This window comes from Rhizobium sp. R711 (genome assembly GCF_002211365.1).
Taxonomy (GTDB): domain Bacteria; phylum Pseudomonadota; class Alphaproteobacteria; order Rhizobiales; family Rhizobiaceae; genus Rhizobium.
Genome location: NZ_LOKZ01000003.1, coordinates 165,783 through 214,117 on the forward strand (window position 1 = coordinate 165,783; position 48,335 = coordinate 214,117).

The 48,335-nt window shown below is 59.7% G+C and carries 44 protein-coding genes and 2 pseudogenes (1 of these 46 only partly in view); 30 read left to right on the forward strand and 16 right to left on the reverse strand.

The window, feature by feature from the left end:
- From ATY80_RS07570 to ATY80_RS07660, 19 genes are all read left to right on the forward strand, one after another.
- A protein-coding gene (locus tag ATY80_RS07570; protein ID WP_088691827.1) for a hypothetical protein crosses the window boundary here: on the forward strand, positions 1 to 148 show its 3' portion. The gene continues 125 nt to the left of window position 1, outside the view; only the last 148 of its 273 coding nucleotides appear in the window; its start codon lies off the left edge, out of view; the stop codon is at positions 146 to 148.
- A gap of 16 nt (positions 149 to 164) precedes the next feature.
- Complete coding sequence (locus tag ATY80_RS07575) at positions 165 to 1,298, forward strand: NADH-quinone oxidoreductase subunit E (protein WP_088691828.1); 1,134 nt, start codon at positions 165 to 167, stop codon at positions 1,296 to 1,298.
- A gap of 10 nt (positions 1,299 to 1,308) precedes the next feature.
- Positions 1,309 to 2,613 carry an NADH-quinone oxidoreductase subunit NuoF gene (gene nuoF / locus ATY80_RS07580; RefSeq protein ID WP_088691829.1) on the forward strand — a complete coding sequence of 435 codons (1,305 nt, stop codon included), beginning with the start codon at positions 1,309 to 1,311 and terminating at the stop codon, positions 2,611 to 2,613.
- A gap of 5 nt (positions 2,614 to 2,618) precedes the next feature.
- Complete coding sequence (locus ATY80_RS07585) at positions 2,619 to 3,248, forward strand: 5' DNA nuclease (RefSeq protein WP_088691830.1); 630 nt, start codon at positions 2,619 to 2,621, stop codon at positions 3,246 to 3,248.
- A gap of 217 nt (positions 3,249 to 3,465) precedes the next feature.
- On the forward strand, positions 3,466 to 5,547 hold the full coding sequence (gene nuoG, locus ATY80_RS07590; RefSeq protein ID WP_088691831.1) for an NADH-quinone oxidoreductase subunit NuoG: 2,082 nt from the start codon (positions 3,466 to 3,468) through the stop codon (positions 5,545 to 5,547).
- Between the two features lie 12 nt (positions 5,548 to 5,559).
- Complete coding sequence (nuoH, locus tag ATY80_RS07595; RefSeq protein WP_088691832.1) at positions 5,560 to 6,603, forward strand: NADH-quinone oxidoreductase subunit NuoH; 1,044 nt, start codon at positions 5,560 to 5,562, stop codon at positions 6,601 to 6,603.
- A gap of 40 nt (positions 6,604 to 6,643) precedes the next feature.
- Positions 6,644 to 7,135: an NADH-quinone oxidoreductase subunit NuoI gene (nuoI, locus tag ATY80_RS07600; RefSeq protein ID WP_007531797.1), complete on the forward strand. Its 492-nt coding sequence runs from the start codon at positions 6,644 to 6,646 to the stop codon at positions 7,133 to 7,135.
- Between the two features lie 141 nt (positions 7,136 to 7,276).
- On the forward strand, positions 7,277 to 7,891 hold the full coding sequence (locus ATY80_RS07605; RefSeq protein ID WP_088691833.1) for an NADH-quinone oxidoreductase subunit J: 615 nt from the start codon (positions 7,277 to 7,279) through the stop codon (positions 7,889 to 7,891).
- A 29-nt stretch (positions 7,892 to 7,920) separates the two neighbouring features.
- On the forward strand, positions 7,921 to 8,229 hold the full coding sequence (nuoK, locus tag ATY80_RS07610; RefSeq protein WP_007531803.1) for an NADH-quinone oxidoreductase subunit NuoK: 309 nt from the start codon (positions 7,921 to 7,923) through the stop codon (positions 8,227 to 8,229).
- A gap of 7 nt (positions 8,230 to 8,236) precedes the next feature.
- On the forward strand, positions 8,237 to 10,237 hold the full coding sequence (gene nuoL / locus ATY80_RS07615) for an NADH-quinone oxidoreductase subunit L (protein WP_088691834.1): 2,001 nt from the start codon (positions 8,237 to 8,239) through the stop codon (positions 10,235 to 10,237).
- Positions 10,237 to 11,748 carry an NADH-quinone oxidoreductase subunit M gene (locus ATY80_RS07620; RefSeq protein WP_088691835.1) on the forward strand — a complete coding sequence of 504 codons (1,512 nt, stop codon included), beginning with the start codon at positions 10,237 to 10,239 and terminating at the stop codon, positions 11,746 to 11,748. Before nuoL ends, ATY80_RS07620 begins: the two co-directional genes overlap by 1 nt.
- Positions 11,749 to 11,766: 18 nt before the next feature.
- Complete coding sequence (gene nuoN, locus ATY80_RS07625) at positions 11,767 to 13,212, forward strand: NADH-quinone oxidoreductase subunit NuoN (RefSeq protein WP_088691836.1); 1,446 nt, start codon at positions 11,767 to 11,769, stop codon at positions 13,210 to 13,212.
- Positions 13,212 to 13,976 (forward strand): biotin--[acetyl-CoA-carboxylase] ligase, encoded by a 765-nt coding sequence (locus ATY80_RS07630; RefSeq protein WP_088691837.1) that lies wholly within the window; start codon positions 13,212 to 13,214, stop codon positions 13,974 to 13,976. Before nuoN ends, ATY80_RS07630 begins: the two co-directional genes overlap by 1 nt.
- A 17-nt stretch (positions 13,977 to 13,993) precedes the next feature.
- Positions 13,994 to 15,664 (forward strand): ribonuclease J, encoded by a 1,671-nt coding sequence (locus ATY80_RS07635; RefSeq protein ID WP_088691838.1) that lies wholly within the window; start codon positions 13,994 to 13,996, stop codon positions 15,662 to 15,664.
- A gap of 3 nt (positions 15,665 to 15,667) precedes the next feature.
- The gene (gene mce, locus ATY80_RS07640) at positions 15,668 to 16,072 is read left to right on the forward strand and encodes a methylmalonyl-CoA epimerase (protein WP_088691839.1); all 405 of its coding nucleotides are present in this window, start codon (positions 15,668 to 15,670) and stop codon (positions 16,070 to 16,072) included.
- Between the two features lie 134 nt (positions 16,073 to 16,206).
- A complete protein-coding gene (locus ATY80_RS07645; protein ID WP_088691876.1) occupies positions 16,207 to 16,488 on the forward strand; it encodes a DUF1467 family protein in 282 nt (93 codons plus the stop codon).
- Positions 16,489 to 17,060: 572 nt separating this feature from the next.
- The gene (proS, locus tag ATY80_RS07650) at positions 17,061 to 18,383 is read left to right on the forward strand and encodes a proline--tRNA ligase (RefSeq protein WP_088691877.1); all 1,323 of its coding nucleotides are present in this window, start codon (positions 17,061 to 17,063) and stop codon (positions 18,381 to 18,383) included.
- Positions 18,384 to 18,400: 17 nt separating this feature from the next.
- The gene (locus tag ATY80_RS07655; protein ID WP_088691840.1) at positions 18,401 to 19,711 is read left to right on the forward strand and encodes a lipoprotein-releasing ABC transporter permease subunit; all 1,311 of its coding nucleotides are present in this window, start codon (positions 18,401 to 18,403) and stop codon (positions 19,709 to 19,711) included.
- Positions 19,712 to 19,725: 14 nt separating this feature from the next.
- Positions 19,726 to 20,409 (forward strand): ABC transporter ATP-binding protein, encoded by a 684-nt coding sequence (locus ATY80_RS07660; RefSeq protein WP_088691841.1) that lies wholly within the window; start codon positions 19,726 to 19,728, stop codon positions 20,407 to 20,409.
- On the opposite strand, the gene ATY80_RS07665 is transcribed toward ATY80_RS07660, so the two are convergent.
- Both ATY80_RS07665 and ATY80_RS07670 read right to left on the reverse strand, forming a co-directional pair.
- Positions 20,410 to 20,874 carry a DUF5680 domain-containing protein gene (locus ATY80_RS07665; protein ID WP_088691842.1) on the reverse strand — a complete coding sequence of 155 codons (465 nt, stop codon included), beginning with the start codon at positions 20,872 to 20,874 and terminating at the stop codon, positions 20,410 to 20,412.
- A 70-nt stretch (positions 20,875 to 20,944) separates the two neighbouring features.
- Entirely contained in the window at positions 20,945 to 21,529 is a 585-nt protein-coding gene (locus tag ATY80_RS07670; RefSeq protein WP_088691843.1) for a hypothetical protein, read from the reverse strand.
- Positions 21,530 to 21,833: 304 nt separating this feature from the next.
- Here ATY80_RS07670 and dnaE point away from each other — a divergent pair, with 304 nt between their 5' ends.
- Positions 21,834 to 25,334: a DNA polymerase III subunit alpha gene (dnaE, locus tag ATY80_RS07675; RefSeq protein WP_088691844.1), complete on the forward strand. Its 3,501-nt coding sequence runs from the start codon at positions 21,834 to 21,836 to the stop codon at positions 25,332 to 25,334.
- Between the two features lie 2 nt (positions 25,335 to 25,336).
- Here dnaE and ATY80_RS07680 read toward each other — a convergent pair whose 3' ends face one another.
- The gene (locus ATY80_RS07680) at positions 25,337 to 26,572 is read right to left on the reverse strand and encodes a L,D-transpeptidase family protein (protein ID WP_088691845.1); all 1,236 of its coding nucleotides are present in this window, start codon (positions 26,570 to 26,572) and stop codon (positions 25,337 to 25,339) included.
- A gap of 94 nt (positions 26,573 to 26,666) precedes the next feature.
- On the reverse strand, positions 26,667 to 27,986 hold the full coding sequence (locus tag ATY80_RS07685) for a DNA polymerase IV (RefSeq protein ID WP_088691846.1): 1,320 nt from the start codon (positions 27,984 to 27,986) through the stop codon (positions 26,667 to 26,669).
- Between the two features lie 45 nt (positions 27,987 to 28,031).
- Here ATY80_RS07685 and ATY80_RS07690 point away from each other — a divergent pair, with 45 nt between their 5' ends.
- Positions 28,032 to 28,622: a GNAT family N-acetyltransferase gene (locus ATY80_RS07690; RefSeq protein WP_088691847.1), complete on the forward strand. Its 591-nt coding sequence runs from the start codon at positions 28,032 to 28,034 to the stop codon at positions 28,620 to 28,622.
- On the opposite strand, the gene ATY80_RS07695 is transcribed toward ATY80_RS07690, so the two are convergent.
- Entirely contained in the window at positions 28,597 to 29,268 is a 672-nt protein-coding gene (locus ATY80_RS07695; RefSeq protein ID WP_088691848.1) for a hypothetical protein, read from the reverse strand. The two genes, ATY80_RS07690 and ATY80_RS07695, sit on opposite strands and share 26 nt — an antisense overlap.
- Before the next feature lie 2 nt (positions 29,269 to 29,270).
- Complete coding sequence (locus ATY80_RS07700) at positions 29,271 to 29,579, reverse strand: DUF3572 domain-containing protein (protein WP_088691849.1); 309 nt, start codon at positions 29,577 to 29,579, stop codon at positions 29,271 to 29,273.
- 132 nt (positions 29,580 to 29,711) lie between these two features.
- On the opposite strand from ATY80_RS07700, the gene ATY80_RS07705 reads away from it, so the two are divergent.
- Both ATY80_RS07705 and ATY80_RS07710 read left to right on the forward strand, forming a co-directional pair.
- Entirely contained in the window at positions 29,712 to 30,083 is a 372-nt protein-coding gene (locus ATY80_RS07705; protein WP_007531841.1) for a response regulator, read from the forward strand.
- Positions 30,084 to 30,101: 18 nt separating this feature from the next.
- The gene (locus tag ATY80_RS07710; protein WP_088691850.1) at positions 30,102 to 31,472 is read left to right on the forward strand and encodes a PleD family two-component system response regulator; all 1,371 of its coding nucleotides are present in this window, start codon (positions 30,102 to 30,104) and stop codon (positions 31,470 to 31,472) included.
- 698 nt (positions 31,473 to 32,170) lie between these two features.
- Here ATY80_RS07710 and rpmG read toward each other — a convergent pair.
- The 5 genes from rpmG to topA all read right to left on the reverse strand — a co-directional run bounded on the left by rpmG (position 32,171) and on the right by topA (position 39,396).
- The gene (gene rpmG / locus ATY80_RS07715; protein ID WP_003587245.1) at positions 32,171 to 32,338 is read right to left on the reverse strand and encodes a 50S ribosomal protein L33; all 168 of its coding nucleotides are present in this window, start codon (positions 32,336 to 32,338) and stop codon (positions 32,171 to 32,173) included.
- 93 nt (positions 32,339 to 32,431) lie between these two features.
- A complete protein-coding gene (locus tag ATY80_RS07720) occupies positions 32,432 to 33,619 on the reverse strand; it encodes an MFS transporter (RefSeq protein WP_088691851.1) in 1,188 nt (395 codons plus the stop codon).
- Between the two features lie 262 nt (positions 33,620 to 33,881).
- Entirely contained in the window at positions 33,882 to 34,337 is a 456-nt protein-coding gene (locus ATY80_RS07725) for a DUF983 domain-containing protein (RefSeq protein ID WP_088691852.1), read from the reverse strand.
- A gap of 32 nt (positions 34,338 to 34,369) precedes the next feature.
- The gene (rnr, locus tag ATY80_RS07730) at positions 34,370 to 36,742 is read right to left on the reverse strand and encodes a ribonuclease R (protein ID WP_088691853.1); all 2,373 of its coding nucleotides are present in this window, start codon (positions 36,740 to 36,742) and stop codon (positions 34,370 to 34,372) included.
- Positions 36,739 to 39,396, reverse strand: a complete 2,658-nt coding sequence (topA, locus tag ATY80_RS07735; RefSeq protein WP_088691854.1) for a type I DNA topoisomerase — start codon at positions 39,394 to 39,396, stop codon at positions 36,739 to 36,741. The genes rnr and topA overlap by 4 nt, the downstream gene beginning before the upstream one ends.
- Positions 39,397 to 39,654: 258 nt before the next feature.
- Here topA and ATY80_RS07740 point away from each other — a divergent pair, with 258 nt between their 5' ends.
- Positions 39,655 to 39,834 (forward strand): hypothetical protein, encoded by a 180-nt coding sequence (locus tag ATY80_RS07740; RefSeq protein WP_088691855.1) that lies wholly within the window; start codon positions 39,655 to 39,657, stop codon positions 39,832 to 39,834.
- Positions 39,835 to 39,838: 4 nt separating this feature from the next.
- Here ATY80_RS07740 and ATY80_RS07745 read toward each other — a convergent pair.
- The 4 genes and pseudogenes from ATY80_RS07745 to ATY80_RS07760 form a co-directional block, all read right to left on the reverse strand.
- Positions 39,839 to 40,690: pseudogene (locus ATY80_RS07745) on the reverse strand (DNA-processing protein DprA).
- 1 nt (position 40,691) lies between these two features.
- Positions 40,692 to 41,312 carry a glycerol-3-phosphate 1-O-acyltransferase PlsY gene (gene plsY / locus ATY80_RS07750; RefSeq protein WP_088691856.1) on the reverse strand — a complete coding sequence of 207 codons (621 nt, stop codon included), beginning with the start codon at positions 41,310 to 41,312 and terminating at the stop codon, positions 40,692 to 40,694.
- 19 nt (positions 41,313 to 41,331) lie between these two features.
- Entirely contained in the window at positions 41,332 to 42,621 is a 1,290-nt protein-coding gene (locus tag ATY80_RS07755) for a dihydroorotase (protein ID WP_088691857.1), read from the reverse strand.
- Entirely contained in the window at positions 42,618 to 43,574 is a 957-nt protein-coding gene (locus ATY80_RS07760) for an aspartate carbamoyltransferase catalytic subunit (RefSeq protein ID WP_088691858.1), read from the reverse strand. The genes ATY80_RS07755 and ATY80_RS07760 overlap by 4 nt, the downstream gene beginning before the upstream one ends.
- 180 nt (positions 43,575 to 43,754) lie before the next feature.
- On the opposite strand from ATY80_RS07760, the gene ATY80_RS07765 reads away from it, so the two are divergent.
- The 5 genes from ATY80_RS07765 to ATY80_RS07780 all read left to right on the forward strand — a co-directional run bounded on the left by ATY80_RS07765 (position 43,755) and on the right by ATY80_RS07780 (position 47,453).
- Positions 43,755 to 45,404: an acyl-CoA dehydrogenase family protein gene (locus ATY80_RS07765; protein WP_088691859.1), complete on the forward strand. Its 1,650-nt coding sequence runs from the start codon at positions 43,755 to 43,757 to the stop codon at positions 45,402 to 45,404.
- The gene (locus ATY80_RS07770; protein ID WP_088691860.1) at positions 45,404 to 46,021 is read left to right on the forward strand and encodes a GNAT family N-acetyltransferase; all 618 of its coding nucleotides are present in this window, start codon (positions 45,404 to 45,406) and stop codon (positions 46,019 to 46,021) included. Before ATY80_RS07765 ends, ATY80_RS07770 begins: the two co-directional genes overlap by 1 nt.
- Before the next feature lie 143 nt (positions 46,022 to 46,164).
- A complete protein-coding gene (locus ATY80_RS07775; protein ID WP_088691861.1) occupies positions 46,165 to 46,827 on the forward strand; it encodes a TetR/AcrR family transcriptional regulator in 663 nt (220 codons plus the stop codon).
- 123 nt (positions 46,828 to 46,950) lie between these two features.
- Complete coding sequence (locus ATY80_RS28875; protein ID WP_189637102.1) at positions 46,951 to 47,124, forward strand: hypothetical protein; 174 nt, start codon at positions 46,951 to 46,953, stop codon at positions 47,122 to 47,124.
- Positions 47,121 to 47,453 (forward strand): DUF6105 family protein, encoded by a 333-nt coding sequence (locus ATY80_RS07780; RefSeq protein ID WP_088691862.1) that lies wholly within the window; start codon positions 47,121 to 47,123, stop codon positions 47,451 to 47,453. Before ATY80_RS28875 ends, ATY80_RS07780 begins: the two co-directional genes overlap by 4 nt.
- Here the strand turns inward: ATY80_RS07780 and ruvX are convergent.
- Positions 47,390 to 47,884: a Holliday junction resolvase RuvX gene (gene ruvX, locus ATY80_RS07785; RefSeq protein WP_088691863.1), complete on the reverse strand. Its 495-nt coding sequence runs from the start codon at positions 47,882 to 47,884 to the stop codon at positions 47,390 to 47,392. The two genes, ATY80_RS07780 and ruvX, sit on opposite strands and share 64 nt — an antisense overlap.
- A gap of 156 nt (positions 47,885 to 48,040) precedes the next feature.
- Here ruvX and ATY80_RS07790 point away from each other — a divergent pair.
- Positions 48,041 to 48,335: pseudogene (locus tag ATY80_RS07790) on the forward strand (IS110 family transposase); the annotation flags it as partial.

Here is a 48,335-nt window from a genome sequence, read left to right on the forward strand (position 1 = left end):
CATGGGTGAGCTCTTATCCAAGGGCTATGAAATCAAGGCCGCCGTTCCGAACGGCGGCAAGTTCGTTGTGTTTTTGCAAAAAGACCAGTCGGCCTACGCATGCGAGATGAAGTCTCTGACGGCATCGCAGTGCGGGACCATAAACTGACAAGGCGTGAGGAAGAATGTCCGTTCGTCGATTAGCCGAAGATCAATTCCAGCCTGCCGCGTTCGCCTTCAACGACGAGAACGCTGCCTGGGCGGAAAAGACGATCCAGAAATATCCCGCAGGCCGTCAGCAATCCGCTGTCATCCCGCTGTTGATGCGAGCACAGGAACAGGATGGTTGGGTCACGCGAGCCGCGATCGAAAGGATCGCCGACATGCTCGATATGGCCTATATCCGTGTTCTCGAGGTTGCGACTTTCTACACGCAGTTCCAACTGAATCCGGTCGGCACGCGCGCCCACGTCCAGGTATGCGGCACGACGCCCTGCATGCTGCGCGGCTCGGAAAGCCTGATGGCGGTCTGCAAGAGCAAGATCCATCATCATCCCTTCGAGCGGAACGCCTCGGGCACGCTTTCGTGGGAAGAAGTCGAATGTCTCGGGGCCTGCGTCAACGCGCCGATGGTCATGATCGGCAAGGATACTTACGAGGACCTGACGCCGGAACGTCTTGAAGAGATCATCGATACGTTCGAGGCCGGCAATGGCGCGAGCGTCACTCCCGGCCCGCAGATCAACCGTCACTTCTCGTCTCCGGAAGGCGGTCCCACGACCTTGCTGACCGAAGAGAAGCCGAAGAAGGTCTCCACCAAAAAGGCCGTTCAAGAAGCCGTGACTGCAACCATCGACGCGGCCCCGGTTCCTCCCTCGGAAGCCGCACGCGCGAAGAGCACCGATGCGGAAACCAATGCAGCGCTGAAAACGCCGGTCACGGCACCGAAGGCTGCTGCTAAGAATGTCAAAGCGGTGGAAGATCAACCGGCGCCGGCGACCGCTGCGCTGGTGCAAAATGCCGGTAAGCCTTCGCTCGGCGACAAGAACCGTCCCGCTGGCATCGAAAAACCCGCCGCTCCGGATGATCTGAAGATGATCTCCGGCGTCGGCCCGAAGATTGAAGCGACCCTGCATGAGATCGGCATCTTCACCTTCACGCAGATCGCGGGATGGAAGAAGGCCGAGCGCGAATGGGTCGATGGATACCTGAATTTCAAGGGCCGCATCGAACGCGACGACTGGGTCAAGCAGGCCAAGGCGCTCGCCAAGGGCGGCGAAGCCGAATACATTAAAGTCTTCGGTAAGAAGCCGCGGTAAGGGGTGAAGCATGTTACAAGATAAAGACCGCATCTTTACCAACATCTACGGCCTCAAGGACAAGTCCCTGAAGGGCGCGATGGCGCGCGGCCACTGGGACGGCACCAAGCAGATCCTCGAAAAGGGTCGCGACTGGATCATCAACGAAATGAAGGCCTCTGGTCTTCGTGGTCGTGGGGGCGCCGGCTTCCCAACCGGTCTTAAGTGGTCCTTCATGCCGAAGGAGAGCGATGGTCGCCCGCACTACCTCGTCGTCAATGCCGACGAGTCGGAGCCGGGCACCTGCAAAGACCGCGATATCATGCGCCACGATCCACATACGCTGATCGAAGGCTGCGTGATCGCAAGCTTCGCAATGGGCGCGAACGCCGCCTACATCTACGTCCGTGGTGAATATATCCGCGAGCGCGAAGCGCTGCAGGCTGCCATCGATGAGTGCTATGACTACGGCCTGCTCGGCAAGAGCAACAAGCTCGGCTATCCGATGGACATCTACGTCCATCACGGTGCCGGCGCCTATATCTGCGGTGAAGAGACCGCGCTGCTCGAAAGCCTTGAAGGCAAGAAGGGCCAGCCGCGCCTGAAGCCGCCGTTCCCGGCCAACATGGGCCTGTACGGTTGCCCGACGACGGTCAACAACGTCGAGTCGATCGCCGTTGCGCCGACCATCTTGCGTCGCGGCGCGTCCTGGTTCTCCTCGATCGGCCGTCCGAACAACGTCGGCACCAAGCTGTTCATGCTGTCGGGTCACGTCAACAAGCCGTGCACGGTCGAAGAGGAGATGGGGATCACCTTCCGCGAGCTCGTCGATCGTCATGCCGGCGGCATCCGGGGCGGCTGGGACAACCTGCTTGCCGTCATCCCCGGCGGCGCATCGTGCCCGATCGTTCCGGCCAAGGACATCATCGATTGCCCGATGGATTTCGACGGCCTGCGCGCCGTCGGTTCGTCCTTCGGTACAGCCGCGTCGATCGTCATGGACAAGTCCACCGACGTCATCAAGGCGATCGCCCGCATCTCGGCCTTCTTCAAGCATGAGAGCTGTGGCCAGTGCACGCCGTGCCGCGAAGGCACCGGCTGGATGTGGCGCGTGATGGAGCGCATGGCCAAGGGCAATGCCCAGAAGCGCGAGATCGACATGCTGTTCCAGGTCACAAAGCAGATCGAAGGCCACACCATCTGTGCGCTTGGCGATGCTGCCGCATGGCCGGTGCAGGGTCTGATCCGTAACTTCCGTCACGAGATCGAAGCGCGCATCGACCAGTATACGGCAAGCGCGCTGGATCACGGTGCGGTTCTTGAGGCAGCAGAGTAAGGCTGATGACGAAGGCGTCCGACAGCAATGACAAGGAAGAGGTGGCTGATTTCTCGGCCGACTTCGGTCGTCTTGCTGCCGAGATGCTGGAGAACGCCCGCGTGCTCCCGGTGCCGCCTGTAATGGTAAACCCGGCTGCGGCAATGGCTGCGGCGACCGCGATCGGTCTCGGCTTTTCGACGCAGATGGCCGGCGCATTCTTCGGAGCCTTGCAGGGCGCGCTCGATGCAACGAGCAAGCTAGCAGCCGTTCTGGACGAAACGCCGCCCGACGAGGGTAAGCCTCAGGTCGAGATCCAGCCGGAGAACGTTCGTCCTGCGCCTGCCAACAAGGTTGCAGGGAAGGTCAAGCTTTCTGTGGTTGCAGCAGAGCCGACCGCGAAGCCTCGTGTGGTAACGAAGCCAGCTCCGCGTGCTCGAAAGACCGACGATCTGAAGCAGATTTCCGGCGTCGGTCCGAAGATCGAGCAGGTGTTGAATGCCAAGGGCATTCGCGCCTTTGCCGTGATCGCCAGCTGGTCGACCGAGGACGCGGCACGCATCGACGCAGAGCTCGGTTTCGACGGGAGGATCGCTCGCGACGGCTGGGTTGACCAGGCTAAAGCACTGGTTGCTGGAGCGCGAAAGCGGAAGTGAATTTTCGGCCGAAGAGGCTGGAGCAAGGTCAAGGCTGAAGAGTGAAGGGCAGGGGCCCGAAACTGCAAAGGCCGAAAGCCGATCCCGGATCTCGGGATGGGCGCAGAATTTGAGCGACACCGATGCCAACGGGGTAAGAACCGGCGTGGCAGCGAAACTGTTGCAAAGTGGGTTTGTTTGCCGCCATCCGGCAAACGGGAAACAGGACTGAGTGACGATGGCAAAACTGAAGATTGACGGCAACGAGATCGAAGTTCCGGATCATTTCACGCTGCTGCAGGCGTGCGAGGAAGCCGGTGCTGAAGTTCCGCGCTTCTGCTTTCACGAGCGCCTTTCGGTTGCCGGCAACTGCCGCATGTGCCTCGTTGAGGTGAAAGGTGGCCCGCCGAAGCCGCAGGCTTCTTGCGCCATGGGTGTGCGCGACATCCGCGGCGGCCCGAACGGCGAACTTCCGGAGGTCTTCACCAACACGCCGATGGTCAAGAAGGCCCGTGAAGGCGTGATGGAGTTCCTGCTGATCAACCATCCGCTGGATTGCCCGATCTGTGACCAGGGGGGCGAATGCGACCTGCAGGACCAGGCGATGGCCTTCGGCATCGACAGCTCGCGCTATCAGGAAGACAAGCGCGCCGTCGAAGACAAGTATATTGGACCGCTCGTCAAGACGGTCATGAACCGCTGCATTCACTGCACGCGCTGCGTTCGCTTTACGACTGAAGTGGCCGGCATTTCCGAACTCGGCCTGATCGGCCGCGGCGAGGATGCCGAAATCACCACCTATCTCGAGCAGGCGATGACCTCAGAGCTGCAGGGCAACATAGTTGACCTCTGCCCGGTCGGCGCGCTGACCTCGAAGCCGTTCGCCTTCACGGCGCGTCCGTGGGAGTTGAACAAGACCGAAACGATCGACGTCATGGACGCGCTCGGCTCCGCAATCCGTGTCGATACGCGTGGCCGCGAAGTCATGCGCGTCATGCCGCGCGTCAACGATCAGATCAATGAAGAGTGGATTTCTGACAAGAGCCGCTTCATCTGGGATGGCCTGAAGACGCAGCGTCTCGACCGCCCCTACGTCCGCAAGGATGGCCGTCTGCAGGCAGCGACCTGGGGCGAAGCCTTCGGCGCCATCAAGGCTGCCGTTGCCGCAACCAGCGGCGAGAAGATCGGTGCGGTCGCCGGCGATCTCGCATCCGTCGAAGAAATGTACGCGCTGTCGGAACTCGTGAAGTCGCTCGGTTCCGAGAACCTCGACTGTCGCCAGGATGGGACGGCACTTGATCCGTCGCTCGGCCGCGCAAGCTACCTCTTCAACCCGACGATTGAAGGCATCGAGCAGGCGGACGCACTGCTGATCATCGGTGCCAACCCGCGCTTCGAAGCCGCCGTGCTCAACGCTCGCATCCGCAAGCGCTGGCGTCGCGGCAACTTCCCGATCGGCGTGATCGGCGAAGCTGGCGAACTGCGTTATGACTATGAATATCTCGGCGCTGGCCCGGACACGCTGAAGGATATCGCCGACGGCAACCATGCGTTCGCGAAGGTTCTGACGGATGCCAAGAAGCCGATGATCCTCATCGGTCAGGGCGCTCTGTCACGTACCGACGGTGCTGGTGTTCTCGCAACTGCTGCAAAGCTTGCTGGCACGGTCGGCGCAGTCGTCGAAGGCTGGAACGGTTTTGCCGTGCTGCACACCGCAGCATCACGCGTTGGCGGTCTTGACCTTGGCTTCGTTCCGGGTGCCAAGGGCGTTAACGCCGCGGAGATGCTGACCTCGATGGACGTTCTCTTCCTACTTGGCGCCGACGAACTCGATTTCGGTGCCAAGAAGGCAAAGCTGACGGTCTACATCGGCTCGCACGGCGACAACGGTGCCCACAATGCCGACGTCATCCTGCCGGCGGCTGCCTATACCGAAAAGTCCGGCACCTGGGTCAACACCGAGGGTCGCGTTCAGATGGGCAATCGCGCCGGCTTTGCGCCGGGCGACGCCCGCGAAGACTGGGCGATTCTGCGTGCGCTGTCCGACGTGCTTGGCAAGAAACTTGCATTCGATTCACTTAGCGAATTGCGTGCGAAGCTCTATGCGGCCTTCCCGCATTTCGCAGCGTTCGATGAGATCGCTGAAAGCGACAGCGCCAAAATTGCCGCAGTCGCGAAAAAAGCCGGCAAGATGAACAAATCCGGGTTTGCTTCGCCGGTCAAAGACTTCTATTTGACGAACCCGATCGCGCGCGCTTCGGCAGTGATGGCCGAGTGCTCGGCATTGGCCCGCAACAACTTCAAAGTCGCGGCAGAGTAAGGGCAGGGGACTATGGAATCGTTTGTTTCAACTTATGTCTTGCCCGGCCTCCTGATGGTCGGTCAGTCGCTTCTTCTCCTGGTCTGCCTGCTCGTCTTTATCGCCTACATCCTGTTGGCCGACCGTAAGATCTGGGCAGCCGTACAGCTCCGCCGCGGTCCGAATGTGGTGGGTCCGTGGGGCCTTTTCCAGTCCTTCGCCGATCTTTTGAAGTTCGTCTTCAAGGAGCCGGTTATCCCCGCTGGTGCCAACAAGGCAGTCTTCTTGCTCGCGCCTCTCGTCACCGTGCTTCTGGCACTGTCGACCTGGGCGGTCGTGCCGCTGGCGGATGGCTGGGTCATCGCCAACATCAATGTCGGCATCCTCTACATCTTCGCGATCTCGTCGCTTGAAGTGTACGGCATCATTATGGGCGGTTGGGCTTCGAACTCGAAGTACCCCTTCCTTGGTGCATTGCGCTCCGCTGCACAGATGGTGTCCTACGAAGTCTCGATCGGCTTCGTCATCGTCACCGTTTTGCTCTGCGTTGGCTCGCTGAACCTGACGGACATCGTCCATGCCCAGCAGGCTGGTCTCGGCACGCGCCTTGGTCTGCCGTCATCGTTCCTCGACTGGCACTGGCTGGCGCTGTTCCCGATGTTCATCATCTTCTTTATTTCGGCGCTGGCTGAAACGAACCGCCCGCCTTTCGATCTTCCTGAAGCCGAATCGGAACTCGTCGCCGGCTTCATGGTCGAATACGGCTCCTCGCTCTACATGATGTTCATGCTCGGCGAATATGCGGCCATCGTTCTGATGTGCTCGCTGACGACGATCCTGTTCCTCGGAGGCTGGCTGCCGCCCGTCGACGTATGGCTCCTGAACTGGGTTCCGGGTGTTATCTGGTTCACGCTGAAGTCGTGCCTGGTGTTCTTTATGTTCGCGATGGTCAAGGCGTTCGTCCCGCGCTATCGCTACGACCAGCTGATGCGCCTCGGCTGGAAGGTTTTCCTTCCGCTGTCGCTCGCCATGGTCGTTATCGTCGCATTCGTGCTGAAGCTGACGGGTTGGGCATGATCATGCCGGCCCTCGTTTCAAGCAATATTGGAGGTTGAAGATGGCAGGCTTGTCCAACGCGGTCAGCTCGCTGTTCCTGAAGGAATTCGTCGGTGCGTTCTGGCTGACCTTCCGGTACTTTTTTAAGCAGAAGGCAACGGTCAACTACCCGTTCGAAAAGGGACCGGTCAGCCCGCGCTTCCGCGGCGAACACGCGCTGCGTCGTTATCCCAACGGCGAAGAGCGCTGCATTGCCTGCAAGCTGTGTGAGGCGATCTGTCCTGCACAGGCGATCACCATCGAAGCCGGTCCCCGCCGCAACGATGGCACGCGCCGCACGGTTCGTTATGACATCGACATGGTCAAGTGCATCTACTGTGGCTTCTGCCAGGAAGCGTGCCCGGTCGATGCGATCGTCGAAGGCCCGAATTTCGAATTTGCGACGGAAACACGCGAAGAGCTCTACTTCGACAAGCAGAAGCTCCTCGACAACGGCGACCGGTGGGAGCGTGAAATCGCGCGCAACATCGCGCTGGATGCTCCGTACCGTTGATCGAAATTGAAATGCCGGAGTGTCGCCGCTCGCGCGGCTTCCGGTCAACATGCACCGGAGTTTTGCCGGAGAGTTCCGCGCGAAGCTTCATCGGGCAGGGAAACTCCCGGCTGCCCGGGGGAAGATGAAAAAGGCACCAACATGGGTCTGCAGGCTCTATTTTTCTATCTTTTCGCCTTTGTCGCGGTAGCGTCGGCGTTCATGGTCATCTGGTCGAAGAATCCGGTTCATTCGGTTCTCTTCCTGATCCTGGTTTTCTTCAACGCGGCTGGCCTCTTCCTGCTGCTGGGCGCCGAATTCCTGGCGATGATCCTGCTCGTCGTTTACGTCGGTGCCGTGGCCGTTCTCTTCCTCTTCGTGGTTATGATGCTCGACATCGACTTTACGGAGTTGCGCGCGGGCGTTCTCGAATACGCGCCGATCGGTGCGGTCATCGGGTTGATCCTTGCGGCTGAGCTGATCGTTGTCGGCGGTGGCAGCGTGATCTCGCCGGAGATCGCCAAAACGGTCACGATGCCGATCCCGCCGCTGTCTGAGCGCACGAATACCGCCGCTCTCGGCGATGTGCTCTATACGAATTACGTCTACTTCTTCCAGATCGCTGGTCTGGTGCTGCTCGTCGCGATGATCGGTGCGATCGTGCTGACGCTCAAGCATCGCCAGAACATCAAGCGGCAGAATATCGCCCGACAGGTTGCCCGCAGCCCTGAGACCGCCGTCGAAGTGGTCAAGGTCAAGCCGGGTCAGGGCGTTTGAGGCAGGCGCGAGCTTAAGGAACAAATACAATGGTCATCGGACTTTCCCATTACCTGACGGTCAGCGCCATCCTCTTCACGCTCGGCGTCTTCGGTATCTTCCTGAACCGGAAGAACATCATCGTTATCCTGATGTCGATCGAGCTCATTCTGCTTGCGGTCAATATCAACATGGTCGCCTTCTCGTCGTTCCTCAACGACATCGTCGGCCAGGTTTTCGCATTGTTTATTCTGACCGTCGCTGCGGCTGAAGCGGCTATCGGTCTTGCAATTCTCGTCGTCTTCTACCGCAACCGCGGCTCGATCGGCGTCGAAGACGTCAATATGATGAAGGGCTGATAAGGCTATGTTTTTATATAAGGCTATCGTCTTTCTTCCCCTGATTGGCGCGATCATCGCCGGCCTCTTCGGCCGCGCGATCGGCGCCAAGGCATCGGAATACGTCACCTGCGGGCTGATGATCATCGCGGCGGTGCTGTCGTGGTATGTTTTCATCACCGTCGGCATGGGCCACCACGAAGGCGGCCCCATCAAGGTCGAAGTGCTGCGCTGGATCCAGTCCGGCGGTATTGACGTATCCTGGTCGCTGCGCGTCGATACGCTCACCTCGGTCATGTTGATCGTCGTCAACACGGTCTCGACTCTGGTGCACGTCTATTCGATCGGATACATGCATCATGATCCGCATCGTCCGCGTTTCTTCGCCTATCTCTCGCTTTTCACCTTCGCGATGCTGATGCTTGTGACGGCCGACAACCTGGCCCAGATGTTCTTCGGCTGGGAAGGCGTTGGTCTCGCTTCGTATCTGCTCATCGGCTTCTGGTTCAAGAAACCGTCGGCAAACGCCGCTGCGATCAAGGCCTTCGTCGTCAACCGCGTCGGTGACTTCGGCTTCATCCTCGGCATTGCGAGCCTGTTCGTGCTATTTGGTGCGATCAACCTCGACACCATCTTCGCGAACGCTGCGAGCTTTGCTCCGGGCGAAGCTGGTGGTGAGGGCGGCGAGATCGTTCTCAACCTCTTTGGCATGCATCTCGACAAGGCACATGCGCTGACTGGCGCCTGCCTGCTGCTCTTCATGGGCGCGATGGGTAAGTCGGCACAGTTCCTGCTGCACACTTGGCTCCCAGACGCGATGGAAGGCCCGACGCCAGTGTCGGCTCTCATCCATGCTGCAACCATGGTTACCGCGGGCGTCTTCCTCGTCGCTCGCATGTCGCCGCTGTTTGAGCTTTCGCCAGATGCGCTCGTCTTCGTAACGACGATCGGTGCGATCACAGCCTTCTTCGCGGCAACTGTTGGCCTCGTGCAGAACGACATCAAGCGCGTCATCGCTTACTCGACCTGCTCGCAGCTCGGCTACATGTTCGTTGCGCTCGGCGTCGGTGCTTATGGCGCCGCCATCTTCCACCTCTTCACGCACGCCTTCTTCAAGGCTCTGCTGTTCCTTGGCGCCGGCTCGGTGATCCACGCCGTCGATGGCGAGCAGGACATGCGATACATGGGTGGTCTGCGTAAGCACATCCCCGTGACCTTCTGGATGATGACGATCGGCACCCTGGCGCTGACCGGCGTCGGTATTCCGTTCACACCGATCGGTTTTGCCGGCTTCTTCTCGAAGGACGTGATCATCGAGGCGGCTTACGCGTCGCATTCGCCGGTCGCAGGCTTTGCCTTTACGCTGCTGGTCATCGCGGCCCTGTTCACGAGCTTCTATTCTTGGCGTCTGGCTTTCTTGACTTTCTTCGGCAAGCCGCGTGCGTCCCACGAAGTGATGCATCACGTTCACGAGTCGCCGCAGGTCATGCTGGTGCCGCTCTACCTGCTCGCTGCCGGCGCGGTTCTGGCCGGCGTCCTCTTCGAAGGCCGCTTCTACGGCGAGGAATATGCCGAGTTCTGGAAGGGTGCGATCTTCACCTCACAGCACAACGAACTGCTCGAAGAGTTCCATCACGTTCCGGCCTGGGTTGGCCTCAGCCCGTTCATCGCCATGCTCATTGGTTTCGTGACGGCCTGGTACATGTACATCAAGTCGCCGTCGACGCCGCGTGTGCTCGCGCAGCAGCATCGTGTGCTGTACCAGTTCCTCCTGAACAAGTGGTACTTCGACGAGCTCTACGACTTCCTCTTCGTCCGCTCAGCAAAGGCGCTCGGTCGGTTCCTGTGGAAGAAGGGTGATGTCGGCGTCATCGATACCTACGGCCCGAATGGCGTCGCTGCCCGCGTCGTCGATGTCACGAACCGCGTCGTGCGCTTACAGACCGGTTACCTCTATCACTACGCGTTCGCCATGCTGATCGGCGTTGCGGCGCTTGTTACTTGGATGATGCTCGGGAGTTCCTTCTGATGACCGATTGGCCCATTCTTTCAACGGTCACCTTCCTGCCGCTCGTCGGCGTGGTGCTCCTGCTGCTGATGAATGAAAATGGTCCGAGTGGCCGCCGCAACGTGCTCAACATCTCGTTGATCACGACGATCGTGACGTTTGTCCTTTCGCTCTTTCTCTGGATCGGTTTCGACAATGCGAACCCGGGCTTCCAGATGATCGAGAAGCATGGCTGGCTCGGCACCGGCATCAGCTATCACCTCGGCATTGACGGGATCTCGATGCTCTTCGTGATCCTGACGACCTTCCTCATGCCGTTCTGCGTACTGGCGAGCTGGCTCTCGATCGAAAAGCGCCTCAAGGACTACATGATTGCCTTCCTGATCCTGGAAGTGATGATGGTCGGCGTCTTCGTTTCGCTCGATATCGTTCTCTTCTACGTGTTCTTCGAAGCCGGCCTCATTCCGATGTTCCTCATCATCGGCGTTTGGGGCGGCAAGGATCGCGTCTACGCCAGCTACAAGTTCTTCCTCTACACGCTGCTCGGCTCCGTTCTGATGCTGCTCGCCATCATGGCGATGTACTGGCAGGCCGGCACGACGGATATCCCGGCGCTGCTCGCCTATAAGTTCCCGCCGCAGATGCAGACCTGGCTCTGGCTTGCCTTCTTCGCATCCTTCGCAGTCAAGATGCCGATGTGGCCTGTTCACACGTGGCTTCCCGATGCACACGTTCAAGCGCCGACCGCGGGCTCGGTCATCCTGGCAGGCGTGCTTCTGAAGCTCGGCGGCTATGGCCTGATCCGCTTCTCGCTCGGCATGTTCCCGGTTGCCTCCGAGTTCTTCGCGCCGCTCGTCTTCGCATTGTCGGTCATTGCCATCATCTACACCTCGCTGGTGGCGCTGATGCAGGACGACATGAAGAAGCTGATCGCCTATTCGTCGGTCGCCCACATGGGTTACGTGACAATGGGTATCTTTGCGGCCAACGCGCAGGGTCTGCAGGGCTCGATCTTCCAGATGCTATCGCACGGCATCGTCTCCGGCGCTCTCTTCCTTTGCGTCGGTGTGATCTACGACCGGACCCATACCCGCGAGATTGCGGCCTATGGCGGCCTGGTCAACAACATGCCAAAATACGCCGTCGCGATGATGGTCTTCACGATGGCGAACGTCGGCCTGCCGGGCACCTCGGGCTTCATCGGCGAATTCCTGACCCTGATTGGCGTCTTCCGCGTCAACACCTGGGTCGCACTCTTCGCCGCGACCGGCGTTATCCTCTCCGCCGCCTATGCACTCTGGCTCTATCGCCGGGTGATCTTCGGCGCGCTGGAAAAGGAAAGGCTGAAGGCGCTGCTCGACCTTTCTCCGCGTGAACAGTTGATACTTTATCCGCTGATCGCACTGACCATCTTCTTCGGCGTCTATCCGGCTCCGGTCTTCGATGTGACCGCTGCTTCGGTTGACCAGCTGATCCATAGCTATACGGCCGCAGTCCAGGCAGCGCAGGACGTTGCGCTGTCGATGAAATGATGACGGGACTTTTGGGACATGACCTCTGAAACTATTCTCGCAAGCCTGCATCTTTCCATTCCGGAGTTGATCCTCGCTGTCGGCGCCCTGGCGTTGCTAATGATCGGCGTCTTCTCGGGAGAGCGTTCGGGCCGTATGGTCAGCGTTCTCGCGATGATCGTGCTGGCTGCTGCCGCGCTCTGGCTGATTTTCGTTCCCAGCGAAGGCGTTGCCTATGGCGGCGTCTTCCTGTCGGACGGCTTCGGTCGCTTCATGAAGATCACGGCATTGGTTGGATCGATCTCGGCGCTCTTCATGTCGCTCGGCCTCGCCAAGGAAAACCAGCTCGATAAGTTCGAGTTTCCGGTACTGCTCGTGCTCTGCACGCTCGGTATTCTGCTGATGATTTCGGCCAACGATCTCATCTCGCTCTACCTCGGTCTTGAACTGCAATCGCTCGCGATCTACGTCGTTGCTGCGATCAATCGCGAGAGCGTCAAGTCCACGGAAGCCGGCCTGAAGTACTTCGTGCTCGGCGCGCTTTCCTCGGGCATGCTGCTGTACGGCATGTCGCTGGTTTATGGCTTCACCGGTCACACGCAGTTCGCTGATATCGCCCAGGCTCTGACCGTCGACGGTGCCCGCTCGCTTGGCCTCGTCTTCGGCCTCGTGTTCATCCTCGCCGGCATCGCCTTCAAGATTTCCGCAGTTCCGTTCCACATGTGGACGCCGGACGTTTATGAAGGTGCGCCGACCCCGGTCACGGCTTTCCTTGCCAGTGCCCCGAAAGTTGCCGCGATGGCGATGATGACCCGCATTGTGATCACCGCCTTCCAGCCGGTCCTGGCGGATTGGCAGCAGGTCGTGGTGTTCATTTCGATCGCTTCCATGCTGCTTGGTTCCTTTGCCGCAATCGGTCAGAAGAACATCAAGCGACTGATGGCCTATTCGTCGATCGGTCACATGGGCTACGCATTGGTTGGCCTTGCCGCGGGCAACCAGACCGGCGTTTCCGGCGTCATGCTCTACATGGTCATCTACATGGTGATGACGCTCGGCAGCTTCGCGATCATCATGTCGATGCGCCGCAAGGACGGGACGGTTGTCGAGGAGGTCAATGACTTGGCTGGCCTGTCGACCACCAATCCGTTCATGGCAACGGTGCTGACCATCCTCATGTTCTCGCTGGCCGGTATTCCTCCGCTCGCAGGCTTCTTCGCCAAGTACTTCGTGTTTGTCGCTGCAATCGAGGCCAAGCTCTATGCGCTTGCCATCATCGGCGTTCTGGCATCGGTCGTCGGCGCTTACTATTACCTGCGCGTCATCAAGCTGATGTGGTTTGATGAAGCCACGGGCGAGTTCGCTCGCGTCTCGGCGTCTCTTCGTCTTGTCTTTGGCCTGTCCGGCCTCTTCGTTCTCGCCTATGTCTTCATCGGCGGTCCGATCGGCGGTGCGGCCGAGCTTGCTGCTGCGACGCTCTTTTGATGAACTCTGAGGCACGGCGCCGGATATCGCTCGACGATTTCAGGCACGAGGCTCTGTCGGAGACATCGTCCACGAACAGCGAATGCCTTGCCCGTGCGCGGGCAGGGGACCGCGGTCTCCTTTGGATCACGGCGGAAAAGCAGACCGGCGGCCGCGGTCGCCGGGGACGGCCCTGGGTTTCGGAGCGGGGCAATCTCTACGCCTCGCTTCTTCTCGTCGATCCGGCTCCCATGGAGCGCCTCGGCTCGCTGCCGCTGGCAATCGCCGTCGCAGTGCATCAGGCTGTTCGCCATGTGCTGCCGCATACGGCCGAACCGCTGGAAGTGAAGTGGCCGAACGATATCCTGATCGGACGAAAGAAGACTTGTGGCATTCTCGTCGAGGGCGAAACCCTTCCGGACGGACGCCATGCGCTCGTCATTGGCATCGGTATCAACGTCGCATTCATGCCCGACAACCCGCTCTATCCGGTGACCTGCCTGCGCGAGCAAGGGAGCTCCGCTTCCCCTGAAGAGGTTTTCGCCCATCTCTTTGCGTCGATGGCGGAGGTCTTGGAGGCATGGGACCGCGGCCGTGGCGTGCGCGAAATCACCGAACGCTGGCGCCGAGTTGCCTGCGGCATTGGCGAAAAGATAACTGTGAACCTGCCGGACCGGTCGATTTCCGGCCACTTCGCCGGAATTGATGATAATGGCCTGTTGATGCTCGATACCGGCGCAGGCAGGATGATGACGATTGCCGCCGGCGATGTCTTCTTTGGTTGATTGGAAATAAGAATAATATGGCGAAGCAGGACGAACTGGTATTTCTGCCGTTGGGCGGCGTTGGCGAGATCGGAATGAATCTCGCCCTTTACGGCTACGGCCCGCCGGATCATCGCCAGTGGATCATGGTCGACTGCGGCGTCACCTTTCCTGGACCTGACTTGCCGGGTGTCGATCTTGTGTTGCCCGACATTCGATATCTCGCCAGCGAGCGCAAGAGCCTGAAGGCGATCTTCATCACCCACGCGCATGAGGACCACTATGGCGCGCTCGCCGATCTATGGCCAGGCCTCAACGTTCCAGTCTATGCCTCGGCCTTTACAGCAGGGCTTCTCGAGGCGAAGCGCAATTTTGAAAAGTCGGCCATCGGCGAGATCCCGGTGACGCTGTTCACGGCGGGCAACACCGTCAATGCGGGCCCTTTCAGCGTCGAGGGCGTGGCCGTCAACCATTCCATCCCCGAACCGATGTCGCTGGTGATCCGCACGCCCCTCGGCAATGTGATCCATACCGGCGACTGGAAGATCGATCATGAACCGTCGCTCGGTCCGTTGACAGACGAGACCCGTTTCCGCCAGCTCGGCGACGAAGGCGTTCTGGCGTTGATGTGCGATTCCACGAACGCTCTTCGGGATGGCGTATCGCCGTCGGAGAAGGACGTCTCCGAGAGCTTGCGCAAGATCATCGAGAATGCCGAAGGCCGTGTTGCGGTGACGACGTTCTCATCGAATGTCGGCCGTATTCGCACGGTAGCCGAGGCGGCCGAGGCTGAAGGCCGCGAAGTCCTTTTGCTTGGCAGTTCGCTCAAGCGCGTTGTCGACGTGTCTCGCGATATTGGTCTGATGGAAGGCATCAAGCCGTTTATTTCCGAGGAGGAGTACGGCTACATCCCGCGCGACAAGGTGGTGGTCATCCTGACCGGCAGCCAGGGTGAGCCACGCGCTGCCCTTGCCAAACTTTCGCGCGACGAGATGCGAAACGTGGCGCTTGCATCAGGCGACATCGTCGTATTTTCTTCCCGCGCCATTCCGGGCAACGAGAAGGCGATCCAGGATATCAAGAACGGCCTGATCGAGCAGGGCGTCCATGTCATCACCGACAACGAGGCCCTAGTTCACGTTTCCGGACATCCGCGCCGCAACGAGTTGCAGAAGATGTACGAGCTGACACGGCCGAAGATTGTCGTGCCGGTACACGGCGAGGCGACGCACCTGACGGCACACAAGGAACTCGCGGAGCAGTCTGGCATCTCGATCGTGCCGCGCGTGCGCAACGGCGACATTCTTCGTCTGGCGCCGGGACCAGTCGAGGTGATCGACGAGGCACCGCATGGCCGCATCTACAAGGACGGTTCGCTGATCGGCGATTTCGACGAGATGGGCATCGGCGAGCGCAAGAAGCTTTCCTATGTCGGCCATGTTGCCGTCAACGTCGTGATCGACAGCCGCTACGATATCGTTGGAGATCCGGACCTTGTTGCGATAGGTCTGCCTGTCTACGACGACGAGGGCGACGAGATGGAAGATACGCTCTACGATGCTGCTGTTGGCGCCATCGAAAGCATACCGCGGGCACGCCGGAAGGATCTCGACCTGCTGCAGGAGTCGGTTCGCCGTGCCATCCGTGCAGCAGCAAACCAGACCTGGGGCAAGAAGCCCGTGGTCACGGTGTTTGTTACGAAGGTGTAACGCATGCTCGGCCGGGTCAATCACGTTGCTATCGCTGTTCCCGATCTCGCGGCCGCAACCGCGGCATATCGGGACACACTTGGCGGATCCGTCTCGGCCCCGCAGGCTCTGCCGGAGCACGGCGTCACTGTTGTCTTCGTGGAACTGCCGAATACCAAAATTGAGCTTCTGCAGCCGTTGGGGGCGGACTCGCCGATTGCGGCTTTCCTGGATAAGAACCCGTCCGGCGGAATGCATCACATCTGCTACGAAGTCGGCGATATTCTCGCTGCTCGCGATCAGCTGATGCAGGCAGGCGCAAGAGTACTTGGCAATGGTCAGCCGAAGATTGGCGCGCACGGCAAGCCGGTGCTGTTCCTGCATCCGAAGGACTTTTTCGGCACTCTGATCGAACTGGAGCAGGTTTGAACAAGCCTGCGGCAGAGTGACACAAATCCGGTAAATGTCGGGAAGTGGTTCAAACCTGCTTTGTGTCGACCGACATTTCGGCCTATAAGCGCGACAATTGCGATAGTCGCAATGAGCTTAGCGGGACCATTTCGATGCTGCAGATATTTCTACAGGGCTTCGCCGTCTACTTTATCGTGTGGTGGATTACCCTCTTTGGCGTCCTCCCGATCGGCCTGCGCACGCAAGCGGAAGACAACGATATCGTATTGGGAACTGTTCACAGCGCGCCGACCCGATTCCGGCCGGTATTTGTCTTCTCGATGACGACGCTCATCTCCGCCGTCATCTATGCGTTGTGGTATATTGCTTCGAACTACTTCGGGTGGGGCTTCGACGCCCTGCCGCAGATCGGCCCTTCATTCTCAAACGTGTAAGAGCGTTTGCCCAGTTTTTGGGCGAACGCGGATTCTAGCTGTCACACGCGTGTCATGAAGTTGCGGCAAGGAGATGCCGCGACGGAATGAGGCCTTACGCTACGGTAGCGAATCTGCTGGAAAGCGGAATATGGCGGAAAAGAGCAAAAAAAAACAAGGCTGAAAGCCTTGTTTTAAGTATCGCGTGATCCTTATCCGTTGCCGGGGCTGCGACAAGCGCGCCTAAGATCTGATCCTCCCAAGACTTGACCGCGAAATCGGCAGGAATTTAGCTCCCTGCCTGTTTTGTGGGCTAAAGCTAGCTCAAAGAATGGGCTTTGTCATCAGGTTTTTTTGCATTTTTGCTACACTCGAGCAATTTTTTTCTGTTGATAAGAATTTCGTACAAACCATTATAATTCCGCCTTTTTCTTACTTTGTCTGCTTCGCACGTGCGAACTTGCTTTTACGGCAGTCCGCTTCAGCCCGTCGCGGGTTTCTTTCCTTTCGCGAAGCAGCTATGAACGCTGCCAATATTTGTGATCGCCTTCGATTCCGCGACATGCGGTATCTCAACAGCTCTGGAATTCACCATGCGCCTGTCTCGCTATTTCATGCCCATCCTGAAGGAAAACCCCAAGGAGGCGGAAATCGTCTCCCATCGGCTGATGTTGCGCGCCGGCATGATCCGGCAGCAGTCGCAGGGCATCTATTCCTGGTTGCCACTCGGCAAGCGCGTCCTTGACAAGGTCAACAACATCATCCGTGAGGAGCAGAACCGCGCCGGCGCGATCGAGCTGTCGATGCCGACGCTGCAGTCGGCCGAGCTCTGGCAGGAAAGCGGGCGCTACGACGCCTACGGCAAGGAAATGCTGCGCATCAAGGATCGCCAGGATCGCCCGATGCTGTATGGCCCGACCAACGAGGAAATGGTCACGGATATCTTCCGGTCCTACGTGAAGTCCTACAAGAGCTTGCCGCTCAACCTGTATCACATTCAGCTGAAGTTCCGCGACGAGATCCGTCCGCGCTTCGGCACCATGCGCTCGCGTGAATTCATGATGAAGGATGCTTATTCCTTCGATCTGACGCGCGAAGGCGCGGAGCACTCCTATAACAAGATGTTCACCGCCTATCTGCGCACGTTCGATCGCCTCGGCCTCCGCGCCATTCCGATGCGTGCCGATACCGGCCCGATCGGTGGCAATCTCAGCCATGAGTTCATCATTCTGGCCGACACCGGCGAGTCAGAGGTGTTCTGCCACAAGGATTTTGTGAACTTTGATATCCCGGCTCAAGATACCGACTTCGACAGCGTGGAGGGCCTGAAGGCAGTCTTCGACAAGTGGACGTCGCTTTATGCCGCCACGTCGGAGATGCATGACGAAGCCGCGTTCAACGCGGTTCCGGAAGACGATCGCCTCTCTGCGCGCGGCATTGAAGTGGGGCATATCTTCTACTTCGGCACGAAGTATTCCGAGCCGATGGGCGCGAAGGTGCAAGGTCCGGACGGCAAGGAACATACCGTCCACATGGGTTCCTACGGGATTGGCCCGACCCGCCTTGTTCCCGCCATCATCGAAGCATCGCATGACGAAAACGGAATCATCTGGCCGGCGTCCGTGGCGCCGTTCGATGCGGTCGTGATCAACATGAAGGCCGGTGATGCGGCGTGCGATGCGGCCTGCGAGAAGATCTATGCGGCGCTCTCAAATGCCGGCAAGGACGTCCTCTATGACGATACCGACGATCGCGCCGGGACGAAATTCGCGACCGCCGATCTGATCGGTGTTCCGCTGCAGATCATTGCCGGCCCGCGTGCGGTCGCGAGCGGCGAAGTCGAAGTGAAGGACCGCAAGACAGGCGCCCGCGAAACGATGACCATCGACGCGGCGATCAATAAGCTCTTGGGCTGAGAAGGGCGGGTGGCAGGATGGCAGATGCAGCGGTGAGCCAGCGGCAGGGTTCCAGATCCGGCTCGGCGCCGGCCAGCCGGCCATTTTCCGCCTTCGAACGGCTTGTGGCGTGGCGCTATCTGCGCGCCCGCCGCAAGGAGGCGTTCATTTCGGTGATCGCCGGCTTCTCTTTCATCGGAATTATGCTTGGTGTTGCCACGCTCATCATCGTCATGGCTGTGATGAATGGATTTCGCACGGAGCTGATCTCCCGCATTCTTGGCATCAACGGCCACATGATCGTTCAGCCCGTTGATACGCCGTTCAACGACTATCCGGCGCTGACCGATCGGCTTGGCGCCGTGCCGGGCGTCAAGCTGGCCCTGCCGCTCGTGGAAGGGCAGACGTTGGCTTCCGGGCAGGGCGGTGCCGGTACGGGCGCGCTGGTACGCGGTATCCGGCCTGAAGACCTGGACAAGGTGAAGACGGTCTCGGGCAACATCAAGTCCGGCGATCTTGTCGGCTTTGCCGCTGGGCAAGGTGTCCTGATCGGCTCGGGCATGGCTACACAACTCGGCCTCCAGGCCGGTGACACCATCACGTTGATATCGCCGGAGGGCGACGTCACGCCGATGGGCGTCAACCCACGGGTCAAATCCTACAAGGTTTCCGGCATTTTCGAGATCGGCATGTCGGAGTACGACGCGACGATCATCTATATGCCGCTCGAGGAAGCACAGCTTTACTTCAACGCCGAGGGGCTGGTTCAATCCATTGAGCTCTTCGTCGACAATCCCGACGACATCGACAACATGCGGCCGAAGGTCGAAGCCGCAGCAGGCCGCCAGATCGCGATCACCGACTGGCGGCAACGCAATCAGACCTTCTTCTCCGCCCTGGAAGTCGAGCGGAACGTCATGTTCATGATCCTGACGCTCATCGTTCTCGTCGCGGCGCTTAACATCATTTCCGGCCTGATCATGCTGGTGAAGGACAAGGGCAGCGATATCGCCATCCTGCGCACGATGGGCGCAAGCTCCGGCGCAATCATGCGCATCTTCTTCATGACGGGCGCGGCAATCGGCGTCGTTGGCACGCTGGCCGGCGTCCTTCTCGGCGTCATTGTCTGTATCAACATCGAGAAGATCCGCGAGTTTTTCTCCTGGGTTTCCGGGACGGTGCTGTTCGATCCTCAGCTCTATTTCCTCAGCCAACTGCCGGCAGAAATGAGCCTTAGAGAGACACTCTCGGTCGTCATCATGGCCCTGACGCTGTCCTTCCTCGCCACCATCTTCCCGGCGTGGCGGGCCTCCAAGCTCGATCCCGTGCAGGCCCTGCGCTACGAATAAGGAATGCTATTTTTATGAAGCGGACTACCGTTCTCAAGCTTTCCGGCGTCGAGCGCCACTACGGCCAGGGTGAGACGCTGCTCTCGATCCTGAAGGGTGTGGACTTCACGTTGAACAGCGGTGAAATTGTCGCCCTTGTCGCGCCGTCGGGCACGGGTAAATCGACGCTGCTGCATGTTGCCGGCCTTCTCGAGCATCCCGATGGGGGAGAGGTGACAATCAACGGCCACGCCTGTGACGGTTTGCCGGACGACAAGCGCACGGCGATCCGTCGCAATGAGATCGGTTTCGTCTATCAGTTCCATCACCTGCTGCCGGAATTCTCCGCGATCGAGAATATCATGATGCCGCAGATGATCGCCGGGCTGCCGCGCAAGGAAGCGAAGGAGCGCGCTGGCCAGTTGCTCGACTACATGCGAATCGGTCATCGCGGTGCGCATCGTCCAGGGGAACTTTCCGGTGGCGAGCAACAGCGTGTGGCGATTGCCCGCGCCGTCGCCAATGCGCCAAGCCTGCTTTTGGCGGACGAGCCTACGGGCAACCTTGATCCTGAAACCGCGAGCTACGTCTTTGACGCGCTCGAAGCGCTGGTCCGTCAATCCGGCCTGGCGGCGCTGATCGCGACCCACAATCACGAACTCGCCGGCCGCATGGACCGGCGCGTCACAATCGCCGACGGCAAGGTCGTGGATTTCTGATCACGGGTGGATGAGGCCGCCACGGTAGTCCAGTTCGTAGGCCCTGCGTTCGTTCACGACGATTACCTCGCGGCCGCTGAAATGGCTGCAGTCGCCCATGCTTTGATCGGCATAGAAACCGAAGGCATGATCGAATTCCATACCGCCGAGAAAGCGTCGATACTCGCCATACATTTTTGACAGCGCAGCCTTGATGACAGTCCCCGCCCGTTCTCCGTCGATCAGCGAATGCTCGACGATGCGGCCGAAGTAGTTCATTGCCCAGATCGGTTCGCTGTCCAGCCAGACCACTTCCTGCCCGGCGAAATCGGTGCCGCCGAAATAACTGTCGAGATAGCGCCATGGGCCGCGCTGATAACCGATGTCATGCGATCCTGTTCGGCACGCGGGCGCGGGACTTCCGCCGCCGACATAGGAATTGGCCTTTGCCTCGACGATGAAGCTATTCAGTGCGGCGATATCCATATCTTTGTTCTCCAGCTCGGCAGCCTCTCAATAACCGTGCCAATTGTAAAGAACAGAATAAGAACAAAGACTATTGCCCACAGATCGCTTGCCCTGTGTCGTCATTCCATTGGACGATTGGGATGACGCGCGGCTCGGCCTTGATGTCTTTGCCATTCTTCTGCAGCTTGCCGGTCAATGCATTGTAGTCGCAGGTACCGCCGGCGTTGGGGTCGAGCGTGTCATAGTGATTGTAGGTGTAACCGGCGACAACGAACTGTTTGTTGCGATAAGCCACTGTCAGCGTCTGGTCCCAGCGGTCGCGCCCGATGGCGCTGTTCTGCGAATGTATTGCGATCGAGGACTTGCCGACGGCTTTCAACGAGGGTTCCTGACCGAAGACGCCGTCAGCGCTGGTGCTGCCCCAAATCTTGTTTGGCGCGCTCATGGAAAGTCGCAGCAGCTCGTGGTCGCTATCACGAAGATAGATGTAGATTCCGATTTGATCGTCGCTGGCGCTATCTTCAGGTGCAACCAGCAGTGCGAGATCCGCACTCCCGTCGCCATCCCAATCACCTGTCGCCGCGTCGATGATACGCGCGGGGTCGATCTGCTCGGCTCGAGCGGTAAACGCTGTCGATAGAACCAATCCCGCAATTAATACAAACTTAAACATGCTTTTCTCCCATCGCCATACGGCCAGCAGAGCGGAAAAGAATCCTGTTGACAATAGAACAATAGCGGAACAAATTGAAAACATAAGAGAACAGGAGAGCCAAATGACTGACTTGATCCGTGATATCGCAGCATTCACCTCCATCGCAATGTTCGTTGCCAGCTTCTCGCTGATCTGCATGGCAATGTAAGAATTTCGGGGACCGCATGGCTGTCATGCGGTCCGAACGCAACCCTTGTCTGGACATCGACCCCCCGATGCTGAGAATAGACCTGATTTGATTCAGGTGATCGGAAGGCATGTCATGGCGGGTGCGGAGAAAGACGCGGCAAGCGGTTTCATCGGCGGTACGCCGGGCTTCGTTCACCTTCGTGTCCACTCGGCTTATTCGCTCCTCGAAGGGGCACTGCCGCTCAAGAAGATCCTCTATAAGGCGTCGGGCGATAGCCAGCCGGCCATCGCGATCACTGACACCAACAATCTGTTTGTCGCCCTCGAGTTTTCACAGAAGGCCATGGACGAGGGCCTGCAGCCGATCATTGGCTGTCAGGTCTCGATCGACATGGAAGATGGTCTTGAGACGGAACGGCGCGGCGGCCAGCAGGTGCTCGTCAAGCTGCCGTCGCTGGTCCTCTTGGCGGCGACTGATGCTGGTTACGAGCGGCTGGTGGATCTGGTCAGCCGCGCCTATCTCGGCGGCGAGGGCAATGGTCAATCGAGCCACATTCGCGCCTCTTGGCTCGACGAGATCGGAACGGAAGGCCTGATAGCTCTGACCGGTGCCTTGACGGGACCGATCGACATGGCGCTCAAGGACGGACATGCAGCTCAAGCGGAGGCACGCCTTCTGCTGCTGAAGCGTCATTTCGGCGACCGGCTTTACGTCGAGTTGCAGCGGCACGGCACCTATGACAAGCGCCATGAGCAGAAGGTGATCGGCCTTGCTTATGAGCACGATTTGCCGCTGGTCGCCACCAATGAAGCCTTTTTCCCGACCCGTGACGATTATGATGCGCATGACGCCCTGATGGCCGTTGCCCACAACGCGATCGTTTCCGACGATACGCGGTTCCGTCTAACGCCTGATCACTACCTGAAAAGCCGCGCCGAAATGGCGAAGCTTTTTGCCGATCTACCGGAAGCGCTGGAAAATACTATCGAGATCGCGCGGCGCTGCTCCTTCATCCTCAAGACGCGCAAGCCGATCCTGCCCCGCTTCACCGGCGCCACGGCCGACCCTGAGGAAGCGGAGCGCGAAGAGGCGCTCGAACTGCGCCGGCAGGCGGAGGAGGGACTGGATAGTCGCCTTGCCACGCTCGGCATGTCGCACGGCTACGAGGAGAAAGACTACCGCGAGCGGCTGGAGTTTGAACTCAGCGTTATCGAACGCATGAAGTTCCCGGGCTACTTCCTGATCGTTTCGGACTTCATCAAATGGGCAAAGCAGCATGATATTCCCGTTGGCCCGGGTCGCGGTTCGGGTGCGGGCTCGCTGGTCGCTTATGCGCTGACGATCACCGACGTCGATCCGCTGCGTTTCTCGCTGCTCTTCGAACGCTTCCTCAACCCGGAACGCGTCTCGATGCCGGACTTCGACATCGACTTCTGCCAGGATCGCCGAGAAGAGGTGATCCGCTACGTGCAGCGCAAATACGGCCGCGAGCAGGTGGCGCAGATCATCACCTTTGGGTCGCTACAGGCGCGCGCGGCACTGCGCGACGTCGGCCGTGTGCTGGAAATGCCCTACGGCCAGGTCGACAAGATATGCAAGCTGGTTCCCAACAACCCTGCCAACCCGACGCCGCTGTCGAAGGCGATCGAGGAGGAGCCGAAGCTGCAGGAGGAGGCCGACAAGGAGCCTGTCGTCGCGCGCCTGCTCGATATTGCCCAGAAGATCGAGGGCTTGTACCGCCACGCCTCCACCCATGCTGCCGGTATCGTCATCGGCGACCGACCACTGTCGAAGCTGGTGCCGATGTATCGCGATCCGCGCTCCGACATGCCGGTCACCCAGTTCAATATGAAATGGGTCGAGCAGGCTGGCCTCGTCAAGTTCGACTTCCTCGGTCTGAAGACGCTGACGGTGTTGAAGGTCGCCGTCGATTTCGTCGCCAAGCGCGGCATCAAGGTGGACCTCGCTTCGATCCCGCTCGACGACAAGAAGACCTACGAGATGCTTTCGCGTGGCGAAACCGTCGGCGTGTTCCAGGTCGAAAGTGCGGGTATGCGCAAGGCGCTGATCGGCATGAAGCCGGACTGCATTGAGGACATCATCGCGCTCGTGGCCCTTTATCGTCCGGGTCCGATGGAGAATATTCCGACCTACAATGCCCGCAAGCACGGCGAGGAAGAAATCGAGTCGATCCATCCGACGATCGACCATCTGCTGAAGGAAACGCAGGGGGTTATCGTCTACCAGGAGCAGGTGATGCAGATCGCCCAGGTCCTGTCGGGCTATTCGCTCGGCGAAGCCGACCTTCTGCGTCGCGCCATGGGTAAAAAGATCAAGGCGGAGATGGACCAGCAGCGCGAGCGCTTCGTCGATGGCGCCATCAAGAACGGTGTGTCTAAGCCGCAGGCCGACAACATCTTCGAGCTGCTCGCCAAGTTCGCGAACTACGGCTTCAACAAGTCGCACGCCGCCGCGTACGCGATTGTCTCCTATCAGACCGCCTACATGAAGGCGCATTATCCGGTCGAGTTCCTTGCCGCGTCGATGACACTCGATATGTCGAACACCGAGAAGGTGAACGACTTCCGCCAGGACGCCAAGCGCCTCGACATTGAGGTGATCCCACCCTCGGTGCAGACCTCGTTCCGCCACTTCGAAACCGGTGACGACAGGATCTACTATGCGCTGGCGGCGCTGAAGGGAGTCGGCGAATCAGCCGTCGACCACATCGTGGAGGTCCGGGGCGGCACCCCATTTGCAAGCCTTGAGGATTTCTGCCTGCGCATCGATCCGCGCCAGGTGAACCGGCGTGTGCTGGAAAGCCTGATCTTTGCCGGTGCTTTCGATTGCTTCGGGCTCGATCGGGCGCAACTCGCAGGCGGTCTCGATCGGATCATGGGCTATGCGCAGCGTGCGCAGGAAAACAAGCTGAGCGGCCAGTCGGACATCTTCGGCAGCGCGCTGTCGTCTGGCCCGGAGAAAATCTCGCTACCGCAGTTTTCGCCATGGCTGGCCTCCGAGAAGCTGCTCAAGGAGTTTCAGGTCCTTGGCTTCTACCTGACGGCACATCCGCTCGACAGCTACCAGAACATTCTGCAGAAGATGCGGGTCCAGACCTTCGCCGAGTTTTCGGCCGCGGTGAAGCAGGGCGCGAGTAACGGCCGCCTTGCAGGGACGGTCATCTCCAAGCAGGAGCGCAAGACCAGGACCGGCAACAAGATGGGCATCATCGTGTTTTCGGATTCCTCGGGTCAGTTCGAAGCCGTGCTGTTTTCCGAAATGCTGAACCAGTATCGTGATGTGCTGGAATCCGGAAAGTCCTTCGTTATCACCGCGACGGGGGAGGAGCGGCCTGAAGGCGTTGGCCTTCGCCTGCAGACCATCCAGTCGCTTGAAGAGAAATCACTACAAATGCAGAAGGCCCTACGCGTCTACGTGCGGGATTCAGGGCCGCTTCGGGCGGTTGCGGCGCACCTGAATGCGAAGGGCGATGGCTTGGTCTCCTTCATCGTGATCAAGGAGGAAGGCAAGCGCGAGGTGGAGGTCGAGCTTCCGCAGAAATATCGCATCACGCCTGAGATTGCCGCAGCCCTTCGTGCAGCCCCGGGCGTCATCGACGTCGAGCTGGTCTGATCTCAGCCTTTCGTAAGGGTAATGAAGTCCGTTCCTTCGCCGGTCTCGATTCCGAGGCCGGTGTCGGAGATTGTCAGTGTCGAGCCCGTGGTCAACATGGTGTCGATCTTGCGCCGTGTCTCCTCGGGAATATCGATACGGCTCAAGGCGTTGGCGATCGGTGTGCCTGATATGATCGAGCTTTCGAGGCTGCTGATGCCGAGCCGGGTCATGGTTGCGCGCGAGAGTGTGCTGGGGAGCGTTGCCCCCATCCAGTCCGCCGAGCCGGTTTCGAAATCGACGTTGTGGACAAAGAAGAAGTGCGTGCCGAGGGCAAGTCCAGGGTTCTCAATCGAGATCGGCGCCTCAAGAATCGGCTCAAAACCCTGGCGGATCAGGATAACGCCATTCGGTGGCGTTCCCTTGCCGGCCGCGGCATAGACTGCCCTGATGAGTGCGTCACTCGTTGGTGACTTTTCTGCCGCGGGCTCCACCGGATACCTCAGTTTGAAGTCGCTGATTGCCTGCAGCGTTGCCGACCCGAGGAAACCATCGGGTTCACCTGCGGCAAAGCCAAGCTCATTCAGGTAGGTCTGAAGGTCGATGACCTCCTCTCGGAGACTGCGGCGCGTTATGAGAATGCGGATCGGCGTGTCGTTTGTCGGCCCCGTTGCCGCCGGCGTATCAGGAGATGGTAGTGCGACTTCGTTCATGGCGACCTGAACGGGCGCTTGCCCGATTGCCGGCCTCAGCGAAGCGTCGGAAAGCAGTGCTGGAGGTTCCGGCACGTCCGGCCGGAAGAGCATCGGGTGATCGATCGGTTCGGGCGTGAGTTCGGCGTCGGTTATGACAACGGGAACGCCCATCGTCGTCATCTTGTAGAGCTGCTTGGCGAAGGCTGCCGGCATGCGGACGCAGCCGTGTGATGCAGGGTAGCGCGGTACGGAATTGGACTCGTGAAGCGCGATGCCGGACCAGGTCAGCCTCTGCATGAAGGGCATCGGCGCAGCCGAATAGATATTGGACTCGTGATATTTCTGCTTCTCGATGACCGAGAAGATGCCACTCGGCGTGCTATGGCCAGGTTTCCCCGTCGACACCTTCGAGGTCGCCACGACCTCGGTGCCATTATAGAGCGTAAGCGACTGCGCATCCTTCGATACGAAGATCTGCAGCGTGCGTGAATCCGCGGCAACCGCCGGGTACACGAGCGCGGTGGCCGACAGCAAGCCGAGGCCTAAAACGAGACGCGACAACATATGACTCAACCGATACGCAATACTTGAAGCACCAGCCTAGCCGCCGAAGCTTAAGGAAAACTTGAAATAACGGAGGTTGAAGCAGGCTCACATACTAGTGATCGCGCTTGCCGCCAAAGGTGTATCCGGTCTGGACGGTGCCTTTTCCGAACTTGTCGCGAAGCTTGTCCATTGCAGCTTCGGCGGCTGCCCTGCGGCCCGATTGTACGTCGATAAGGTCGGGCGGATCAGCGCGCGCGGGATCGCAAAGATCAGTCACGCCGATCCCGATCAGCCGAAACTTCGTACCGTCCGTCTCCTTCTCCAGGAGTTCCAGCCCCGTACGGAATATCCGGTCGGCAAGCTGGGTCGGGTCTTCGAGCTTGCGATTGCGGGTGCGCAACTTGAAGTCCGCCGTCTTCATTTTCAGAACTACCGTCCGACCAGCGATATCGTGCTTCTTCAGCCGCCAGGAAACTTTTTCCGAAAGGGTGCGGAGAATCGGAACGAGTTCGTCATAGCGGGAAATATCATCGAAGAAGGTCGTTTCGGACGAAACGCTTTTTGCTGCGTCGTTCAAATGGACCTCGCGGTCGTCGATGCCGCGCGCGAGGCGTGCAAGCCGCTGCCCCATGCTGCCGTATCGGCGCATGAGGTCGCTTTCCTCCATTGTCTGCAATTGGCCGATCGTTCGGATGCCGTCTGCCTCGAGCGTTGCAGCAAACGCCTTGCCGACACCCCAGATCGTCGTCACCGGTCGCGGCGCAAGGAAGGAAACGGCCTCCTCCCGACCGATGACAGAGAAGCCTCTCGGCTTCTGCAGGTCGGACGCGACCTTGGCGAGAAATTTGCAGTAGGAAAGGCCGACGGAGATGGTGATGCCGATCTCCTTCTCGATCCGCTGAACGAACTTGGCGAGCGTGCGCGCCGGCGGATCGTGATGCAGCCGCTCGGTTCCACCAAGCTCCAGGAACGCCTCGTCGATGGAAAGCGGCTGAACCAACGGCGTCAGCTCCTCCATCAACGTGCGGACCTCCCGTCCGACCTTGATGTATTTTTCCATGTCGGGCCTGATGACGACCGCCTGCGGGCAGGCCTCCAGAGCCTTGAACATCGGCATTGCCGAGCGAACGCCATGGATGCGCGCGATATAGCAAGCGGTCGAGACCACCCCACGCTTTCCGCCACCGATGATAACGGGCTTGTCGGCGAGTTCCGGATTGTCACGCTTCTCGATCGCTGCATAGAAGGCGTCACAATCGATGTGCGCCAGGGTCAGCTCGTAGAGCTCCTTATGCCGCACAACACGAGGACTTCCGCACGCAGCGCAACGGCGCGTTTCAGCTTTCTGCTCGGCAAGGCAGTCGCGACAGAAGCCGGGTGTCTTGGCGTAGGCAGGTGTCATGGCAAGAACAAAGATTGAACATTGCAACATTAGCCTCTAAGCTTTTGAGACTCAAGACAGGCTGGGAGGTTTGCATTGGATATCGATCTCCGTTTCGAGCCGGTGACCGCAGACCGCTGGAGTGACTTCGAGCGGCTTTTCGGTCCCCGAGGAGCCTTTTATGATTGCTGGTGTGTTGCGCTTCGCTTGCCTCATGCCGTCCGCACGAAGATGGAGCCGGATGAGCGAAAATCGCACATGCTCGGTCGGATCGCCGTTGGGCCGCCGCCTGGCATCCTGGCCTATGCCGCCGATGACGAGCCGGTCGCCTGGGTTCAGGTCGGGCCACGGTACGACGTGCCGCAATTCAATTCGCCGCGAACCGTGTCCCGGCCAGTGAAAGACGAGGATGCGCACGATCCGTCATTCTGGGCCGTGAGTTGTTTCTTCCTGACGTCTCGTTTGCGGGGGCAGGGGCTCAGCCATCGTCTGCTCGCGGGTGCGGTCGACCATGCGCGGCGCCACGGTGCCCGCTACATCGAGGGCTGTCCGATTGACCACGTCAAGCAATCGAAGTCGGTGACGCTCTGTACCGGATCGACCGCGATTTTCGATGCGGCTGGATTTGAAACCGTGGCAAAGAGAAAGGATGGTCGGCCGCTCATGCGGCTGGATTTGCGCTCGTAAGAACATCCGCCGCGAAATGTGCCCTTAGCAGCTCAGCGGCATGGTCCCAACCAGTAGCCGCGACGATGTTGCCAACTGGCGGTGGTGCGAATGGCTTGAAATCGGCATTGGCCATCATGCTCAGGAGCAGGCAGTCGGGCACATGATCGGCAACGGAAAGGAGATTGCGTTGCATATCATCGATGAAGGCGACCGGGAGGCTTCGGCGATCATGGAGCCTCGCAACGACCGGTCCTTTGGCCTCTTCCGTGGCGATCAGGTCGAAGGAGAGGTGAAGCTGGTTGAGAAATTCGCGCCGGATGCCATGGTGCCGAGGTGGCATCGCGGTCAGGAAGACGATGTCGGCGTCGGCCGAAAGCGACTGCAGTGTTTCGACGGCCTTTTCCGCTGGCTTCTGCCAGATGTGCTGGTTCGCGAAGAATATTTCCTCAAACGAATCGACCGCCGCTTTATCCAACTCGCTGCCATCGAGCAGAGAGACGATGTTGCCATAGAGGCGGAACGACCGTGGCAGGAGGTCATAGCTGTGCGAGCGCAGGAAAGCCGTAAACGGAGTGAGAAACTCGAGAACCACTTCATCGATGTCGCAGACGACCAAGGGCCGGTCGCGGAGGCGCACCTGGCTAACGTTGGTAGCAATATTCATGCTCAATATTCTCCCGACCCAAGTCCCGGTGGCGAAAAGTGCAGCCATGCCGCATTCAAAGCGTCGGGCGCGGTGCCGGTCGCCTGGCAAAAGGCCATCGCCGTCGGCTCATGCTGCATGATGAAATCCATCATGCCCGAAAGAAACCCGGGATCGTTGATCGCGTGGCGGACCTGTGTGGGCTCGACGCCGGTCAATGCAAGGAAGCGGCTGAACAAATCCGGTTCGTTGGCAAGCCAGGCAAGAACGGCGATCGCGGTCTGCTGCGGATCGGCTGCGAGTTGTTTCGAAGTCTTGAAGTTGCTTTGCATTTCTCTGGGTAAGTTACCTATTTTTCAACCAAATACCGATAGTGTGCAGCCATCGGTTCTATGGAACCATGCCATCGCAGAAGTCTTCTTCATGCGGGGAAGCGGTACCAGAACGGACGTAGGACGCGTGTCATGCCCAAGCAGGTGATGATTGTAGAAGATAACGAGCTCAACATGAAGCTCTTTCGCGACCTCATCGAGGCGTCTGGCTACACGACAATCCAGACCCGAAACGGCATGGAAGCGCTCGATCTCGCGCGTAAATACCGGCCCGATCTGATTCTGATGGACATTCAGCTCCCCGAAGTTTCTGGTCTCGAGGTCACCAAATGGCTGAAGGAAGACGATGACCTGCACGTCATTCCTGTTATCGCCGTTACGGCATTTGCCATGAAGGGGGACGAGGAACGCATCCGCCAGGGCGGTTGCGAGGCCTATGTCTCCAAACCCATTTCAGTTCCCAAATTCATTGAGACGATCAAGACCTATCTGGGCGATGCCTGACGCATCGGAAAGAAGCCTATGACTGCGCGCATTCTGGTGGTTGATGACATTCCGGCCAACGTCAAGTTGCTTGAGGCGCGGCTGGTGGCCGAGTATTTCGACGTATTGACCGCGAGCGACGGCTATCAAGCGCTGGCAACATGCGAGCGCAACCAGGTCGATCTTGTCCTTCTCGATATCATGATGCCGGGGATGGACGGTTTCGAGGTGTGCGAGCGCCTGAAGGCCAATCCCAAGACCTCGCACATACCCGTCGTCATGGTGACGGCGTTGGATCAGTCGTCCGACCGAGTCCGTGGCCTGAAGGCTGGCGCCGATGACTTTCTCACCAAGCCGGTCAATGACCTTCAGCTGATTTCGCGGGTTAAGAGCCTCTTGCGGCTGAAGACGCTCAGCGACGAATTGCGCATTCGCGCGGAAACCGCCCATACAATGGGGATCGATGAGCTTCTGCGCTCGAGCGAGGGCCGGGGCGACGAATCAGGCCAGGTGCTGCTGGTCGATGGGCGTGCCAGTTCCCAGGAACGCATCATCAAGGCGCTGAAACCCGTCGCCGATGTCTCCGCAATCTCCGATCCGCAGGCGGCTATCTTCGAGGCTTCGGAAAGTCCGTTTGAACTGGTCATCGTCAACGCCAATTTCGACGGCTACGATCCGCTGCGCCTGTGCTCACAGCTTCGTTCGCTGGAGCGCACGCGTTTTCTGCCGATCCTGATTATCACCGAGCAGGGCGACGATGACATGGTGATCCGGGCGCTCGAGCTCGGCGTCAACGACTATATCGTTCGGCCGGTTGATCCCAACGAACTTGTGGCACGTAGCCTCACCCAGATGCGCCGCAAGCGCTACAACGATCGCCTGCGCGCGAGTGTCAAGCAGACAATCGAGCTTGCCGTCACGGATCCGCTGACCGGGCTCAGCAACCGCCGCTACCTGGATAATCACCTGAGCACTCTGTTCAATCGCTCGATGGCGCGCGGGCGTCCGCTATCTGTGCTGATTACAGATATCGATCGGTTTAAGCAGGTCAACGACACCTATGGGCATGACGCCGGGGATGACGTACTGCGGGAGTTCGCGAACCGCATTCGCTCCACCGTCCGCGGCGCCGATCTTGCGTGCCGCTACGGCGGTGAGGAATTCGTGGTGGTGATGCCCGACACCTCGCCCGAGGTGGCCGCGACCGTCGCGGAGCGATTGCGTTCTGTGGTCGAAACGACACCGTTCCAGCTGAAGTCATCGGGGCAGGAGTTGAGCGTGACTGCCTCCTTCGGCATATCGTCGCGGATCTCATCGGTCATCACGCCGGGGCAGCTGATGAAGCAGGCGGATCTGGCACTCTACGAGGCAAAAACGGGCGGTCGAAATCGGGTTGTTGCCGCCGCCTGAGCGGGCCTTTTAGTCCGGTTTTCGCGTCATCCACAGCTATGCGGCGAGGTGCTGGAATCAAGTAGTTCGAGTAGAAAGCCGGCCAGTCGATTGCATTCCAGCTTGCTCGAAATCTATCGCTCTAAGCAATTGTCGGCGCAGGTGCGCGATAAATGTGATCATGCGTCAGGTTTAGCCGGCATTCGGCTATGTGCAGGTAATGTTCAAGTCCTGGTCTGTAGCGTCAGCAACTAACACTATTGGTCTATATTGTGGCGTTCCTTGCCAACTTTGGCGCTATTCTTGCTGTCAGGACCGAATCGAAGGTCTAGAAATTGTCCTAAAGCGGTACTTTTAACCATAGAATCAACCTCGGAAATCTAACCATTAAGAATTTGTTGATTTTCTTTCATTTTCGAGCAAATTATCGGACCATAAGAGATAAGCACTCCCTGTGAGGAGTCCGAGATACCCCATGATGCTCAGGTCCGCCGCATCTCCTGGGTCGTGGGGTCGGTCGGCTGGTTTGCAACATTAAGCGGTTCCTCGTGCCGCGTTGCTTGCCGGTCGACCCCCTTTCAAGAAAACGCCGTCCTTTCCGCATTTCCGGGAGGACGGCGATTCTGTTTTTGGGCATTGAAACCAGCGGTAAAGCCGGCAAACAAAAAGGCGCGCAGCCGGTGGGCGCGCGCCTTTTTGAAAAACATCAGATCAAGCGATTACTTGATCTTGGTTTCCTTAAACTCGACGTGCTTCTTAGCAATCGGGTCGTACTTGGTCTTCGTCATCTTGTCGGTCATCGTACGGCTGTTCTTCGTCGTGACGTAGAAGAAACCGGTGTCGGCCGTCGACAGCAGCTTGATCTTGATTGTGGTAGCCTTGGCCATGGTCGTCCTGCCTTTAATAAAATGAAAGCCGTGGCAGGCCGGATAGGCTCCACGGCAAATTCTGGCGCGAAACTACGAATCCCGCCCGAAAAGTCAAGCCCGCTTTCGGAGGAAAAGCAGCCTCACGGCGGAAAGCAGGGCATAAAGCCCGAAGAATCCCGCGATAGCCCAGGCAAAACCGTTATTGCCGGCAACGTCGATGGCTGCGCCGATCACCTGCGGCCCGGCCACCGTGCCAACGGCGTAACAGAATACAAAGGCCGCGTTGGCTGCCGCAAGATCGGAACCTGTCAGGCGTGAACCCAGGTGGCTGAGACCCACGGTATAGAGGCCTGCGACGCACCCGCCCCAGAAGAGCAGCACGGTGGCCATCAGGATCCAGCTGTGCACGAGGACGGGCAGCATCAGCGCGCCGATCAGGCCCATGAAGGCCATCGCGGCCAGCAGCGGGCGCTTGTCCCTCATGCGGTCCGAAAGCAGGCCGACCGGAATCTGGAAGATCACGTTGCCGATTCCCATAACCGTCAGCAGCAGGGCGGCCTGCGCTTCGGTAAAGGAGGCGCGCACGGCATAGATCGGGAACAGCGCGAGGCCGCCGGCCTCAACGGCACCGAAGATAAAGACAGCAGCGGTTGCGGTTGGCACGAGGAAGACATAGCGCATGAAATGCAACTCCGGCTTCTCTTCGAGAACCGGGCTTTCGTACCGCGCGATATAGATCGGAATGGCGGCCAATAGAACGGCGCCAGCGCCGACCGCAAAGGGCAGCACGCCATCACTGCCGAGAATCGAAAAGAGCAGTGGCCCGCCTGCGAACCCGAGCGACAGCACGGTCGCATAGATACCAAGGACGAACCCACGCTTCGACGGCGGCGAGGCGGCGTTGATCCAGAATTCCGACAGGATAAACAGCGTCGTTGTCGCGCCGTGAAAGGCGAAACGCAGCGGAAACCACATCCAGAAATCCTGGGCGTAGTAGAAGCCGAGTGCGCTGATCGCTGAAATCACGACAGCCCAGATCATGGTCGGGGCGACACCGTATTTGTGCGCGAGCTTCGTGGTGATGGGCGCAGCCGCCATCGCGGCAACACCGGCCATTGCCGTGTTTAGTCCAATAAGCGTTGAGGGAATGCCGCGTTTTTCGAGAATGATGCTGAGGAGCGGAAGTCCGAGACCGATTGCTATGCCGACGGCTGAGATGGACGAGACGGCTGCCACCAGCGAAGGCCAATGAATTTCTTCGACATCGCCTGGTGTGGTGCCGTTTCGCGGCTGAGACATATACGCATCCTTAGAGACCTGCTGCACAGAATCGCTCACCGCGAAGCACCATAGGAAGGCACAGTCATGCCAAATCCAAGTGACGGCTGTGCTTTACAAGATGAAATGCGCTGGCGGCAATAACCTGGATGATCTTGAATGGGTATCGTCAAAGAACCTTACCGAATAAGCATGAGATTTCGCCCCGCGGAGCCGCAGCACCGTTGGGCGTGCCACTACACGTCAATTGTGTCGTGAAGGTGAAGGGGCAGGGCGGGCACGCCTAGCGTTTGCGGCCCGGTATCTCGTAGGCGTCGTGATCGTCGGTGTGACCACCGAAGCCGTGCATCTTCAATGCCCATTGCAAGCCGATGACGCCGCCTTTGATCGGCTGGATGATCAGCAGCGTGGCAATCAGGGTGATGGGCGTCCAGATGGCGAATGTCAGCCAGAGTGGCATTGGCCAAACGAGGTCGGTTGCCATGTAGCCGCCGATGATGAGGTGGCCAATAACGACGATTGCGAGGTATGGCGGCAGGTCGTCCGAGCGATGGTGGTACATTGCTTCGCCGCAAGCAGCACAATTGTCCACCGGCTTCAGGAAGCTCTTGAACAGCTTGCCACTGCCGCATGCGGGGCAGGTGTTCAGCATGCCACGCTTGATAGAACGGCCGAGCGGGCGTTCCACCTCCTCGCTTCCTCCATAACGGATTGCCTGGTCGGTCGAGGTGGTCGTCATCGTTCGTTTCCTTTCGCGGCGTCCCTACACGCCTATCGCCGCCCTCTTGGCGGCCTTGTTCCGGCCTGCTTGCGCGCCCGGCTGGCGTCGCGCCGGCCCGCCTTATGGAACGAACGTACAGCGGTGGGCATTTTTCGCCCCTCGCTGATCATCTCGAAGCGCAACGCACCGGCAAGCGGAATGGCTTCTGCAAGCTTGACCGTGACACCGTCGCCGAGGCGATATCCGAGCCCGGTTTTTTCGCCAGACAGCGCCTGGTGCGCCTCATCATAGATGAAGTAGTCCGTTCCGAGCGTAGATATAGGAACGAAGCCGTCTGCTCCATAGTCCGGGAGAGTGACAAATAGTCCCGATTTCGTCACACCTGATACGCGTCCTTCGAATTCCTCGCCGACGCGGCCGGCAAGATGATGCGCAATCAGGCGGTCCACCGTTTCGCGCTCGGCGGCCATCGCACGCCGCTCGAACGTCGAGATCTCGGCGGCAATGTCGTCGAGCGCGGCTTCTTCATCGGGCGTGATCCCGCCCTCACCAAAGCCGAGCGAGCCAACCAGCGCACGGTGCACGATCAGGTCCGCATAGCGCCGGATAGGCGAGGTGAAGTGCGCGTACTTCATCAGGTTCAGGCCAAAATGCCCAATATTCTCCGGGCTGTAGATTGCCTGGCTCTGGGAGCGCAGCACCATCTCGTTGACCATCGTTTGATGCGGAGTGTCGTCCGCCTTGGCGAGGATCATGTTGAAATTGTTGGCGCGCATGTTGCCGCCCTTGGCGAGCGAAATGCCAAGCGTCGCCAGGAACTCGCGCAGCACCTCCTGTTTCGCCAGTGTCGGCCCGTCATGGATGCGGTAGATCAGGACCTGCCGCTTCTTGTCCAGCGTCTCGGCAGCCGCGACGTTGGCCTGGATCATCATTTCCTCGATGAGCTTGTGCGCATCGAGGCGCGGCGGCACGAAGACGCGATCTACTGTGCCGTCAGGCTTCAGCAGGATCTTGCGTTCCGGCATGTCAAGCTCAAGTGGCTGCCTGCGCTCGCGGCCGCGGGTCATGATCCTGTAGGCATTCCAGAGCGGCTTCAGGATAGGCTCCAGAAGCGGGCCGGTCTTGTCGTCCGGCTTGCCGTCGATCGCCGCCTGCGCCTGTTGATAGGAGAGCTTTGCGGCGCTCTTCATCATGACGCGGTGGAACGTATGGCCGATTTTTCGGCCTTCCTTCGAAAACACCATGCGAACGGCAAGCGCCGGGCGATCCTGACCTTCTCTCAACGAGCAGAGATCGTTCGAGATCCGTTCCGGCAACATCGGCACGACCCGGTCGGGGAAATAGACCGAGTTGCCGCGCTTCAGCGCTTCGCGGTCGAGAGGCGAATTCGGCCGCACGTAATAGCAGACGTCGGCGATGGCGACGGTAACGATGACCCCATCCGGATTGTCGGGCGAGGGGTCCGCCTCCGCATAAACGGCGTCGTCATGGTCCTTCGCATCCGCCGGATCGATGGTGATCAGCGGGACATCGCGCCAGTCCTCGCGATGCGACATCGTCGCGGGCTTGGCATCGTCGGCTTCGGCGACGACGGCAGGCGGGAATATGTAGGGAATGCCGTGCGCATGGATGGCGATCATCGAGATCGCCTTCTCCGATGCAACGGAACCGATGATCGACAGCACCTTCGCCCGTGGCAGGCCGAAGCGGCCGAGGCGGGCGACTTCGACTTCGACAAGATCGCCGTCCTTGGCTTCGCCCTTGTAGTCAGGGTCGATCACCATTTCCTCGCCACGCCGGTCGATCGGAAGCAGACGACCGGCTCCGCCTGGCGCATCCTTGAACACGCCGAGCAGCGCACCGCGGCGCTTGTCCAAAATCTTGATGATGCGCGCCGTGTAGGCCGGCCCGCCGCGATCGGCGGCCGGAAAGATCTTCGCCAGGATCCGATCACCCATGCCGGCAACCGGGGCCTTGCCCTTGCCGTTGCGCCCAGCCGGAGACGTCGATTGGCGGATGGCGACGGCGGGTGCAACGCCCTGATCATCAGGCCACTCCGCCGGACGACCGATCAGTTCGCCGTCCTTGTCGCGCGTCGTGATGTCGAGCACCGTGACCGGCGGCAGTGCGCCCGGCCGGATCAGCGACTTGCGCGTCTTCTGAAGCATTCCTTCTTGCTCCAGTTCGCGCAGGAGGTGCTTCAACTCGACGCGGCTTTCTCCTTTCAGGCCGAAGGCCTTTGCTAGTTCGCGCTTCGACGCCTTCTGCGGATGGTCGGCGATGAATCGCAAAATCACTTCGCGGGAGGGCAGCGTACCGTGAGCGATATTCAGCGGTTCGGCTGCGGGTTGCTGGCTGGCGCGTCCGATCTTGCCGGGACGCTTGCCCACGCCCTTCATTCTTTCCCGCGGGATTTTGCTCACTCTTTGCTCTTTTTCGTCTTTGCCGGCGCCTTGGCCTTCGCCGTCTTAGGCTTGGCGGCGGTCTTGGTCGTCTTGGTTTCAGCTGCGGCAGCCTTCGCCTTCGGTTTTGCCTTGCTCTTCGAAGCCGGCGCCTTGCCCGCCTTGGCGGCGATCAGCGCCAGCGCTTCCTCGACGGTCAGGGCCTGCGGATCAGTGCCCTTCGGCAGCGTCGCGTTGACCTTGCCCCAGTTCACATAGGGACCGTACTTGCCGTCGCGGACGGTGATAGCGCCGCCGTCGGGATGCTCGCCGAGCTCCTTCAGCGCCGCTGCTGCCGTTCGCCCGCGCCCGCCAGGTGCCTTGTTCGCCTTCTCGGCGATCACCGTCACAGCGCGGTTGAGGCCGATCGAGAAGACGTCTTCGACGCTTTCAAGGTTGGCGTAACCGCCATCGTGCAGCAGGAACGGTCCGTAGCGACCGATGCCGGAGGAAATCATCTTGCCGGTCTCCGGGTGCTTGCCGATATCGCGCGGCAGCGAAATCAGCGCCATCGCCTTTTCATAATCGATGTCCTCGGGCTTCCAGCCCTTCGGCAATGACGCGCGCTTTGCTTCTTTGCCATCTCCACGCTGAATATAGGGACCGAAACGTCCCGAACGCAGCGTGAGTTCTTCGCCGGTCACCGGATCGGTACCGAGGTTCTTTGGCTCGTTCAGCGCAACGCCTTCGGCTTCCGAACCGCCTTCGGAAGAAAGCTGGCGGGTATAGTTACATTCCGGATAGTTCGAGCAGCCGACGAAGGCGCCGTATTTTCCGAGTTTCAGCGAAAGGTTGCCCGTCCCGCAGACCTGACAGATCCGCGGATCGCCGCCATCTTCCCGCTTCGGGAAAACGAGCGGCGCCAGTGCCTCGTTGAGCGAATCGAGGACGTTGGTGACGCGAAGCTCCTTCGTATCCTCGATCTGGGAGAAGAAGTCCTTCCAGAAATCGCGCAGAACCTGCTTCCAGTTCAACTCGCCGGCCGAGATCCGGTCTAGCTTCTCTTCAAGATCGGCAGTGAAATCGTACTCGACGTACTTGGTGAAGAAGCTTTCGAGGAAGGCCGTCACCAGCCGGCCCTTGGCCTGCGGGATGAGCTTGCGCTTGTCGATGGTGACATATTCGCGATCGCGCAGGGTTGCCAGCGTCGCAGCGTAAGTTGACGGACGGCCGATGCCGAGCTCTTCCATCTTCTTGATCAGCGATGCTTCCGAATAGCGCGGCGGCGGTTCGGTGAAGTGCTGGGTCGAATTGATCTTCTGCTTGGCGAGGTTTTCGCGAGCGTTGATCTCGGGCAGACGACCATCCTCCTCACCGTCATCACTCTGTTCGCCATCTTCCTTCTGGTCGGTATAGGCGGCGATGAAGCCGTCGAAACGGATCACCGAACCGACAGCGCGCAGACCGGCTTTCTCACCTTCGTTGTCGGCGGTGATTTCAGCCGTCGTGCGTTCGATCTCAGCCGAGGCCATCTGGCTCGCGATGCCGCGCTTCCAGACTAGGTCGTAAAGCTTCAGCTGGTCGGCATCGAGGAACTGCCGGACTTGGTCCGGCGAGCGATTGAAATCGGTCGGGCGGATCGCCTCGTGCGCTTCCTGTGCATTCTTGGCCTTGGTCGAATAGAAGCGAGCCTTCTCCGGCATGTAGCGCTGGCCGAATTGATCGACGATGGCCTTGCGTGCCGCATCGATGGCTTCCGGCGCCATCTGAACGCCGTCCGTACGCATGTAGGTGATCAGACCAACCGTCTCGCCGCCGATATCGACGCCCTCATAGAGCTTCTGGGCGATCTGCATGGTGCGCGACGCCGAAAAGCCAAGCTTCGAGGAGGCGGCCTGCTGCAGCGTAGAGGTTGTGAAGGGTGGTCCCGGGTTGCGCTTGACCGGCTTTGCCTCGACTGTGTCGACGACATAGGTTGCGCCTTCCAGAAGCGCTTTGAACTTACCGGCTTCTTCGCCATTTGCGATCGTGCGAGGCTGCAACCGCTTGCCATTCGCTGCAACCAGTTTTGCTTCGAATTCGTCGCCCCGCGGCGTCTTCAAGAGAGCCGAAAGGTTCCAGTATTCCTCGGAGAGGAAGCGCTCGATTTCGGATTCGCGATCGCAAACCAAGCGCAACGCTACTGACTGGACGCGACCAGCCGAACGCGCGCCGGGCAGCTTGCGCCACAGAACCGGCGACAGGTTGAAGCCGACGAGATAGTCGAGTGCACGGCGGGCGAGATACGCATCAACCAGCGGCACGTCGATGTCGCGTGGCTCGGCCATGGCATCGAGGACGGCCTTCTTCGTGATCGCGTTGAAAACGACCCGCTTCACCGTCTTGCCGTTCAAGACGCGCTTTTTGTTCAGCATGTCGAGGACGTGCCACGAAATCGCTTCACCCTCGCGATCCGGGTCGGTCGCGAGAAACAGGCCGTCGGACGACTTCACCGCATCGGCGATGTCCTTCAGACGCTTGGCCGACGCACCGTCGACCTCCCACAGCATCTCGAAATCCTGATCAGGAAGAACCGAGCCGTCCTTGGCAGGCAGATCGCGGACATGGCCGAAAGAGGCGAGCACCTTGTATCCGGAGCCCAGATACTTGTTGATCGTCTTTGCCTTGGCAGGCGATTCTACCACTACAACATTCATCATGATTCTCTAAAAAAACGTGCCAGGCCGGTGGATAAGCAGATGGAATCCCAGCCGTGCCAAGATAACCGGTCCTTCGACATGGACAGGGAAATCGTTTCGGTCAAGTGGTTTGATTTCATTTTTACGCAATACAACGCTATGCAACCAATGCGAGATAGTTAACGTGTTGCAATTTCTGATAATTGAGGTATCGTTTTTGAAGTGTGGTTCAGGCTCGCCGAAAGGCAGCGCTTCTCTTTCCTCAGAGACTATCCCATGGCGGCCAAGTTCGCAAAGAAAGATACCGGACGATCCGGCTCGCATGAGAACATCACCTTTATTAGGCAGATGCTTGCTGAGTTGCGGCGGGTGGCGGAAAAAGAGAACGCCGATATGCTGTGCTACCTGATCGAGATGGCCTATGTCGAGGCTGGCGATCTGCAGGCCCGGATGTAGGATCTCAATCGCCCATCGCAAGAGAGACAAAGCCGCCGGGATGGCGATGAAGCCTTCCGGCAATATCCAGCTCCAGCAGCACAAGATAAACCGAAGCCGCCGGCAGGCCGGTATGGCGGATGACGTCGTCGATCTCGACCGGCGTCGGGCCGAGCGCATCGACGATAAGCGAGCGATCGGATTCGTCAGGCGGAAGCATCGAAGGGCCACTCTCGCGGTCCGGCTCCGAACGTCATTTCGTTGATGGCAACCCTGTTGCCATTCCAGATGGCGTCAAGCAGACCGGCATTCTCAGGTGGGTAGGGCTGGTCGAGACCTCCCGCCATGGCGGCCACCGTTCCGGTATCGAGGCTTGCGCGATGCGCGGCCGTGTCGATGCCGCGCGCAAGGCCGGAGACGACGGCATAGCTTGCCTTGCCGCATTGATGCGCAATCGTGGCGGCAAACTTGGCGCCACTGATGGAGGCGTTGCGGGAGCCGACAATGCCGACCGCCGGCTGCGAGGAGACAGAAAGATTGCCTTGACGGCGAGCAAAGGCGGAGCACCGTCGACCTGCTTCAAGGCCTGCGGGTATTCCGGCTCGCCGATACCGACGAACCGGGCGCCAAAGCGCCGCGCGGCCTCCAGCTCCTTGTGCGCCTCCGTCTCCGTTGCTATCCGGATGGAGCGCGTCGCCTCGCCACGCGCGGAAAGTTCGGGCAGGGCGGCAAGCGCCGTCTCGGCAGATCCAAAGTGATTGATGAGGTCGCGAAAAGTCGCCGGCCCGACATTGTCGGAGCGGATGAGACGCAGCCACGCGATGCGTTGGCGTTCCGTCAGCGCAACTCCCTTTGGCCTTGCGCTGCAAGCGTCCATCCTATCCCTTCGCTCCGATCTTGCTTTCCGTCCCGCTCATCAGGCGGGAGATGTTGGCCTTGTGCTTCCAGTAGGAGATGACGGTCATGATCGCCATGACAGCTGCAACCTTCTCGGCGCCCAGTATCCACAATGCAACCGGAATGACAAGCATTGCAACCAATGCGGCAAGTGAGGAGTACCGGGTCGTAAAGGCGACCGCCAGCCAGACCACAGCGAAAACCACGACCATGATCGGCGCAACGCCAAGCAGCGTTCCGATATAGGTGGCGACACCCTTGCCGCCCTTGAAGCCGATCCAGACCGGGAAGAGGTGGCCGATGAAGGCGAAGAAGCCCGCAATCAGCGCCGCTTCGTTGCCCAGGAAATAGCCGACGATCCAGGCCGCGGCCGATGCCTTCAGCGCATCGAGCAGAAGCGTTGCGGCAGCAAGCTTCTTGTTGCCGGTTCTCAGCACGTTGGTCGCGCCGATATTGCCGGATCCGATACTGCGCACATCGCCGAGCCCGGCGGCCTTCGTCAGGATCAGGCCGAACGGGATAGAGCCGAGCAGGTAGCCGATGGTGGCAGCCGCCAGCGCGATCGGCAGCGTGATCTGCCACGTCATGAGATCCGAGACCATGTTCCCTCCGGTGGTCTTTTTATATGCTGTGTACGCACTGTCCGGCGACGTAGGTCGCAACAGCGCGTCCGCTGAAGCGCGCGTCTTCGAACGGCGTGTTCTTCGAACGGGAAAGAAGCATGTCCTTCGAGACAAGCCAAGGGTCATCGAGATCGATCAGCGTGATATCTGCCTTGGCGCCCGGCTTCAGCGTGCCGGCCTCGAGGCCGAAGATCTGCGCCGGCCGCGTCGACATGGCATCGATCAGCCGCATCAGGCTGACCTGGCCGCTGTGATGCAGGCGCAGCGCCGCTGCGAGCATCGTTTCGAGGCCAACCGCGCCATCGGCCGCTTCACCGAAGGGCAGGCGTTTCGTGTCGACGTCTTGCGGGTCGTGCGAGGAGACGATGATATCGATCGCACCGCGCGCCAGCGCATCCACCATGGCCACGCGATCGTCTTCCGAGCGCAGCGGCGGATAGAGCTTGAAGAAGGTGCGGTATTCGCCGATGTCGTTTTCGTTGAGCGAGAGATTGTTGATCGAGATGCCGCAGGTCACGGTGGCCCCACGACTGCGGGCGAGTTCGATCGCTTCGACCGACTCCGGCACGGAGATCATCGCGGCGTGGTAGTTGCCGCGCGTCAGCTTGGCGATACGCAGGTCGCGTTCGAGCGGGATGAGCTCGGCTTCCTTCGGAATGCCACCGAGACCGAGCCAGCTCGCAAACAGTCCCTCATGCATGACGCCGGTGGCGCCGAGATATTTGTCTCGGGTCTCACAGGAAATAACGGCCCCGAACTCGCGCGCATAGGTCATCACACGGCGGAGGACCTGCGTGTCATGGACGCTCGAACGGCCGTCGGTAAACGCGACGGCGCCGGCTTCCATCAGCAGGCCAATCTCGGTCATTTCCTCGCCGGCAAGATGCTTGGTGATCGCCGCTGCCGGATAGACGTTGATGAGCGCCTTGTCCTTCGCCGTCTTCTTGACGAACTCGACCAGTGCGATGTCGTCAATGACAGGATCGGTGTCGGGCATCATGATGATCGAAGTCACGCCGCCGGCTGCGGCCGCACGGCTCGCCGACGCGATCGTTTCGCGATGTTCGGCTCCGGGTTCCCCGATATGAACGCGGGCATCGACGAGGCCCGGTGTGGCGACGAGGCCGGTGCAATCGCGTACTTGGGCGCCAGCAGGCGCTCCCTGGTTCTGCGCATCGGCGCCAGCTGCGACGATCACGCCATCCTTGACTATGATGGCGCCGACTTCGTCGAGATCGCGCGAAGGGTCGACGATGCGAACGTTCTTGAGGACGATCGAGTTGCTCATGCGCCGGCTCCTTCCGTGCGGGGACCCTGGTTCTGCGAGACCAGCAGCGCCTCCATCACGGCCATGCGCACGGCGACCCCCATTTCCACCTGTTCCGCAATCACGCTCTGCGGTCCATCAGCGACCTCGGAGGAGATCTCGACGCCGCGGTTCATCGGGCCGGGATGCATGACGAGTGCATCTTCCTTCGCCGCCTTCAGGGTCTCCGCGTCGAGCCCATAGAAGTGATAGTATTCACGCACCGACGGCACGAAGGCGCCGGACATGCGCTCGCGCTGCAGGCGCAGCATCATCACCACGTCGGCGTCCTTCAGCCCTTCCTTCATGGAATGGAAGACCTCGACGCCCATGTCGGCGATGCCGGCAGGCAGGAGCGTCGCCGGCGCGACGACGCGTACGCGTGCGCCCATCGCGTTCAGCAACAGGATGTTCGAGCGCGCCACGCGCGAATGCAGAACGTCACCGCAGATCGCGACGATGATCCGCGACAGCTTGCCCTTGGCGCGGCGGATTGTCAGCGCGTCGAGCAGCGCCTGAGTCGGATGCTCATGCTGGCCGTCGCCGGCGTTGACCACCGAGCAGGACACCTTCTGTGCGAGGAGCGCGGCGGCACCGGCACTGGAATGGCGGATAACGAGCACATCAGGCCGCATCGCGTTCAGCGTCATTGCTGTATCAATCAGCGTCTCGCCCTTCTTCACCGAAGAATTGCCGACCGACATGTTCATCACGTCGGCGCCGAGGCGCTTTCCGGCGAGCTCGAAAGAAGATTGCGTGCGCGTCGAGGCTTCGAAAAACAGGTTGATCTGCGTGAGGCCTCGCAGCGTCGAGGTTTTCTTCTCTCTCTGCCGGCTGATCTTCACGGCCTCGTCGGCCTTGTCGAGGAGAAAGGTGATATCCTGCTCTGTGAGCCCTTTGATACCGATGAGGTGGCGGTGGGGAAAGAAGACCATGAACCTGCCTCTTGCTGTCGTCTGCGGGGTCTATAAAGAGTGAGCCGGGCGGCGGCAAGCTTGCGCTGTGGGCAAAGACCCGTCTCCCCCTGCAATTTTACCCGAATTCAACTATTGCAGAGGTAGGGAAATTATAACTTCCGGTTTCCCTTTGCCTGCCTCTTGCACTAGAAGCGATTCATGACGCCCGCCGAAGAGAAACTTGCCGAACTCAACCAGCCGAGCCTGTGGTCCGGCATCAATGCCTACAGGTCCGATCCGCTGATCGTCGACCTGACTGGCACGCTGCCGCGCGGGATCCGCGACGATCTCGACAATATGGGCCGGTACGTGACCTCGCCGGAGGCGCAGGAGCTGGCACGCATGGCGAATCAGGGCACGCCGCAGCTGCGCACGCACGGTCCGCGCGGCGAGCGGCTCGATGTCGTCGAGTTCCATCCCGCCTGGCACGCACTGATGCGTCGTTCGATGTCATCGGGGCTGCATTCGTCGGTCTGGGATCCGCAGGCCGATACCGAGGCGAAAAATCAGGCCCACAAGGTCCGGGCGGCTCGCTTCTACCTGACGGCGCAACTCGAATGCGGCCACCTTTGCCCGCTGACGATGACGAGTGCCTCGGTGGCAGCGCTCTCCGCTTCGCCTGCCGTGCAGAAGGACTGGGCGCCGAAAATCCTGTCGCGCAAATACGATTCCACCAACAAGCCGGCCATGCAGAAGTCCGCCGTGACGATCGGCATGGGCATGACCGAGAAGCAGGGCGGCACGGACGTTCGCGCCAACAAGACGACGGCCGAAAAGGTCAGCGAAGGCATCTATCGCCTGTCCGGTCACAAGTGGTTCATGTCGGCGCCGATGAGCGATGCCTTCGTGATGCTGGCACAAACGAAGGATGGGATGGGTTGCTTCCTCGTTCCACGGCTCCTGGAAGATGGTTCGGCAAACGGCCTGCACTTCCAGCGCCTGAAGGACAAGGTCGGCAACCGCTCCAATGCCTCGTCCGAAGTCGAGTTCAACGATACCTTCGGCTTCCTGCTCGGCACGCCGGATGGCGGTATCCGCACGATTCTCGACATGGTGACATTGACGCGCCTCGACTGCGCGCTGGCCTCCTCCGGCATCATACGTGCCTCGCTCGCTGAGGCCGTACATCATACCCGCGGACGCAGCGTCTTCGGCAAGATGTTGGTGAGCCAGCCGATCATGACGCGTGTCTTGGCCGATATGGCGCTCGATGTGGCGGCCGCGACAGCGCTGTCCTTCCGCCTTGCCGATGCGTTCGACCGGGCGCGCGGCAGTGCCGAAGAGGCGGCCTACGCCCGCGTCATGACGCCGGTTGCAAAATACTGGTGCTGCAAGATCGCGCCGTCACTGATCTACGAGGCGATGGAGTGCATCGGCGGCAGTGGCTACATCGAGGAACGTCCGATCGCCCGCCACTACCGCGAAGCGCCTGTTAACGCGATCTGGGAAGGCTCGGGCAACGTCATGGCGCTCGATGTGCTGCGCATCCTCGATCGCGGCAAGGACCTCTTCGAGACGGTGTTTGCCGGGCTCGCGCGTGATCTCGGGCCTGCAGGCAAGAAGACAATCGACGTGCTGCGCGCCGCCATGGCGCTTTGCGAGCGGGACGAAGGTGCTGCGCGTCTGCTGGTCGAACAACTGGCACTCGCCGCCGGTGCCGCCGAACTCTATCGCCTGGGCGCAGGGCGGATCGCCGACGCCTTCATCGAGACCCGTCTGGCGGGCGGCTGGCGTTCCACCTATGGCATGCTGGATTCGCGCTTCGACGCCAGCTACATCGTCGATCTGCTCTATCCGCCAGCAAGCTGATGACTGTACTGCGCCCCGTCCATGCCGATGATCTCGAACAGATCTATCGAATCTCGCGGGTGACGGGCGATGCTGGCCGCGATGCGTCCGAGCTGCATCGCGACGGCAAGCTGATCGGCCATGTCTACTCAGCGCCTTACGTCTCGCTCTGTCCCGAAACGGCTTTCGTGGCAGAAGATTCGCAAGGCGTTGCCGGCTACATTGTCGGCGCCTTCGACACGGCCGCGTTCGAGGAGCGCCTCGAACGCGAGTGGTGGCCTTCGCTTCGTAAGATCTATACCAACCCGCAGGGAGATCCTTCCAGTTGGAACGCGGATGAGAAGTACGCCGCGTCAATCCATCACCCGTCTTACGTACCTGCCGCGATCGTCGAAACCTTTCCCGCCCATATTCACATGAACCTTCTGCCGCGCCTTCAAGGGCAGGGGGTGGGCACCGCGCTTCTTGACAGATGGTTGAAGAATGCCCGAGAGGCTGGCGTTACAGCAGTCCATCTCGGCGCCAGCCCCGATAACCATGGCGCACTGCGCTTCTGGGGTTCCCGTGGGTTTGTCCGCCTCGAACCTCCCTTGGTGGATGCTTCCGATCCGACTGCGTGGTTTGGGCAGAAGCTCTAGCTGCAATCAAGTCACCAAACGGTGACGCGCCCTTGCTATCGGCGCCTTTGGCAGGCTGTCCACAATCTTTCAAAGGCTTGTCCGTTGCCGGTGGTGGGTGAGGTTGCTACTCACCGCAAAGTGACAATTCGGACCGAATCCCAATGCTCAATGATCCCATGGTGCTAGCGCCCGTTGCCGACGCAATCCGTGTCGAGCCGGAAAAGCGTATCCGAGACCGAAGCGCGACCGAGAAGGCAATCCTGAAGGCGGCCAAGTCGCTGCTAGCGGAGGAGGGGTTCCAGAATTTCGGGATCAATGCGGTTGCCCGCCGCGCCGGATGCGACAAACAGCTGATCTACCGCTACTACGGCGGCTTGAACGGTCTAGTGGAGGCGATCGGTGCCGATCTCGGCAATTGGGTTAAGGACCGCATTCCCGAGGACACCGGCGGCATGTTCCTCCTGACCTACGGCGATCTGATGGAGCGGCTATCGCTGCTTTTCCTCGAGGCGTTGCGGGATGATCCGCTTGTTCGTCGCATTGTTGCCTGGGAGGTCTCCGAAAACACCGAGCAGGTCCGGCGACTTTCCGAGGCGCGGTCGAAGGCCTTGGCAAACTGGCTCGACCGCATGCGCGGCTCGCTGACGCCGCCGAAGGGCGTTGACGTCGTGGCCGTCAATGCGATTCTGATCGCAGCCATCCAGCATCTCGTTCTTTCCGCATCCGCCGGCGGCCAGTGCGCCGGACTGGCGCTGAAAACGTCGAAGGATTGGGAGAAGGCGGCAACCGCCTTGAAACGTATCGTTCGCGGCGTCTACGGCTGAAACAGAGACGGTCTTTCCACAGGTGTCCAGGCACGCGTTAACCTTAATAAATGGTTTACGTTGCGCCTTCACGGTTAAGAAGTCAGGTTGTCGGGCAGTCCAAAATGTTGGGTGTCTGGAACCATGGGAACCAAAATCGCGAAAGCCGCGTTTCTTGTTGCCGCGATGATGTTTTTCGCTGTGCTTGCGCTGGATATCGCTGTGCCGGCGCTGGTTCTGGGTTCGATGGCGTTGTCAATATGGCTGGTTTCTTACGAGGGACTATCCACTCGAGGAGAACGAGAGACGACCGCATGAAGTGGTTTCTGATCTTCTGGGCCGGTCCCATTGTCTTCTTGGCAGGATGGTACTGGCTTTCCTATTACGACATGAACTTCGGCATCTTCATGCTGAGCAGGCAGGTTCATGACCTGACGTTCCAGATTTATGGAAAGATCCTTGGCATTCCGCCGGAAACCATTCCGCCACTGGTTGCCCGCGCGATTGCCGTCGATAGCCTCGTCGTTTTCGCAATCATAGGGTTTCGCCGACGCAAGGCAATTCACGCCTGGTGGCGTGCGCGTCACGCATCCAGGTCGTCCGATGCCGCTCTGCCGAGCAAGGAAAGTCTATCCAGCGCTCCCTGAAGAATGAAGCTTGCCGCGGCCGAGTCGATCCGCTCGGCACGCTGCCTACGCGACACATCCATTTCCAGCAGCGCGCGCTCGGCGGCGACCGTCGACAGTCGTTCATCCCAGTAGACGAAGGGCAGATCAGTCTTCTGCTCCATGTTGCGCACGAAGGCGCGTGTTGCCTGGACACGCGGTCCGGCCGATCCGTCCATATTCATCGGCAGGCCAATAACGAAGGCCGCGACCTTTTCCCTTGCGGCGAACTCCAGCAGCGTTACCGCATCGATCGCGAATTTCTCGCGCTTGATGACCGGCCGTGGCGTCGAAAAGCGCCGTCCGAGGTCAGACATCGAAAGTCCGATCGTTTTCGTGCCGAGATCGAGACCCGCGATCGCCTGTCCCGGCTGTAGCACCGTCGCCAGTTCCTCGATCGTCAGCACCGTCATCGTCGTTTCATCCCGTCAAAAGAAATTGAAGCAGCGCCGCTTTTCTTTGTGGCCGCATCGGATATGTCCATAACCAGCAAAGCAGGCTTTTGCATCCCATAATAAAAGGAGGTGGCATGAAAGAGGCCGCGCCCGCTGAGAGAACGGATCACTGAGATGCAGGTGATGATCGAGGGACAGTCACACTTCCAGCCTTTCGGCTTACCTTATTGGGGTTTCGCAGATCTCAACAAGGGAGTTGGAAGCATGACTGCCTCCTATGATTACCATATCGGCGTCGATTACCACAAATCTTACAGCCACCTGGTGGTACAGGACAGCGGTGGCAAGACCCTGCGCTCCGGTCGGGTGAAGAACGACCGCCAGTCGCTTGGCGGCTTTCTCGAGCGCTACCGCGAGAACAGCCACGCGGTGGTCGAGGCGACGCGCAACTGGATGGTGATGTACGACT

Coding starts and splice junctions, on each gene's coding strand:
- nuoH (WP_088691832.1), top strand. CDS start 5,560: ATGGAATCGTTTGTTTCAACTTATGTCTTGCCCGGCCTCCTGATGGTC.
- ATY80_RS07755 (WP_088691857.1), bottom strand. CDS start 42,621: ATGAGCAACTCGATCGTCCTCAAGAACGTTCGCATCGTCGACCCTTCG.
- ATY80_RS28875 (WP_189637102.1), top strand. CDS start 46,951: ATGGGAACCAAAATCGCGAAAGCCGCGTTTCTTGTTGCCGCGATGATG.
- nuoN (WP_088691836.1), top strand. CDS start 11,767: ATGACCTCTGAAACTATTCTCGCAAGCCTGCATCTTTCCATTCCGGAG.
- dnaE (WP_088691844.1), top strand. CDS start 21,834: ATGGCGGGTGCGGAGAAAGACGCGGCAAGCGGTTTCATCGGCGGTACG.
- ATY80_RS07780 (WP_088691862.1), top strand. CDS start 47,121: ATGAAGTGGTTTCTGATCTTCTGGGCCGGTCCCATTGTCTTCTTGGCA.
- nuoK (WP_007531803.1), top strand. CDS start 7,921: ATGGTCATCGGACTTTCCCATTACCTGACGGTCAGCGCCATCCTCTTC.
- ATY80_RS07575 (WP_088691828.1), top strand. CDS start 165: ATGTCCGTTCGTCGATTAGCCGAAGATCAATTCCAGCCTGCCGCGTTC.
- ATY80_RS07705 (WP_007531841.1), top strand. CDS start 29,712: ATGCCCAAGCAGGTGATGATTGTAGAAGATAACGAGCTCAACATGAAG.
- ATY80_RS07685 (WP_088691846.1), bottom strand. CDS start 27,986: ATGTTGCAATGTTCAATCTTTGTTCTTGCCATGACACCTGCCTACGCC.
- plsY (WP_088691856.1), bottom strand. CDS start 41,312: ATGGTCTCGGATCTCATGACGTGGCAGATCACGCTGCCGATCGCGCTG.
- ATY80_RS07725 (WP_088691852.1), bottom strand. CDS start 34,337: ATGACGACCACCTCGACCGACCAGGCAATCCGTTATGGAGGAAGCGAG.
- ATY80_RS07630 (WP_088691837.1), top strand. CDS start 13,212: ATGAACTCTGAGGCACGGCGCCGGATATCGCTCGACGATTTCAGGCAC.
- topA (WP_088691854.1), bottom strand. CDS start 39,396: ATGAATGTTGTAGTGGTAGAATCGCCTGCCAAGGCAAAGACGATCAAC.
- nuoL (WP_088691834.1), top strand. CDS start 8,237: ATGTTTTTATATAAGGCTATCGTCTTTCTTCCCCTGATTGGCGCGATC.
- nuoG (WP_088691831.1), top strand. CDS start 3,466: ATGGCAAAACTGAAGATTGACGGCAACGAGATCGAAGTTCCGGATCAT.
- ruvX (WP_088691863.1), bottom strand. CDS start 47,884: ATGACGGTGCTGACGATCGAGGAACTGGCGACGGTGCTACAGCCGGGA.
- ATY80_RS07665 (WP_088691842.1), bottom strand. CDS start 20,874: ATGGATATCGCCGCACTGAATAGCTTCATCGTCGAGGCAAAGGCCAAT.
- ATY80_RS07765 (WP_088691859.1), top strand. CDS start 43,755: ATGACGCCCGCCGAAGAGAAACTTGCCGAACTCAACCAGCCGAGCCTG.
- ATY80_RS07635 (WP_088691838.1), top strand. CDS start 13,994: ATGGCGAAGCAGGACGAACTGGTATTTCTGCCGTTGGGCGGCGTTGGC.
- ATY80_RS07605 (WP_088691833.1), top strand. CDS start 7,277: ATGGGTCTGCAGGCTCTATTTTTCTATCTTTTCGCCTTTGTCGCGGTA.
- ATY80_RS07680 (WP_088691845.1), bottom strand. CDS start 26,572: ATGTTGTCGCGTCTCGTTTTAGGCCTCGGCTTGCTGTCGGCCACCGCG.
- ATY80_RS07585 (WP_088691830.1), top strand. CDS start 2,619: ATGACGAAGGCGTCCGACAGCAATGACAAGGAAGAGGTGGCTGATTTC.
- ATY80_RS07655 (WP_088691840.1), top strand. CDS start 18,401: ATGGCAGATGCAGCGGTGAGCCAGCGGCAGGGTTCCAGATCCGGCTCG.
- ATY80_RS07720 (WP_088691851.1), bottom strand. CDS start 33,619: ATGTCTCAGCCGCGAAACGGCACCACACCAGGCGATGTCGAAGAAATT.
- rpmG (WP_003587245.1), bottom strand. CDS start 32,338: ATGGCCAAGGCTACCACAATCAAGATCAAGCTGCTGTCGACGGCCGAC.
- ATY80_RS07770 (WP_088691860.1), top strand. CDS start 45,404: ATGACTGTACTGCGCCCCGTCCATGCCGATGATCTCGAACAGATCTAT.
- ATY80_RS07740 (WP_088691855.1), top strand. CDS start 39,655: ATGGCGGCCAAGTTCGCAAAGAAAGATACCGGACGATCCGGCTCGCAT.
- ATY80_RS07760 (WP_088691858.1), bottom strand. CDS start 43,574: ATGGTCTTCTTTCCCCACCGCCACCTCATCGGTATCAAAGGGCTCACA.
- nuoF (WP_088691829.1), top strand. CDS start 1,309: ATGTTACAAGATAAAGACCGCATCTTTACCAACATCTACGGCCTCAAG.
- ATY80_RS07700 (WP_088691849.1), bottom strand. CDS start 29,579: ATGCAAAGCAACTTCAAGACTTCGAAACAACTCGCAGCCGATCCGCAG.
- ATY80_RS07695 (WP_088691848.1), bottom strand. CDS start 29,268: ATGAATATTGCTACCAACGTTAGCCAGGTGCGCCTCCGCGACCGGCCC.
- ATY80_RS07660 (WP_088691841.1), top strand. CDS start 19,726: ATGAAGCGGACTACCGTTCTCAAGCTTTCCGGCGTCGAGCGCCACTAC.
- ATY80_RS07670 (WP_088691843.1), bottom strand. CDS start 21,529: ATGTTTAAGTTTGTATTAATTGCGGGATTGGTTCTATCGACAGCGTTT.
- ATY80_RS07620 (WP_088691835.1), top strand. CDS start 10,237: ATGACCGATTGGCCCATTCTTTCAACGGTCACCTTCCTGCCGCTCGTC.
- nuoI (WP_007531797.1), top strand. CDS start 6,644: ATGGCAGGCTTGTCCAACGCGGTCAGCTCGCTGTTCCTGAAGGAATTC.
- mce (WP_088691839.1), top strand. CDS start 15,668: ATGCTCGGCCGGGTCAATCACGTTGCTATCGCTGTTCCCGATCTCGCG.
- ATY80_RS07775 (WP_088691861.1), top strand. CDS start 46,165: ATGCTCAATGATCCCATGGTGCTAGCGCCCGTTGCCGACGCAATCCGT.
- ATY80_RS07645 (WP_088691876.1), top strand. CDS start 16,207: ATGCTGCAGATATTTCTACAGGGCTTCGCCGTCTACTTTATCGTGTGG.
- ATY80_RS07710 (WP_088691850.1), top strand. CDS start 30,102: ATGACTGCGCGCATTCTGGTGGTTGATGACATTCCGGCCAACGTCAAG.
- proS (WP_088691877.1), top strand. CDS start 17,061: ATGCGCCTGTCTCGCTATTTCATGCCCATCCTGAAGGAAAACCCCAAG.